Origin of the sequence: Exiguobacterium sibiricum 7-3, from assembly GCF_000620865.1 — a bacterium.
Lineage (GTDB): Bacteria > Bacillota > Bacilli > Exiguobacteriales > Exiguobacteriaceae > Exiguobacterium_A > Exiguobacterium_A sibiricum_A.
Genome location: NZ_KK211190.1, coordinates 1,694,611 through 1,749,924 on the forward strand (window position 1 = coordinate 1,694,611; position 55,314 = coordinate 1,749,924).

The 55,314-nt window shown below is 42.9% G+C and carries 70 protein-coding genes and 2 pseudogenes (2 of these 72 cut by a window edge); 19 read left to right on the forward strand and 53 right to left on the reverse strand.

The window, feature by feature from the left end:
• Positions 1-26: the beginning of a VOC family protein gene (locus P402_RS0109775; RefSeq protein WP_026828514.1), read on the reverse strand. The gene continues 655 nt to the left of window position 1, outside the view; the window shows 26 of its 681 coding nt (coding positions 1-26); its start codon is at positions 24-26; the stop codon falls past the left edge of the window.
• Between the two features lie 105 nt (positions 27-131).
• On the opposite strand from P402_RS0109775, the gene P402_RS16435 reads away from it, so the two are divergent.
• Positions 132-1,001 carry an alpha/beta fold hydrolase gene (locus P402_RS16435; RefSeq protein WP_034769903.1) on the forward strand — a complete coding sequence of 290 codons (870 nt, stop codon included), beginning with the start codon at positions 132-134 and terminating at the stop codon, positions 999-1,001.
• Positions 1,002-1,084: 83 nt separating this feature from the next.
• On the opposite strand, the gene P402_RS0109785 is transcribed toward P402_RS16435, so the two are convergent.
• The 3 genes from P402_RS0109785 to P402_RS0109795 are packed head-to-tail and all read right to left on the reverse strand — an operon-like array spanning position 1,085 to position 2,992.
• On the reverse strand, positions 1,085-1,591 hold the full coding sequence (locus P402_RS0109785; RefSeq protein WP_026828515.1) for a DNA topology modulation protein: 507 nt from the start codon (positions 1,589-1,591) through the stop codon (positions 1,085-1,087).
• A 22-nt stretch (positions 1,592-1,613) separates the two neighbouring features.
• Positions 1,614-1,865 (reverse strand): hypothetical protein, encoded by a 252-nt coding sequence (locus P402_RS0109790; RefSeq protein ID WP_026828516.1) that lies wholly within the window; start codon positions 1,863-1,865, stop codon positions 1,614-1,616.
• Positions 1,866-1,915: 50 nt separating this feature from the next.
• A complete protein-coding gene (locus P402_RS0109795) occupies positions 1,916-2,992 on the reverse strand; it encodes a DUF871 domain-containing protein (RefSeq protein WP_026828517.1) in 1,077 nt (358 codons plus the stop codon).
• Between the two features lie 134 nt (positions 2,993-3,126).
• Between P402_RS0109795 and P402_RS0109800 the strand changes: the two genes are divergently transcribed.
• A complete protein-coding gene (locus P402_RS0109800; RefSeq protein ID WP_026828518.1) occupies positions 3,127-3,615 on the forward strand; it encodes a DUF4825 domain-containing protein in 489 nt (162 codons plus the stop codon).
• 88 nt (positions 3,616-3,703) lie between these two features.
• Here P402_RS0109800 and P402_RS0109805 read toward each other — a convergent pair whose 3' ends face one another.
• From P402_RS0109805 to P402_RS0109815, 3 genes are all read right to left on the reverse strand, one after another.
• Positions 3,704-5,077, reverse strand: coding sequence for a PTS transporter subunit EIIC (locus P402_RS0109805; RefSeq protein ID WP_014970250.1), 1,374 nt, complete (start codon positions 5,075-5,077; stop codon positions 3,704-3,706).
• Between the two features lie 12 nt (positions 5,078-5,089).
• The gene (gene murQ, locus P402_RS0109810; RefSeq protein ID WP_026828519.1) at positions 5,090-5,941 is read right to left on the reverse strand and encodes an N-acetylmuramic acid 6-phosphate etherase; all 852 of its coding nucleotides are present in this window, start codon (positions 5,939-5,941) and stop codon (positions 5,090-5,092) included.
• Between the two features lie 148 nt (positions 5,942-6,089).
• Positions 6,090-8,030: a glycoside hydrolase family 3 protein gene (locus P402_RS0109815; protein ID WP_026828520.1), complete on the reverse strand. Its 1,941-nt coding sequence runs from the start codon at positions 8,028-8,030 to the stop codon at positions 6,090-6,092.
• Positions 8,031-8,344: 314 nt separating this feature from the next.
• Here P402_RS0109815 and P402_RS0109820 point away from each other — a divergent pair, with 314 nt between their 5' ends.
• From P402_RS0109820 to P402_RS0109830, 3 genes are all read left to right on the forward strand, one after another.
• On the forward strand, positions 8,345-9,007 hold the full coding sequence (locus P402_RS0109820; protein WP_026828521.1) for a type 1 glutamine amidotransferase domain-containing protein: 663 nt from the start codon (positions 8,345-8,347) through the stop codon (positions 9,005-9,007).
• Between the two features lie 266 nt (positions 9,008-9,273).
• On the forward strand, positions 9,274-9,489 hold the full coding sequence (locus P402_RS0109825; RefSeq protein ID WP_034769904.1) for a dihydrodipicolinate synthase family protein: 216 nt from the start codon (positions 9,274-9,276) through the stop codon (positions 9,487-9,489).
• Positions 9,490-9,589: 100 nt separating this feature from the next.
• Complete coding sequence (locus P402_RS0109830) at positions 9,590-10,021, forward strand: VOC family protein (RefSeq protein ID WP_235188860.1); 432 nt, start codon at positions 9,590-9,592, stop codon at positions 10,019-10,021.
• A gap of 77 nt (positions 10,022-10,098) precedes the next feature.
• Here P402_RS0109830 and P402_RS16865 read toward each other — a convergent pair.
• Positions 10,099-10,254: pseudogene (locus P402_RS16865) on the reverse strand (IS3 family transposase); the annotation flags it as partial.
• 167 nt (positions 10,255-10,421) lie between these two features.
• On the opposite strand from P402_RS16865, the gene P402_RS0109835 reads away from it, so the two are divergent.
• Complete coding sequence (locus P402_RS0109835) at positions 10,422-11,246, forward strand: dihydrodipicolinate synthase family protein (protein WP_026828524.1); 825 nt, start codon at positions 10,422-10,424, stop codon at positions 11,244-11,246.
• A 165-nt stretch (positions 11,247-11,411) separates the two neighbouring features.
• Here the strand turns inward: P402_RS0109835 and P402_RS0109840 are convergent, their stop codons facing one another.
• The gene (locus P402_RS0109840; protein WP_026828525.1) at positions 11,412-11,822 is read right to left on the reverse strand and encodes an Lrp/AsnC family transcriptional regulator; all 411 of its coding nucleotides are present in this window, start codon (positions 11,820-11,822) and stop codon (positions 11,412-11,414) included.
• 153 nt (positions 11,823-11,975) lie between these two features.
• Here P402_RS0109840 and P402_RS0109845 point away from each other — a divergent pair, with 153 nt between their 5' ends.
• Positions 11,976-12,740 (forward strand): MBL fold metallo-hydrolase, encoded by a 765-nt coding sequence (locus P402_RS0109845; RefSeq protein WP_026828526.1) that lies wholly within the window; start codon positions 11,976-11,978, stop codon positions 12,738-12,740.
• Between the two features lie 132 nt (positions 12,741-12,872).
• Positions 12,873-13,742: a PhzF family phenazine biosynthesis protein gene (locus P402_RS0109850; RefSeq protein ID WP_026828527.1), complete on the forward strand. Its 870-nt coding sequence runs from the start codon at positions 12,873-12,875 to the stop codon at positions 13,740-13,742.
• Between the two features lie 71 nt (positions 13,743-13,813).
• On the opposite strand, the pseudogene P402_RS16440 reads toward P402_RS0109850, so the two are convergent.
• Positions 13,814-14,572, reverse strand: a pseudogene (locus tag P402_RS16440) (RNA-guided endonuclease TnpB family protein); the annotation flags it as partial.
• Between the two features lie 116 nt (positions 14,573-14,688).
• Positions 14,689-15,552: a LysR family transcriptional regulator gene (locus tag P402_RS0109860; protein ID WP_026828528.1), complete on the reverse strand. Its 864-nt coding sequence runs from the start codon at positions 15,550-15,552 to the stop codon at positions 14,689-14,691.
• 116 nt (positions 15,553-15,668) lie between these two features.
• Between P402_RS0109860 and P402_RS0109865 the strand changes: the two genes are divergently transcribed.
• A complete protein-coding gene (locus tag P402_RS0109865; protein WP_026828529.1) occupies positions 15,669-16,175 on the forward strand; it encodes a hypothetical protein in 507 nt (168 codons plus the stop codon).
• Positions 16,176-16,231: 56 nt separating this feature from the next.
• Here P402_RS0109865 and P402_RS0109870 read toward each other — a convergent pair whose 3' ends face one another.
• The gene (locus tag P402_RS0109870) at positions 16,232-16,531 is read right to left on the reverse strand and encodes a hypothetical protein (protein WP_026828530.1); all 300 of its coding nucleotides are present in this window, start codon (positions 16,529-16,531) and stop codon (positions 16,232-16,234) included.
• Between the two features lie 388 nt (positions 16,532-16,919).
• Between P402_RS0109870 and P402_RS0109875 the strand changes: the two genes are divergently transcribed.
• Positions 16,920-17,174, forward strand: a complete 255-nt coding sequence (locus P402_RS0109875) for a hypothetical protein (protein ID WP_081776642.1) — start codon at positions 16,920-16,922, stop codon at positions 17,172-17,174.
• A gap of 15 nt (positions 17,175-17,189) precedes the next feature.
• Entirely contained in the window at positions 17,190-17,474 is a 285-nt protein-coding gene (locus P402_RS0109880; protein WP_026828532.1) for a hypothetical protein, read from the forward strand.
• A 179-nt stretch (positions 17,475-17,653) separates the two neighbouring features.
• Here P402_RS0109880 and P402_RS0109885 read toward each other — a convergent pair whose 3' ends face one another.
• Positions 17,654-17,983: a winged helix-turn-helix transcriptional regulator gene (locus tag P402_RS0109885; protein ID WP_026828533.1), complete on the reverse strand. Its 330-nt coding sequence runs from the start codon at positions 17,981-17,983 to the stop codon at positions 17,654-17,656.
• A gap of 335 nt (positions 17,984-18,318) precedes the next feature.
• On the opposite strand from P402_RS0109885, the gene P402_RS0109890 reads away from it, so the two are divergent.
• The 3 genes from P402_RS0109890 to P402_RS0109900 all read left to right on the forward strand — a co-directional run bounded on the left by P402_RS0109890 (position 18,319) and on the right by P402_RS0109900 (position 20,969).
• A complete protein-coding gene (locus P402_RS0109890; protein WP_026828534.1) occupies positions 18,319-19,521 on the forward strand; it encodes an MFS transporter in 1,203 nt (400 codons plus the stop codon).
• A 2-nt stretch (positions 19,522-19,523) separates the two neighbouring features.
• Complete coding sequence (locus P402_RS0109895) at positions 19,524-19,802, forward strand: winged helix-turn-helix transcriptional regulator (RefSeq protein ID WP_026828535.1); 279 nt, start codon at positions 19,524-19,526, stop codon at positions 19,800-19,802.
• A 261-nt stretch (positions 19,803-20,063) separates the two neighbouring features.
• Entirely contained in the window at positions 20,064-20,969 is a 906-nt protein-coding gene (locus P402_RS0109900) for a TerC family protein (protein WP_026828536.1), read from the forward strand.
• Positions 20,970-21,108: 139 nt separating this feature from the next.
• Here P402_RS0109900 and sstT read toward each other — a convergent pair whose 3' ends face one another.
• The 14 genes from sstT to P402_RS0109975 all read right to left on the reverse strand — a co-directional run bounded on the left by sstT (position 21,109) and on the right by P402_RS0109975 (position 31,231).
• Positions 21,109-22,380 (reverse strand): serine/threonine transporter SstT, encoded by a 1,272-nt coding sequence (sstT, locus tag P402_RS0109905; RefSeq protein WP_026828537.1) that lies wholly within the window; start codon positions 22,378-22,380, stop codon positions 21,109-21,111.
• Positions 22,381-22,771: 391 nt separating this feature from the next.
• Positions 22,772-23,116, reverse strand: coding sequence for a type II toxin-antitoxin system RelE family toxin (locus P402_RS16445; RefSeq protein ID WP_160168615.1), 345 nt, complete (start codon positions 23,114-23,116; stop codon positions 22,772-22,774).
• A 28-nt stretch (positions 23,117-23,144) separates the two neighbouring features.
• Positions 23,145-23,462, reverse strand: coding sequence for a hypothetical protein (locus tag P402_RS0109915; RefSeq protein WP_014970239.1), 318 nt, complete (start codon positions 23,460-23,462; stop codon positions 23,145-23,147).
• Positions 23,463-23,812: 350 nt separating this feature from the next.
• Positions 23,813-24,985 carry an IS200/IS605 family element RNA-guided endonuclease TnpB gene (gene tnpB / locus P402_RS0109920; RefSeq protein WP_026828538.1) on the reverse strand — a complete coding sequence of 391 codons (1,173 nt, stop codon included), beginning with the start codon at positions 24,983-24,985 and terminating at the stop codon, positions 23,813-23,815.
• A 121-nt stretch (positions 24,986-25,106) separates the two neighbouring features.
• The gene (locus P402_RS17010; protein ID WP_160168616.1) at positions 25,107-25,277 is read right to left on the reverse strand and encodes a hypothetical protein; all 171 of its coding nucleotides are present in this window, start codon (positions 25,275-25,277) and stop codon (positions 25,107-25,109) included.
• 100 nt (positions 25,278-25,377) lie between these two features.
• Positions 25,378-26,229 carry a hypothetical protein gene (locus P402_RS0109930; protein ID WP_026828539.1) on the reverse strand — a complete coding sequence of 284 codons (852 nt, stop codon included), beginning with the start codon at positions 26,227-26,229 and terminating at the stop codon, positions 25,378-25,380.
• A gap of 127 nt (positions 26,230-26,356) precedes the next feature.
• Entirely contained in the window at positions 26,357-26,590 is a 234-nt protein-coding gene (locus tag P402_RS0109935) for a hypothetical protein (protein WP_235188861.1), read from the reverse strand.
• The gene (locus P402_RS0109940) at positions 26,587-27,384 is read right to left on the reverse strand and encodes an ankyrin repeat domain-containing protein (RefSeq protein ID WP_026828541.1); all 798 of its coding nucleotides are present in this window, start codon (positions 27,382-27,384) and stop codon (positions 26,587-26,589) included. The genes P402_RS0109935 and P402_RS0109940 overlap by 4 nt, the downstream gene beginning before the upstream one ends.
• 27 nt (positions 27,385-27,411) lie before the next feature.
• Positions 27,412-27,690: a hypothetical protein gene (locus P402_RS0109945; RefSeq protein ID WP_026828542.1), complete on the reverse strand. Its 279-nt coding sequence runs from the start codon at positions 27,688-27,690 to the stop codon at positions 27,412-27,414.
• A gap of 18 nt (positions 27,691-27,708) precedes the next feature.
• Positions 27,709-28,017 carry a hypothetical protein gene (locus P402_RS0109950; RefSeq protein ID WP_026828543.1) on the reverse strand — a complete coding sequence of 103 codons (309 nt, stop codon included), beginning with the start codon at positions 28,015-28,017 and terminating at the stop codon, positions 27,709-27,711.
• Between the two features lie 127 nt (positions 28,018-28,144).
• On the reverse strand, positions 28,145-28,828 hold the full coding sequence (locus P402_RS0109955; RefSeq protein ID WP_026828544.1) for a hypothetical protein: 684 nt from the start codon (positions 28,826-28,828) through the stop codon (positions 28,145-28,147).
• Complete coding sequence (locus P402_RS0109960) at positions 28,818-29,444, reverse strand: hypothetical protein (RefSeq protein ID WP_026828545.1); 627 nt, start codon at positions 29,442-29,444, stop codon at positions 28,818-28,820. The genes P402_RS0109955 and P402_RS0109960 overlap by 11 nt, the downstream gene beginning before the upstream one ends.
• A 109-nt stretch (positions 29,445-29,553) precedes the next feature.
• On the reverse strand, positions 29,554-29,811 hold the full coding sequence (locus P402_RS0109965; RefSeq protein WP_026828546.1) for a hypothetical protein: 258 nt from the start codon (positions 29,809-29,811) through the stop codon (positions 29,554-29,556).
• 679 nt (positions 29,812-30,490) lie between these two features.
• A complete protein-coding gene (locus P402_RS0109975; protein WP_235188862.1) occupies positions 30,491-31,231 on the reverse strand; it encodes a hypothetical protein in 741 nt (246 codons plus the stop codon).
• Positions 31,232-31,335: 104 nt separating this feature from the next.
• On the opposite strand from P402_RS0109975, the gene P402_RS0109980 reads away from it, so the two are divergent.
• Together P402_RS0109980 and P402_RS0109985 are read left to right on the forward strand one after the other, a co-directional pair.
• The gene (locus tag P402_RS0109980) at positions 31,336-31,758 is read left to right on the forward strand and encodes a hypothetical protein (protein WP_026828549.1); all 423 of its coding nucleotides are present in this window, start codon (positions 31,336-31,338) and stop codon (positions 31,756-31,758) included.
• 22 nt (positions 31,759-31,780) lie between these two features.
• Complete coding sequence (locus P402_RS0109985; protein ID WP_026828550.1) at positions 31,781-32,137, forward strand: hypothetical protein; 357 nt, start codon at positions 31,781-31,783, stop codon at positions 32,135-32,137.
• A gap of 44 nt (positions 32,138-32,181) precedes the next feature.
• On the opposite strand, the gene P402_RS16450 is transcribed toward P402_RS0109985, so the two are convergent.
• The 14 genes from P402_RS16450 to P402_RS0110055 all read right to left on the reverse strand — a co-directional run bounded on the left by P402_RS16450 (position 32,182) and on the right by P402_RS0110055 (position 45,734).
• Positions 32,182-32,577, reverse strand: a complete 396-nt coding sequence (locus P402_RS16450) for a hypothetical protein (RefSeq protein ID WP_034769910.1) — start codon at positions 32,575-32,577, stop codon at positions 32,182-32,184.
• A 45-nt stretch (positions 32,578-32,622) separates the two neighbouring features.
• Positions 32,623-33,240 (reverse strand): hypothetical protein, encoded by a 618-nt coding sequence (locus P402_RS0109995; RefSeq protein ID WP_026828551.1) that lies wholly within the window; start codon positions 33,238-33,240, stop codon positions 32,623-32,625.
• 93 nt (positions 33,241-33,333) lie between these two features.
• Positions 33,334-33,921, reverse strand: a complete 588-nt coding sequence (locus P402_RS0110000; RefSeq protein ID WP_026828552.1) for a hypothetical protein — start codon at positions 33,919-33,921, stop codon at positions 33,334-33,336.
• A 62-nt stretch (positions 33,922-33,983) separates the two neighbouring features.
• Entirely contained in the window at positions 33,984-34,601 is a 618-nt protein-coding gene (locus tag P402_RS0110005; protein WP_026828553.1) for a hypothetical protein, read from the reverse strand.
• A gap of 202 nt (positions 34,602-34,803) precedes the next feature.
• Entirely contained in the window at positions 34,804-35,238 is a 435-nt protein-coding gene (locus P402_RS0110010; protein WP_026828554.1) for a hypothetical protein, read from the reverse strand.
• Between the two features lie 23 nt (positions 35,239-35,261).
• Positions 35,262-36,029 carry a hypothetical protein gene (locus tag P402_RS0110015; RefSeq protein WP_026828555.1) on the reverse strand — a complete coding sequence of 256 codons (768 nt, stop codon included), beginning with the start codon at positions 36,027-36,029 and terminating at the stop codon, positions 35,262-35,264.
• A gap of 156 nt (positions 36,030-36,185) precedes the next feature.
• A complete protein-coding gene (locus tag P402_RS0110020) occupies positions 36,186-36,665 on the reverse strand; it encodes a hypothetical protein (RefSeq protein ID WP_026828556.1) in 480 nt (159 codons plus the stop codon).
• A gap of 153 nt (positions 36,666-36,818) precedes the next feature.
• Positions 36,819-37,343, reverse strand: coding sequence for a hypothetical protein (locus P402_RS0110025; RefSeq protein ID WP_026828557.1), 525 nt, complete (start codon positions 37,341-37,343; stop codon positions 36,819-36,821).
• Between the two features lie 72 nt (positions 37,344-37,415).
• Positions 37,416-37,982 carry a hypothetical protein gene (locus P402_RS0110030; RefSeq protein WP_026828558.1) on the reverse strand — a complete coding sequence of 189 codons (567 nt, stop codon included), beginning with the start codon at positions 37,980-37,982 and terminating at the stop codon, positions 37,416-37,418.
• A 29-nt stretch (positions 37,983-38,011) separates the two neighbouring features.
• Positions 38,012-38,404, reverse strand: coding sequence for a DUF5412 family protein (locus P402_RS0110035; protein WP_026828559.1), 393 nt, complete (start codon positions 38,402-38,404; stop codon positions 38,012-38,014).
• A gap of 473 nt (positions 38,405-38,877) precedes the next feature.
• Positions 38,878-43,434 carry a hypothetical protein gene (locus P402_RS0110040; protein WP_026828560.1) on the reverse strand — a complete coding sequence of 1,519 codons (4,557 nt, stop codon included), beginning with the start codon at positions 43,432-43,434 and terminating at the stop codon, positions 38,878-38,880.
• A 213-nt stretch (positions 43,435-43,647) separates the two neighbouring features.
• Positions 43,648-44,370 (reverse strand): DUF2750 domain-containing protein, encoded by a 723-nt coding sequence (locus P402_RS16740; protein WP_051525148.1) that lies wholly within the window; start codon positions 44,368-44,370, stop codon positions 43,648-43,650.
• Positions 44,371-44,523: 153 nt separating this feature from the next.
• The gene (locus tag P402_RS0110050; protein WP_026828561.1) at positions 44,524-45,105 is read right to left on the reverse strand and encodes a hypothetical protein; all 582 of its coding nucleotides are present in this window, start codon (positions 45,103-45,105) and stop codon (positions 44,524-44,526) included.
• A 59-nt stretch (positions 45,106-45,164) separates the two neighbouring features.
• The gene (locus P402_RS0110055; protein ID WP_026828562.1) at positions 45,165-45,734 is read right to left on the reverse strand and encodes a suppressor of fused domain protein; all 570 of its coding nucleotides are present in this window, start codon (positions 45,732-45,734) and stop codon (positions 45,165-45,167) included.
• Positions 45,735-45,937: 203 nt separating this feature from the next.
• Between P402_RS0110055 and P402_RS0110060 the strand changes: the two genes are divergently transcribed.
• The gene (locus tag P402_RS0110060; RefSeq protein ID WP_026828563.1) at positions 45,938-46,465 is read left to right on the forward strand and encodes a hypothetical protein; all 528 of its coding nucleotides are present in this window, start codon (positions 45,938-45,940) and stop codon (positions 46,463-46,465) included.
• A gap of 60 nt (positions 46,466-46,525) precedes the next feature.
• Here the strand turns inward: P402_RS0110060 and P402_RS0110065 are convergent, their stop codons facing one another.
• The 6 genes from P402_RS0110065 to P402_RS16460 all read right to left on the reverse strand — a co-directional run bounded on the left by P402_RS0110065 (position 46,526) and on the right by P402_RS16460 (position 50,059).
• Positions 46,526-47,113 (reverse strand): hypothetical protein, encoded by a 588-nt coding sequence (locus P402_RS0110065; RefSeq protein WP_026828564.1) that lies wholly within the window; start codon positions 47,111-47,113, stop codon positions 46,526-46,528.
• 12 nt (positions 47,114-47,125) lie between these two features.
• A complete protein-coding gene (locus P402_RS0110070) occupies positions 47,126-47,995 on the reverse strand; it encodes an SMI1/KNR4 family protein (protein ID WP_026828565.1) in 870 nt (289 codons plus the stop codon).
• Between the two features lie 26 nt (positions 47,996-48,021).
• Positions 48,022-48,297, reverse strand: a complete 276-nt coding sequence (locus tag P402_RS0110075; RefSeq protein ID WP_026828566.1) for a hypothetical protein — start codon at positions 48,295-48,297, stop codon at positions 48,022-48,024.
• A gap of 46 nt (positions 48,298-48,343) precedes the next feature.
• Entirely contained in the window at positions 48,344-48,664 is a 321-nt protein-coding gene (locus tag P402_RS0110080; protein WP_026828567.1) for a hypothetical protein, read from the reverse strand.
• Positions 48,665-48,712: 48 nt separating this feature from the next.
• On the reverse strand, positions 48,713-49,396 hold the full coding sequence (locus tag P402_RS0110085; RefSeq protein WP_026828568.1) for a hypothetical protein: 684 nt from the start codon (positions 49,394-49,396) through the stop codon (positions 48,713-48,715).
• A gap of 66 nt (positions 49,397-49,462) precedes the next feature.
• Positions 49,463-50,059, reverse strand: a complete 597-nt coding sequence (locus P402_RS16460) for a hypothetical protein (protein WP_026828569.1) — start codon at positions 50,057-50,059, stop codon at positions 49,463-49,465.
• A gap of 231 nt (positions 50,060-50,290) precedes the next feature.
• On the opposite strand from P402_RS16460, the gene P402_RS0110095 reads away from it, so the two are divergent.
• The gene (locus tag P402_RS0110095; protein ID WP_026828570.1) at positions 50,291-50,512 is read left to right on the forward strand and encodes a hypothetical protein; all 222 of its coding nucleotides are present in this window, start codon (positions 50,291-50,293) and stop codon (positions 50,510-50,512) included.
• A 196-nt stretch (positions 50,513-50,708) separates the two neighbouring features.
• On the opposite strand, the gene P402_RS0110100 is transcribed toward P402_RS0110095, so the two are convergent.
• From P402_RS0110100 to P402_RS0110120, 5 genes are all read right to left on the reverse strand, one after another.
• Positions 50,709-51,068, reverse strand: a complete 360-nt coding sequence (locus P402_RS0110100) for a hypothetical protein (protein ID WP_026828571.1) — start codon at positions 51,066-51,068, stop codon at positions 50,709-50,711.
• An 87-nt stretch (positions 51,069-51,155) separates the two neighbouring features.
• Positions 51,156-52,127 (reverse strand): LacI family DNA-binding transcriptional regulator, encoded by a 972-nt coding sequence (locus P402_RS0110105; protein ID WP_026828572.1) that lies wholly within the window; start codon positions 52,125-52,127, stop codon positions 51,156-51,158.
• Positions 52,111-53,004: a Cof-type HAD-IIB family hydrolase gene (locus tag P402_RS16465; protein WP_051525149.1), complete on the reverse strand. Its 894-nt coding sequence runs from the start codon at positions 53,002-53,004 to the stop codon at positions 52,111-52,113. Before P402_RS16465 ends, P402_RS0110105 begins: the two co-directional genes overlap by 17 nt.
• A gap of 92 nt (positions 53,005-53,096) precedes the next feature.
• Complete coding sequence (locus P402_RS0110115) at positions 53,097-53,393, reverse strand: barstar family protein (protein WP_026828573.1); 297 nt, start codon at positions 53,391-53,393, stop codon at positions 53,097-53,099.
• A gap of 28 nt (positions 53,394-53,421) precedes the next feature.
• Positions 53,422-53,898, reverse strand: coding sequence for a hypothetical protein (locus P402_RS0110120; RefSeq protein WP_026828574.1), 477 nt, complete (start codon positions 53,896-53,898; stop codon positions 53,422-53,424).
• 60 nt (positions 53,899-53,958) lie between these two features.
• Between P402_RS0110120 and P402_RS0110125 the strand changes: the two genes are divergently transcribed.
• Positions 53,959-54,537: a histidine phosphatase family protein gene (locus P402_RS0110125; RefSeq protein ID WP_026828575.1), complete on the forward strand. Its 579-nt coding sequence runs from the start codon at positions 53,959-53,961 to the stop codon at positions 54,535-54,537.
• Positions 54,538-54,842: 305 nt separating this feature from the next.
• Here P402_RS0110125 and P402_RS0110130 read toward each other — a convergent pair whose 3' ends face one another.
• Positions 54,843-55,314 carry the 3' portion of a hypothetical protein gene (locus P402_RS0110130; RefSeq protein ID WP_026828576.1) on the reverse strand. Its footprint extends 413 nt past the window's final position, so the window shows 472 of its 885 coding nt (coding positions 414-885); its start codon lies off the right edge, out of view; the stop codon is at positions 54,843-54,845.

A 55,314-nucleotide genomic window follows, 5' to 3' on the forward strand; every position in this document is an offset into this window, starting at 1 on the left:
CAAAGTGTTACTGCTGTAATTTTCATCCTTCTTCTCCTTCGCTATCGATTCAAATTGATTAGCTTTAGTATACAACAAATGATGTATAATACTGGTTAATTAGTAAATACATACCTATAGGAGGCAGACAGATGAAACGCTATACACTGGAATGTAACGGGATTTCAACACAGATTACCGAATGGGGCGAAGCGGACCGCCCGGTCATTTTTTGCCTGCACGGTCTTGGCGGGACGAGCCTCAGCTTCATTGAACTGGCCGATGCCTTACAAGATACGTACCGGATCGTCTCGATTGATGCACCCGGTCACGGAAAGACCGAACCCTTCCCGGACGAACGCGATTATCGGTTTGCCCGCTTTTCCAATTGGCTGAACCGGCTGTTTGAACAGCTCGACATCCAGGATTTTTATTTTCTGTCCCACTCCTGGGGTAGCTTTATCGCACTCTTTTATCAGAAGGAACAGCCGGACCGGGTTCTCGGCTCCATCCTGATCGACGGCGGATATCAGAGCAAACGGTTACGCGGGACACCACTCGAACAGGAATCTGCATTTTACGATACGGATTTCGAAGAGTCCGTCGCGACGTGGGAAGAGTTCCGGGACGTTGCCGTCTACGGACCCAAGATGCGCCGGTCGCCACTGCTTGATCTGGCCGGCAAGGATTTTGTCCGGATGCAGGACGGCCGGTACTACTGGCATGCCCGGGCAAAGACGGCGCGCGCCATCCTGACCGCGATGTATCAGGATGAAATTCTCGACTTCCTCGACACCGTTCCGGGTGACAACCTGGTGTTGCTTCGCGCGACGTTACCCGTTTCCGATGAACCGTTCCGTCAAGAAGCAATCGCTCTGTGGCAGAAGAAAACCGGAGGGACTGTCGTGTCTGCTCCTGCGACTTCCCACATCGTGCATTGGGATGATCCGGAATCGGTGTTGCACGTGATTCAGGAACACTGGACCAAGACTCTTGCTGTCAATGAACAGCAACAGCTCTAAATCAGTAAAGGATTGAATGCTTAAAAAACGACTCCCTGTTGTCCGGGAGTCGTTTGCTTTGTTTTCTCTTTTCCACGTACTGCTTAGCCAACACTTTCGATGAACCGCCGGACTTCTTTCCGTGACTTTAACACGATAATTGTCTTCGTTGCTGCCGCTTGAGCAAGTCTCGCTTGAATATCCGGTCGCTGTTCATCCGGATAACGCCACACCCACTTCAAAAAAGCAAAATCGATTTTTTCCGGACACCCGGCCGCCATATCTGGTCGTGACTTATGCCGGTACCGAATCGACCGTTTGAGAATCCGGTAGACACACGTCGTTCGCGGTAGATCAAGAAAGATGATCGTATCCGCCGCGTTGAGCCGGAGGTCCATCGTTCCACCGTAATTTCCGTCGATGATCCAGTCATCCCGGCTGATCAAGTCCGTTTGTATCCGTTGTTGTTCCTCGCGCGGAACTGCCTGCCAGTCCGCCCGCCACAACAAACTGTCGAGATGGTGGACAGAAATACCGAGCCGTTGACCCAGTTGTCTCGCAAGCGTCGACTTACCTGATCCGCCGGAGCCGATCAACATAATCTTTTTCATTCCGTTTCCATCCTTTCTTTCCTTACACGTCATTTACCGGCTCGTTCTCTTTCACGTATCGCTCCAGATAAACAGAAAGCAATTCGTTTATTTGAAACGCCAGTACATTACCACCGTTAACGGAAAGTCTGAAAAATGGTGTCGTATAATGTCCAGCCGTCTGATGATGTTCTAAAAATCCATCAATTGCTTCCATGAACATATTTAAATCAGCAAAAGCGTCCACCGAATAGAGGTTTCCATTTTTCAATTTTAAAAAGAGCTGCTCCTTCACATCATCCCTCCGTCTCTATGTAAATCAATTTTTCATTATTTATAATTCAATTACAGAGAATTGATAGCGACTTCCGCCTTAACCCAATTAATCCGGAACCGCACACCGGGACCAATCTGTTGCAGCAACGGTCGGTCAACTTCAATTACGCGTCCGATGACATTGACCCGTTCGTCGGCCGCGAGATCCCGTTTGGTGATTTGTAATTCCCCGGCATACCGACCGTAACGCAGATTATCAATCGTAATCGATCCAAGGGGCCGGTCGGATACAGTCGCAGGTTCGAGAAGTTCGTCGCCCGGTCGGCCGTAAGTACGTGACTCGACCGAGCGGATGACATCGCGTGCCGGATCCATCCGATTTGTCTGGACGCTCTTCAACAGGGAATCACCGCCTTGTCCCGTTGCCCGGAGGACAATGATCCCCTCCTGATAGGCAGCAAACTGCCGCATCGTCGTGTCCGACAAGCCGGGGTCCCCGACCAGTATCCGGTCGACGGACGTTTCCAGATCGAGATAACAGGCAAACGGTGATTGTCCGCGGTGGTCTTCGAGCGTCGGTAACGTTTCGTCAAGCGGTCCACGCAGTTGCCCGTCTCCCGGGATGAAGGCTTGGACACCAATCCCCTGTTCACGAAGCCACCGGTTTTTATCATTGAACCAGTCACGATCCAGTCCTGTTTCCGGTCGCGGATAAAAGTTGTGCCACGCCTCGACCTGCTCAAGCACGAGCCCCTCCGCTTTCATCGCATCGAGTTCCACCGCCGTCAGCGTACTGGCGTTTAAGGCGACCATCATCTGTTTTGATAAGTCCGCGACCTGTTTTGGTGTCACGCCGTAGTCGACCCGCAGTCCGGTCACGCCCCATTCGGTTAAGGTATCGGCATTCTCCCACGTCTTGCCGAGTGCGGCAAGGGAAGTCGGGGCGATATCCGCGACGAGTTCCATCTTGAGCTGTTGCGCGAGTTGCCCAAGCGTCCGCAAGCGTTCCGTGTACAACGACGGATCGTCTTCCGGAATATGTAACGAGGTAAAGATTGAGGTAAAACCGATCGTCCGCATCTGTCGGATGCTGTCTTTCGCCTCATCTGTCAGTGGTTCACTCAAATAAACGGCAAGTCCTTTCATCTGTTTCACTCCTTCTTGTCAGCGTAGTGTTCAAAGACCGTCAATTGTTACTAAAGTTCCAATATAAGAATTTTTTAGGAGATACTTCATGAATTATGATACCATTAGTACGAGATCCATAAAGGAGAGATTGCATGAAACGAATTTTGATTCCATTCCTGTCGATTGCCTGTCTGGTATTGATCTGGAACGGCTACAGTCAACATGCCGATTCAAAGACGGACCTGTTCCAACATAAACATTCTTCTGTCGGCGACAACAGCGCCGTCGCGAACATCGTCAAAGAACTGGCACACCATCAAGAGTTGCATCAAATTGCTCTCGAAACGAAACAAACACCGTATGGCATCCATTTGACTTACAAGGACATCGAGACAGAAAACATCGAACAGGAGATCAAAGAAACGGTCCTGTTCAACGCAACCTACCTGTTTGTCCTCGTCGATAACGTGGACCGGATTACCTTTACCTTCCCGGACTACGATTATACAGTGACACGGGACCAACTCGAACACTGGTACGGTCAAAACCTCAGCACGATAAAACAGGAGTCCGATGTAAAAAAGCTGCTCCAACACCATTTGAAGTCGGAAACCAAGATCAACCAGTTTTTTGCTGACTGATCCTGAACATGATTTGAGTCAAAAAAGATGGAACATCACTGCGACGTGATGTTCCATCTTTTTGTTGTGTGCCGCTCTTTTGCTGATGTTAAATCCCGTCCGCCATTTCTTCCTTGAAACCAAACCAGAATGTAAACAGGAAACCGAAGACGTACGAGATGACAAGCCCGCCGATGTACGTCAGGTACATCCCGTTATCGATCAACGGTGTCAACGACAGACCGGATACGCCGACGCCAAGCGCTGCTGTCTTCATCGTCGCCTGGAAGGCTCCGCCGACTGCTGCTCCCATACAAGCTGTCAGGAATGGACGGCCGAGCGGTAAGGTGACCCCGTAAAGTAACGGTTCGCCGATACCGAGGAACCCGACCGGAATTGCCCCCTTGATGATGTTGCGCAACCGTTGATTCCGTGTCTTGACGAAAATCGCCATCGCTGCCCCGACTTGCCCGGCTCCCGCCATCGCAAGAATCGGTAGCAGTGCCGTGTTGCCAATCGTATTTAACAGCTCCAAATGAATCGGTGTCAATCCGTGATGGAGACCGACCATGACGAGCGGCAGGAAGAATCCGGCGAGGACGGCACCGGCAAGCGGACCACCGACTTCAAGAATCACGTTGATTGCCTTCATGATGCCGTCAGACAAGACCCCCGCGACCGGCATGATCGCATAGAGTGCCGTAAAGCCGACAATCAAAACAGTAAAGAGTGGTGTAAAGATGATATCAATCGAGACCGGCATGAACCGGCGAATATGTTTTTCCAGATACGTCATCAACCAGGCGGCAAAGATGACCCCAAACAAACCACCCCGACCGACGACTAGCGGTTCACCGTAAATAATTATATCGACAAGTAACGGATTAAATAGAATTCCGCCGGCAATTGCGCCGAGAACCGGTGTGCCACCAAATTCCTTCGCCGTATTCCAACCGACGAGAATCGCTAAGTAGGCAAAGACGGTACTACCGATCAATAACAGAATCTGCATCCACGTTTCTGTCGCATCAACTCCGGCGTTTTTCGCGAAGTTCGCCGCTCCATTGATGATCCCCGACGCGACGAGTCCCGGAATGAGCGGGATGAAGATATTTCCCAAACGGCGTAAAAAACGTTTGAACGGTGACTTTTGTTTGTCCTTCACTTTTTGCCGTTCGATGGCAGCCCGTTCTTCAAACGTCAGATTCTCATCGACCGACTCTTCACCGATTGCAAGCCCCGTCTCACGACTCAAATGATCGGCCACCCGGTTGACCGTTCCTGGTCCAACAACGATTTGCAGGGTCTCGTCATCGATGACCCCCATGACACCGTCAATTTGTTTGAGGGCCTGGATGTCCGCTTTCGTCGGATCTTTCAGCGACAACCGGACACGTGTCATACAATGGGCCAGTTGCCGGAGATTGTCTTTTCCCCCGACATGTTCAAGGATGGCGGATGCGAGCACTTCTTCCTTCTTCATGTTCGTCCCCCCTTAAAGCGCGTCGCGGACGAATCCGTGCGCATGTTGTAATCGTTCGACTGCCTCAGTATACGAAACGTCCGCTAAAATCATGACGATCGCCGTCTTGACGTGACCATTCGCCGATGTGAAATAACGCGCGGCTGTCTCAAGATCAACCCCTGTCGCTTCCACGATCATTCGTTTGGCCCGAATTTCGAGTTTTTCATTCGTCGATTGGACATCGACCATCAAGTTTTGGTAGACCTTCCCGACACCAATCATCGCTGCCGTCGAAATCATGTTCAACACGAGCTTTTGTGCCGTGCCGGCCTTCAGGCGTGTCGAGCCGGTCAAGACTTCCGGTCCGGTTTCGACTTCAATTCGGAAGTCCGCGTGTTCACTGATCGCCGCCTGCTTGTTGCAGGACAGGGCAGCCGTCGTCGCACCGACTTCACGGGCATAGTCCAGACCACCGATCACGTAAGGAGTCCGGCCGCTTGCCGCGATGCCGATGACGGTATCATTCGCCGTCAGCTGAAGTGCCCGTAAATCTTCGACGGCTTTGATCAGTGCCCGTTCGCCCCCGGCGATCAAGCCGACGACCATATCCGGTGAGACCCCGAACGTCGGCACACATTCGGCCGCATCGAGCACACCGAGTCGGCCGCTCGTTCCGGCTCCGATGTAAATCAATCGTCCGCCCGCTTGAAACGATTGAATGACGCAATCGACGACTTGTTTGATGACCGGTATTTCCTGCTGAATGACAGCAGCGACCGTTTGATCCTCCGCATTCATGACCGTCAACATTTCTTCGACCGACATGTCGTCGAGACGCATCGTCTTTTCATTCCGGCGTTCTGTCGCTAATTTCTCTAACATGACCTTCATCCTCTCTGACAACTCCTTTTACTTTCTATTCGAAAAATATAATAACAATTAAAATTAATAATAAATGAAATTTAATTTCAAAAAGAGTCAATAGGGAAAGCCCAATCGGATTGATTGAGCTTACCTATTCCCTACGTCCTTACCGGTTCCAGTTGCGGAACCCATCCCCAAACTCGAGGTGAAGTTTGTTCCGGAACGTACCGTCTTTGAACTTCGGTACATCAACCGGCAGTTTTCCTTGTGGTTTCACTTCACCAAAGATGGCGCGGATTCCTGCCGGTAAATTCGGTCCGGCTGATTTCGTGTTCCCGGCTTCCGAGTCCGGACCATTGGGATCTCCCTTAAAGCCGTAGACAAGCAGTTGCGCTTTCGCGTCCGGTTGCACGGCGACATCATAAGGGTTTCGGAGACTGAGCAGAACGGACGGTGTTTTTGTGCGTTTCGCCTGACGGAACACTTCCGCCGGAACATAATGGTCCGCCGATGTCGCTTTCAGCTTGTCACTGTTGTTAACGTTTGAGCCGACGATGATGTAGTCCGCAGCTGCGATCTTTTCTTGCAGATTCGGATTTTGCTCCAGATGCGGCGTCGACGCCGTATAATTTTCTGTCAATATGTTCACGTGTTTCAAATTGCCCGCGTTTTTCTCAAGCGACTGGATTGTCTTGACCATACTGTCCGTCTGATCTTTTGCCGGTGACAGGACCAGGATCGTCTCCCCTTTTTTGGGTTTGAACGGTAATGTTTTCTTGTCATTTTTGACGAGCGTGACCGCCGCTTCCGTCATTTTCCGCTCAAGTGCCTTATGTTCCGGACTGCCGACAATTGTTTTCGCTTGTGCCAGTTTTTCATCGAGCGTGACCGGTGTGTCCGTTTCATTCCAAATGCCGCGTGTTGCTTTTAACGTCAAAATCCGCGAGACAGACTGATCGATGTCCGCTTCCGACAGCTCACCGCTTTCGACAGCTTCGATCACATCGTCAAAAATCGTCTCGAGTTTCGTCACGTCTTGTGTCGACCGGAGAATCGTCGGCATCAAGGCGATATCGACGCCGGCTTTAAACGTTTTGATGACGGCTTCCGACTCCGTGAAGTTGTCAGCAATCGCCTGCATGTTCAAGGCATCGGTAATGACAAGTCCCTGATACCCAAGCTCTTCCCGCAAGACGCCGGTGATGACGTCATCTGATAACGTCGCCGGTAACGGGAACGTGCCTTGTGTCGATTCGACGACCTCATCCTCGATCTGCGGCATCCCGATATGTCCCGTCATAACCATATCGATTCCTTCGGCAATCGCCCGTTTAAACGGAATCAGTTCCAGCCGTTTCAGTTCGGCCAGTGATTTATCGACGACCGGCAAGCCGTAATGCGAGTCAACTGCCGTATCCCCGTGTCCCGGGAAGTGTTTTGCCGTCGCAGCGACTCCTTGCTTCTGAATGCCTTGCGTCATGGCCGAGCCCAGTTCCCCAACCAGGTTCGGATCACTTGAAAACGAACGAACACCGATGACGGGATTGCCCGGATTGTTGTTGACGTCCAGGACCGGACCAAAGTTGACATTGATGCCGAGTGCATGCAATTCGGAGCCGATGATTCCTCCTGCCGCCTCAGCGTAGGATGCACTGCGAGTCGCTCCAAGTGCCATATTACCCGGCAAATTCGTTCCCGTTCCGAGTCGTGTCACGATGCCACCTTCTTGGTCAATCGTCACGAACAACGGGATATCGTTGCTTGTATCCTGCTTGACGACCTCCTGCAAGTCATGGACCAGTTTCGTTGTCTGCTCCGTCTCGCTGACATTTTCCGCAAACAGGATGACGCCCCCTAAATCAAACCGGTCGATGACCCGTCCGACTTCCGGTGCCAGCTTCGTATGATTGACCCCGTCCCATAACCGGAAATCCGGCATGATCATTTGTCCGATCTTCTGCTCAAGTGTCATCTGCTCCAGTTGTGCGTCGACCCGTTCCGTGACGGATGGTGTCGTTTCCGCCGCGACCGGTTGCATTGGCAGCGACGCGGCGAGTAGTGCCGTCGTCAATCCGAGTGTTGCTGTCCAGTTGAGTTTCTGTCCCATATGCTCAGCTCCCCTTTTGTTTTGACCCCTGCTTGAATTGCTTTTACATCCACTGTTTGGCGTTTTTCCAATCGCCGTTGGTGCTTTCCCCTGCGTTCACCGTTAGTATAGCAACCACCTTAAAAAGAAACAATGTTTTATTTGAAAGCGTAATCAATATGAAACAAAGTTTCTATTTGCATTATTCAATAGCATGAAGTTTTTTATAAATTTATTTATGGATAGACCTATTTTTATTAATTTGTTTTTACATCAACTACGCGCTATTCTAATCACGTAGCGAATTACTGAACACATCCAAGGAGGAAATAAACATGAGTAAACACGTATTAATGGTCGTAACAAACGCCAGCAAAATGAAAGAAGGACATGCAACAGGCATTTGGTTATCCGAGTTCGGCGAAGCCTATGTTGCGTTCCAAAAAGAAGGCTATACGATTACGGTCGCCAGTCCAAACGGTGGACTTTCGCCAATCGACGCCCGCAGCCTCGAAGACGACGTACCGGCAGACATTCAAGCCACGGCCCCACTGCTCGAAAACACACTCGATCTGAAATCCATCAGCGACTTCAGTCCGTTTGATGCAATCTTCATGCCGGGTGGTCACGGTACGATGTTCGACTTGCCACACAGCGATGCCTTGAACCACGCACTACGGACGTTGTTCGAAGCGGGTAAAACTGTTGCTGCCGTCTGTCATGGACCAGCTGGACTCGTCAGTGCGACACTGACAGACGGAACACCACTCGTCGCCGGTAAAACAATCGCAACATTCACGGATGAAGAAGAACGCGCGACAGGACTCGACATCTACATGCCGTTCCTGCTTGAGACACGTCTCCGCGAACTTGGTGCGAACATCATCGTCGCCGACAACTTCACAGAAAACGTTCAAGTCGACGGAAATCTTGTAACAGGTCAAAATCCACAATCTACGGTTGCGGTTGCAAATGCCGTCATCAAGACACTTAACTAAACAATCAAGGGAGATCCTTTTTTACGAAGGATCTCTCAGACTGAAGACAAAAAACGATTTTTCTCGTAATCGAGAAGAATCGTTTTTTTGCTGGCTTCTAATCGTTTTCACTAAACAAACATTGTTTTTGAACTTTATAATTTCTACGTTTGTTCATCTGGAATGCTAAGTATGAATATGTCATACTACTCTCGAATAACACGGAGTTCATCCAAAAAACTTAGGGCGAAGGAGTAATTATATGTTGAAAGAAGCCTTTCACATTGGTGTCAACTGCATTTTTCCGAGATGAAGCCCTGAATGTAAACGGAACAATTGAACATATTCGATATTTATTCGACCAAGGAGAAAAGTCTATACTTGTGTGCGGATCGACTGGAGAGCAACATAGCCTGGAACTGAAAGAAAAATTATTTTTACTAGAGGCATTAATGATTGCTCACGAGCACATGATCGAACATAACAAAATCGGTAAGAGTTGACCAAATGACCCCAGAATTGAAGGAAAAACGAGACTCTAGGATCAAAACTCCTGAGAAAAATCGCGAAATGAATCTTGAGGGCCAACTATAAGAAAAGGAAGTGTTTCAAACGATACAGTCTGTTGTATATATTGCATTGGTTGTTGATGACTATGATGAAGCCATTAATTTTTATACGAAAAAGTTAGATTTCACATTACTTGAAGATTCCTATCAAGAAGAACAGGATAAACGCTGGGTTGTAGTTGCTCCTCCAGGAACACTTGGAACTGCAATACTACTTGCAAAAGCTTCGAAAACAGAACAGCTTCCGTTCGTAGGTAATCAAACCGGCGGCCGAGTTTTCCTATTCCTTGGAACAGATGATTTTTGGAGAGATTACAACAAAATGATTGAAAAAGGAATTAAATTCGAAAGAGAACCTAAAGAGCAGCCTTACGGAATTGTAGCTGTATTTAAAGACTTGTACGGAAACCTGTGGGACTTGATTCAATTCAAAGCAGACCATCCAATGTTCAAACGAATAAATTGAACTACTTCCCACCTACGCTACGCTTAGAGGTGTAGGATTCTTGAGTTATTCGACCTAACAGCCGAAAAATTATCAGGCTAACCCCGTCGTCCAAGTTGTTTATGGAGGCGCTCTTTGTTATAGAAGTAGGTTGCGATGTAGAATTCCAGCTCTTCATAGGCTTGAAACTCATGCAAATAATACAGCTCTGACTTCAAAGCACCCCAAAAGCCCTCGGTTGGGACATTGTCGAGAAGAATCGTTTTTTTGCTGGTTTCTAGTCGTTTTTACTAAACAAACATTGTTTTTGAACTTTATGATTTCTACGTTTTTTCATCTGGAATGCTAAGCATGAATATGTCATACTACTCTCGAATAATACGGAGTTCATACAAAATACTGAGGACAAAGGAGCAATAATATGTTGAAAGAAGCATTTCACATTGCTGTGCCAACTGCATTTTTTCCAGATGAAACTTTGAATGTCGACGGAACAATTGAACATATTCGATATTTGGTCGACCAAGGAGAAAAGTCGATTCTTGTGTGCGGATCGACTGGAGAGCAACATAGCCTGGAACTGAAAGAAAAATTAGTTTTACTCGAGGCGTTGATGAATGAAGCATATTTACTTAATGACGAGATAGAGGTTTTATTTGGAGTATCCGCGATTAGACAAAAAGAAGCCGTTGACTTAGCTCACGCCATAAAAGAGACTCGAATTGCGGGAATATTGCTAGGATATAGTCCATATCTCCTGCCATCACAAACAGAAGCTCTACGGTACTCTGAAACAATCATTCAAGCTAGTCAAAAAGATACCATTCTCTACAATAACCCCGGTCGGACAGGATTTGATTTATCCATTGAAAGTATCATTCAATTAAGTGCTCAAGACAAAGTCATCGGAATAAAAGAAGCCGGTAATAAGAATAAAGTAGAACGATTACAAGAACACATCAGTGACTTTTATTATTATGCGGGGGGAGAAGTGGATTTGAAAGATAAAATCGCTTTAGGGTTCAATCGATTATCTTCCATATCAGGTAATGTATATCCGAAGGAAATAAGAAAATGGTTTTTTTCTTTGATCGAAGATACGCCACTTGCAGAGAGCGAGCAAAAAGAGGTCACCGCCTTGATCAACACAGTGTTTGCCGGTTCTCCTATCGTTCATCTTAAACGAGAGATCAATGCAAAAGGAATTGCGATGGGAATTTGTCGAAGCCCTTTAGGAAATTGTTAATCGATTTCATTCGCCTTCGCTACTTTTGTCATTCAAACAATGCGGAAACATCATATTCTCCATATGAGCTTCCCAATCAAGAAGAAAGTCGTTGTCCGTCTCTTATTTCTTCTTGATTGAAGTTTATGTTTAGCCGGTCGAATCTGGACAAAACAACATGACAGTTCATGGTTCGATGACGATTGAGAGTTTGTAGTTCACATACTTACTTAACCCTTTCAAAAAGGCGTTCAGTTCACCATTCGATGGAAATCTGCACTCCAATAGGTAACATGATTCACCACTCAGCTTATAATTTCGCCTGACATATTTACGATGTTCTTCTAAGAACAATAAATAGGGATCATGGAACGAGGAAATCATAAAGATGTTCACCATCGCATGAACGGTGTTTCCTATCTTCTCTTCATCCACCGTGATGGAATAGTTCCGGATGACGTCAGATTCCTCAAGTTTCTTCACCCGAGTTGCTACCGCTTGTCCAGTCAAATGTACACGTTCTCCGAGTTCCCGCATCGTCATCCGACTATTTCGGTTTAGTTCTTCCAGAATTCTATAATCTGTTCGATCAAGCATGGCTGCTCCTCCTTTATTCGCAAAAGAACGATCTATCATGACATCACTTTCAAATATCAAGTTTTTTTATCTATTTACTTGATTTCTTCTATGTCTTATTCGCACATTCTTTTTTTATACTATAGTTATCATACGATAAAAGGAGAAATGATGATGAATATTCAACTTATCCGAAATGCGACAATCCGACTGGAGTACGCGGGACTTACTCTCTTAGTTGATCCATTTTTGGCAGATCAAGGTGCGTACCCTGCATTTCCGAACTCAGTCCGACAAGACCAAAAAAATCCTTTGGTAGACTTACCTCTGACGGTAGAAGAAATTATCGATGGCGTGGATGCGGTGATTCTGACCCACCTCCATCTTGATCATTACGATGAAGTCGCCAAACAACATCTGCCGAAGGATGTGAAAGTATTCGTTCAAAATACCGAAGATCAAGCTCTGATCGAAAATGATGGATTCACCAACGTCGAACTATTGACGGATGAATCTACATTTAAAGAAGTAGAACTCATTAAAGTAAAGGGGGAACATGGACGAGGCGAGATTCTGAAACTGACAGGTGAAGTATGCGGAGTCATTCTCAAACATGATACAGAACAAACACTATATATTGCAGGCGATACTGTTTGGTATGAGGAGGTTGCAAAAAATATTAAGTCACACGCCCCTTCCGTCATCGTCGTGAACGCCGGCGACAATCAATTCCATGCAGGCGGCTCTCTTGTGATGGGGAAAGAAGACGTACATGCTGTTCATCAATCAGCACCAGATGCCTCCATCATCGCCGTCCATATGGAAGCCGTCAATCATTGGACTTTATCAAGAGAAGACTTACGCAGATTTGCGGCGTCGAAGCATTTTTCTAGTAAACTCGTCGTTCCTGAAGACGGTCAAATCATTAATACTCTATAAAAATCTGTATCCCGATGTTGATTCCGCTTGAACTTCCTCCCCCGCCTACACTTAGAGGGGGAGGATTCCTAAGTGAAAATGACACGGAGGTGCTTTCCGCTGAATTTCAAACATTTGAAAAGGAGTAGACTCATGAAACAAGAGGTGTTTACAGTCCGATCTTTCGCAAAAGATACTATTGGAGGGAATGAAGCAGGAGTAGTCTTAAATGCAAATCATTTGAACGAAGAACAGATGAAAAAAATTGCACTGCTTTTGGGTTACAGTGAAACAGCTTTTGTGAGCGAATCGGATATTGCAGATTTCAAAGTCCGCTTCTTTACTCCCGAATATGAAGTAGATCTTTGTGGCCATGCGACGCTCGCTGTTTTCCATATTTTATTCAGTGAAAAAATCATAAGTACAGGCACTTTTTCACAAGAAACCCAAGCTGGAGTGTTAGAGGTTGAAGTAAAGCAGGACGGGACCATCATGATGAATCAAAACCGGCCACAATTCTTGGATATATTACAGAAGGACGAAATAGCACGGTCATTAAACATTGATCCCACTGAAATATTAAGTGATTTGCCCATTCAGATCGTTTCTACAGGTCTAAGAGATATCATCATCCCGATTAAAAACCTTAAAACACTTCAGCGAATAAAACCAAACTTTTCCGAGATTACAGCTGTCAGTAAAAAATATGACACTATAGGGTATCATCTATTTTCATTCGATACCTTGGGTAACGCAAATGCACATACAAGAAATTTCGCGCCTTTATACGGTATCCCAGAAGAGTCTGCTACAGGAACATCCAATGGTGCTTTAAGTTGTTACTTATTCAACTATAAAAAACTGGAGAAGAAATCCGTAGAAAACATTGTGATTGAACAAGGTTATACAATGAAGAAACCTTCAGAAATTTTTATTGGATTGCTATGCGATGAAACCGGAATTACACGTGTAACCGTTGGTGGTAGAGCTGTCTTAATCGAAAAAAGAGTTTTGGATGTTTGAACTACCTCCACCTACGCTTTGCTCAGAGGTGGAGGATTCCTGAGTTATCCGACCTACCGGTCGAAAATTTATCAGGCTAACCCCGCCGTCCCGACGGTTGAAGAAGCTAAGATGCGTTCAGCTTCTTGTTTGAGATTCAGTCCTGCATTCACATCCCGGTCGTGATGGATCCCGCAACTCGGGCATGTCCATTCACGCAAGCCAAGATGTTTTACGTCTTTGTGTTGATGTCCGCAACTCGAGCACAATTGGCTCGAAGCAAAGGTCTTGCCAACCTTCACGACGGTCTTCCCGTACCAGTCTGCCTTGTACTCCAGCATGCGGAAGAACTCCGACCAGCTGACGTCCGAGATGGCCTTGCTCAACTTGCGGTTCTTCTGCATGTTCTTCACCTGCAAGGTCTCGATGCCGATGACGTCGTGGCTTTTGACGATCTCGGTCGATACCTTGTGCAGGAAGTCGGTGCGCTTGTTTGCAATCTTCTCGTGGATACGGGCAACCTTCCGCTTCTGCTTCTGATAGTTCCTCGCCTCGGACAGCGTAACTTTCTTGTTCAAAGCGATGCGTTGACGGCGGGAGAGCTTGCGCTGTTCGCGCGCCAGTTTCTTCTCGAGCTTACGGAAGTAACGGTCGTTCTTGTATACCGTGCCGTCCGACAGGATGGCGAAGTTCTTCAGTCCGACGTCGACGCCGACAGATGAACCAGTCTTCGGCAGCTCGTTGATCTCCTGCTCGACGAGCAGGGAGACGAAATATTTGCCTGAAGCGTTACGTCGAATTGTGGCGTTCAAGATACGGCCTGTGACCTGTTTCGAATGGGCGAAGCGAAGCGGCGCAATGCTTGTCTCAGGAAAACGATTCGAGGCGAATAAAAAAACGATCTTTCTTGTTTAAGAGAAAAATCGCATTTTGTCTTCAGTCTGAAAGTAGAATCCGCAATCGGATTCTACTTTTTGTGTTGCAAGGCAGCTAAAATATCGAGCATCAACGGATCATGCCGCGATTCGGTCCGGTACGCCATGTAGATATGGTTCGTCGCAAAACGCTCCGGTGCGATGACTTGAATCGTTTCGTCTTTGAGCGCTTGACGAATCAAATAATCCGGCAACACACTGACACCATGCGAAGAAGCGACGGCTTTTAATATGGCATCGACGTTCGGCAAAACCATCTCCGGTCGAATGTCCGGCCGTTCCCCAAACTGTGTCTGGTAATACCGCCGGATGATCGGCAGTTCGAGTCCGTAACTGATCCACGGCTGACGATCCATCCAGCCCTTCAAATCATCGTCCGGTTGCTCCCAGGCGTAAGGGGCGACAAGGAAAAAGGTTTCGTCGGCAATCGGGACATACTGAATACCCGGTTCCTCGATCCGTTTCGTCGAGATGACAAAATCGAGTTCACCTATGGCGAGCCGCTTCAGCAATTGGTCGGTCAAGCCGAAATCGCCGATGTACTGGGCGAGATCAAGCGGCAGGACCGGAATCACTTCGTGGGTGATGAATTCAGTCGGTCCACCGAACTTCAACAGCGGTCGCACCTGTTCACCTGCGACATATTTCATTTCGAGCGACAGTTCTTCCAAGCGGTCAATCAAACCGACGACTTGCGTATACAGCTCCTTGCCGGCATCCGTCGGAACCATCTGACGTGGAGCCCGGATAAACAGTGAGTTCTGCAGTTCGGCTTCAAGCGCCGCGATATGCTGGCTAACGGCGGGTTGCGTCAAAAACCGGATCCGTGCGGCCGCTGAGACCGAACGTTGTTGGTACACATGGATGAAGCTCCGGTACCATTCAAAATCTATCATTGTCTTCGCTCCTTTTCCTGCGATACTTTAAGTATAAGGAGCCGTCAGGCATTAGACAAATAACATTTCAAGCAGACATCCATAAGAATATTTATAGTCGGAAAGGATAGATCCATATGAAAAAATTCAGAGGCAAACGCCGCTACTTCCGAAATCTTCAAAAAGAACAACAACTCAGCGCCCATCCGCTCGATTTCAGTCCTGACAGCTGGTTCGATTTTTGGCATGTCCATCTCGATTTTGACGGACACGGAAACGGTCACCTTAAAATGCGGAAAGCACATGTCCAGGCATTGTTTCATCTGATGGATGAGTTAAACGCCGCCCTTCAAACGTGGGGTCAGTACCAGCTCTGGATCGAACTGTCCCGGCTGGATGCAGGATTGGACGCCGTTTTTATCCATACAAACAATCCGAACGACGATAATTTTCCGTTTACCTATCCAACTTTAACGGAACCGACCGAAAGATTGCCGGACTATTTGCAAACCGTCGAGGGTTTGGAGCAATATCAAATCCGGTTGTCCGAACGAATCATATATGATGCGTTCGACGACGAACCAGAAGAAATCACGGATCACATTCTCGTCATCGAACGACGAGGGAGTCGTTACCCTCTTTAACCACTTATATACGGACGGTCCTATGAAAGAAACCGTCCGTCGACAGCGACTGACCTTTAAATTCTTTTGAAAATCATTTTGGAGCCGGCAAGGAACACGATCAGAAGTACGCCGCCGAATACGAGATTGATCAGCCAAGGCAACGTTCCCATAAAGACTTCTCTTGCCGCACCGTTGAACCAGTAAGCTAGAGCCGTGAACAAAACCACACTCATCAGCAGGATAAACGAAAAGCCACTGTCCTGCTTCTGTGTTTTCTTGGCAATCCCGTAACCGATGAGAAAAACAACCATTGCCCCAATTGCAAAATAAATGTAAAACCATGCATCGACCGAAAACATTAACGAACTATTCAAATCGACTACCCCCTATTAAGAAATGAATTTCCTTAATAAGGAGTACGCCATCCCCCCCTAATTCCTTTCGACTGATCATACAAACCGATCGCCTGCATCATTCGGTCCTGCATCTCGATGCGATCCAAGACGCCGAGTCCCCCGCTGTTTCGACATGGTTGATCCAGTGCACGACTCCCTTTTTAATATGGTCGGCTTTCGGTTCCCTGTTCAGCCGCTTCTTCACGCGGTATGACCGGATTTTCCGATTCACGATGTCCGCTTTACTGGTTTACTCGGCTGTGACGATCTTTTAATTAAACGGACGGATGCCCATCTGACAGGAGCATTCGTCCGTTTTTTGTTATGATGAATATGGTAATAACAGGATAAAAGGAGTGGTTCGAGCATGCCGATCCGTTGGAAAGAAGAAACCATCGTATTTGAAACCTTTCGTGAGGCAGACGTCTGGGCCGATGCACTCGCAAACGAAATCTACGGTCGCACGATTAACGGTTACTGTACACCAGACTATAAGATTGCCTGTGCCCTGACCTTTTATTTGGCGCTTGTGCCGGAATTCCGGGTTCAAACGGCAGAAATACCATTTGAAGATCTCACCTATTATCAAGTATGGGTAGAGATCGTTGAACTCCATGCGTAAGGAAAGGAGAACATCATGAGCGATCCTGTTGAAACGTTACCGTTTTACTTACGACGCTTTCCGTTTTTTGTGATTTCCTATATTGTTGCTCCTTTAGCCTTCTTATTGCTGTTGATCCACTGGAAATCGCTCCGTCCTCAAACACGGGACGCACGGCTGATTGTCTCCTCCTTGTTCCTGTTGTTGTTCCTCGTCGATTTTTTCCCGAGAGGATGGTACCAAAATGCGATGCTTGCCTTTACGCTCACTGTCGGATTGTTTGTCACCTTCATCGGACTGCACGGAAAGGAGACACACTAGACGGGTAATACATCACGCTTAAGTCGTGGCTTAACCCCGGACCAGCAGTCCGTTTACGATGCCATCAAACACTTTTTTTATCCGGGAATCCGCTTCCTTCTTGAAGTAATGCCTACACAAAAAACGACCGTCTGAAAGATAGACGATCGTTTTTTTGCATATCGTTTGATTTGTTCCGCTTAAGAAGACACGACTTCCTCGCCCGTCAAATCGATGTGTCCTTCGCCCCAGGCGCACATTGCGTCCAAGATCGGGCGCAACGACCAACCGTATTCGGATAAGGAATAGATGACTTTCGGTGGCACCTGTTCGTAGACGGTCCGGATGATGACACCGTCCTGTTCGAGCTCGCGCAGTTGTTGCGTCAACATTTTTTGCGTGATGTTCGGCATCAGCTTCTTCAACTCACTTGTCCGGCGTTCGCCTTTGATGAGATGACACATGATGACGACTTTCCATTTGCCTCCGATGACTTGCAGCGTTGCTTCGACCGGAATATTGTAGGTCATGCTGATTCTTCCTTTCGTTACGAAGTACGGCGGGACAGGTACTTTTTAGTGCCTATCGCACTTGAAAGTGCGTACTTCTCAAGTAGATTTGATGGGTTTATGATAACAACTGTCAACGGAAAGTACAAGTCGCCTTCATCCATTACTTCAATCTGTGAGGGTAGGGTACTTTTTAGTGCCTATCGCACTTAAAAGTACGTACTTCCATAAAAAGCAACGCCGCTCTATGATGGGATCACGCAGAAGTGTTCCTGTTTGAAAAACGATTCGGGCCCGGTCGTTTAGAGCATGGTTGCGCTGTCTCACTTTATCTCATTTATTCAGGAGGAATTATCATGAATCAATTAAACCCGCGTGCTGAACAGGAACAGGTCCCGCAAAACGGTCGCTTCGCCCTGCTCGCACTTGCCATCAGCGCCTTTGGTATCGGAACAACGGAATTTGTCCCGGTCGGCTTACTCGCAGCCATCGCCGGCGACTTAAACATCGGCATCACTCTGGCCGGACTGATCATTTCCGGTTACGCAATCGGCGTCGCCGTCGGTGCACCGATCTTGACTGCCCTAACGAACCGGATGAACCGAAAAACATTACTGATGGCGTTGATGGTCGTCTTTATCGCCGGTAATCTCGTATCGGCCGTCGCGCCCAGTTTCGAACTGTTGATCGTCGCCCGGTTCATCACCGCGTTCTCACACGGTGTCTTCTTCTCAATTGGCGCAACGATTGCCGTTCAGCTCGTACCGGAACATAAAAAAGCCAGTGCCATCGCCTTGATGTTCACCGGACTGACGGTCGCGACCGTAACCGGCGTCCCACTCGGCACATTCATCGGTCAATCATTCGGTTGGCGTGCGACGTTCTTTGCTGTTGCCGCACTCGGCGTCATCGCCATCATCGCGAGCTTTTTCCTGATTCCAAAAGACTTGAAACAATCACCACCGGCGAAGTTTTCCGACATGTTCAAACTGTTGACGAACGGTCGTTTAATGCTCGGTTTCCTGATCACCGCCCTCGGGTATGGTGGAACGTTCGTCGCCTTCACGTATCTGACACCAATCATGCAGGACGTAACCCACATCAGTCCAAGCCTGATCAGTATCATCCTGCTCGTATACGGAATTGCGGTCGCCATCGGCAACACCGTCGGCGGAAAACTTGCCAACGGAAATCCGATCAAAGCGTTGTTCTATATGTTCATCCTGCACGCAATCGTCATGATTGCCCTGTCGTTCATGATTCCGTTTAAAGTCGCCGGCATCATCGGCATCATCCTGATGGGACTGCTTGCTTTCATGAATGTCCCAGGTCTGCAGCTCTACATCGTTCAGCTGGCGGAAAAATACGTCCCGGCAGCGGTTGATGTCGCTTCCGCGTTGAACATCTCCGCCTTCAATATCGGGATTGCGCTTGGGGCAACCATCGGCGGACTCGTTGCTGACACGATCGGACTTGTCCACACACCGTGGGTCGGCGGGATCATGGTCATCCTGGCCGTCATTTTAACTGGTATCTCCCGTCGTCTTGAACGTCTATAATCATGCCGACGGATCTGCGTGCACTCGACTACACTATCCGGATGCTCGGAACGATGCACGAGATGCACATCATCGCTCAATTATTGCAGGCTCCTTGTTCCATCGACCAGTTGTCGTCAACCGGACCCAAGCATTCACGGAGAGAGTTGACCGTGTGTCTGGCTCACCTTACACAACGGGGAGTCATTGAACGACCGGAAGCTGTCTATCAACTGACGCCAACAGGTAAAAGTTTGCAACCGATTTTTCAAGCTATTGCCGAACAAACCCAGCATCCGTGAGGAAGCTGGGTTTTATGTCGTTGTGACGATCGTGAACTCCCACGGGATGTTTTCGCCGTTCCATCCCCGATGTTCGTCCAGTTGCACAATTGTAAAACCTCTATGAAATTCTCTCCTTTTAACGTTCATTTTGATTTTAAGGCAAAAAAGTGTCTGATTGAATTTTTAAAGAGAAACAGCACACTCATCACTTTACTTTAAGTTCTTATGAACCTATAATTAAAATATGAAAAGCACACCACTTAAAAGGAGGAAGCGCTGTTGACACTATTGATTGTATTTTTAGCGATCGTCTTCATCATGCTCGCACTGGACCTTGGCGTATTTCACAGGAAAGCTCATGAGGTCTCGCTCCGCGAAGCCTGGACGTGGACGTTCGTCTGGATCGGACTCGCCGTCGCCTTTGGCGGTTGGTTGTTCTACGCGCAAGGCAGCGACGCTGCCATTGAATACACGAGCGTCTATTTCATCGAGAAAGCACTTGCGATTGATAACGTCTTCGTCTTCTCACTCGTCTTTGCGTACTTCGCGATTCCGTTGAAGTACCAGCACAAAGTCCTGTTCTGGGGAATTCTCGGTGCCATTCTCTTCCGCGTCATCTTCATCGTCGCAGGGGTATCGCTTCTTGAAAACTTCGCATGGGTGTACTACATCTTCGGGGCATTCCTCGTCTACACGGGTTACATGATGTTTAAGAACATCGGTCAGGAAACGTCGCTTGAAGAAAACAAAACGATACGTTGGCTTGAGAAGCGCTTGCCAATCACACAAGACATCTCGTCCGGTAAATTTACGCAACGGATCAACGGTAAATTGTTCTTCACACCATTGTTAATCGCGTTGATCTTCATCGAGATCTCGGATATCGTCTTCGCCGTCGACTCGGTCGCAGCAAGCTTCGCCTACTCGCGTGATCCGTTCATCATCTTCTACGCGAACATCATGGCAATCCTTGGACTCCGCAGTCTCTACTTCGTCCTCGCGAACCTGATTGACCGCTTCTACTACCTGAAACACGGTCTCAGCTTCATGCTTGTCTTTATCGGAGCGAAGATGATTTTCAGCGATGTCTACAAAATGCCGATCTGGATGTCGCTCGGGACAATCGTCCTTGTCATCCTGATCAGTGTCATTTACAGCTTTAAAAAGACAAAAACACAAAAGTAACTTCAGTTAACCGCAGACAAGGAGGGAATCACATGATTCTCTCCTTGTTTTTCGTTCAATCCATGACGGAAAAAAAAGATGAAAGACATCTCTTCTTACGGGATGCCTTTCATCTTTTTCATGATCTCATCAACGCAAATCAGCTGTTGACGACTTGTTCAGTTGGTTCTTCCGCCATGATTGGCCGATTGATTGACAGTTGTTCGCCGTCTTTTAACCGTTTTTTAAATTCAGCTGTCGCTGTAAACAGTACATCCGTTGAAGAGTTGAGTCCTGTTTCAAACGAATCTTGTAAGACACTGATGATAAACCCGACAGCGATGACTTGCATCGCGATCTCATTCGGAATTCCGAACAAACTGCACGCAAGCGGAATCAACAGGAGTGATCCGCCCGCAACACCGGAAGCACCACAGGCACAGACAGCAGCCAGGACACTTAAGATGATGGCAGTCGGAAGATCGACCGGGATGTTAAGCGTATTGACCGCAGCAAGTGTCAGGACGGAAATCGTTACGGCCGCCCCCGCCATGTTGACGGTCGCGCCAAGCGGAATCGAAATCGCATACGTCTCTTTATCGAGACCAAGTTTTTTACACAACTCCATGTTAACCGGAATATTGGCAGCCGAACTCCGTGTGAAGAAGGCTGTAATTCCGCTCTCACGGATACATTTAAAGACGAGCGGATAAGGATTTTGACGAACGTTGATGAAGACGATCAGTGGATTGACGACAAGCGCAACAAACAGCATCGTTCCGATCAACAGGACAAGCAATTGACCATAGTTGAGAAGGGATCCGAGACCGTTTTTTGTAATCGACTCAATGACAATCCCCATGATTCCGAGTGGTGCGAGTTTAATGATCCAACCGACCATCTTCGCGATCGCATCCGAGAAATTAGAAATGAACGTTTTCGTTGAATCGGAAGCATTTTTCAGTGCTAATCCCAACACGATGGCCCACGTTAAGATCCCAATGTAATTGCCTTGGACTAACGCATTGACCGGATTGTCCACCATGTTCAAGACGAGTGTCCGGATGACTTCAATCGCATTACCCGGCGCAGCTAATTTCTCCGTACTCTCCGTCAGCGCGATGTTGACAGGGAACAGGAAACTGAATACGACAGCAACGGCTCCCGCCAAGAACGTCCCGAGGAGATACAAGAAGACAATCGACTTCATGTTCGTCTGTTGTCCTTTTTTATGCTGGACGATTGCTGCCATGACCAGGAAGAATACTAAGACAGGCGCAACGGCCTTCAGCGCGGAAACAAACAGTGTTCCAAAGATAGTTATGGACTGTGCAGCTTCAGGAATCGATACAGCTAAAATAATACCAATAATCAAACCGACTGCAATTTGTTTCACTAAACTGATTTGGTTCCACATCTTCAATAATTTCATACGTTCCCCTCCAGGCTCAAAACGAATAAGTTATTTAGAATTTGAAAAACAACGATTCTCTCTCCTATCCAAAAGACAGATAGTTTACTCGTTTATTTTTCTAAAAATTCTCTCAGTTTGTTGTGTTCTATTTTTACATAAATCCGGTGAAATAAAAACTAGTTTTTTGCAAGAAATCCGATTCGTTTAAGACTAGGTGTTAAAAGAATAGGTATGCAATCGATTGCATTATTAAGATCGAGAAGTACCCTTTAAGGAACTTGCTCTTACGAAATTGAATCAAAAAGAATTATTCGAGGTACGATCAAAACTGATCGATTTTAACGAAATACAAAAAGACGATTCCTCGTCCAATACAGGAATCGTCTTCTTTAATTATGACAAATTGTACTTACTTTTCTTTTCGATTTAACGCATCTCTATAGACGCGTTCCCTCGTACGCTCTCCAATTGCTAAAATACTAACAATCCCTTCAATCTCTTGCTGAATTTCCTGATCATCCGATATTTTTATAATCGTTAATTGCTCGTCACGAATCGTGTAAACGAGCCGAAGATTCAATGATTTGTACTTTAGCTTATAACAACCAGTCAATGGAGCACGTAGCGGTTCACCATGATTTTTTGGATCAACTGCTAATTTTTCCTGTACATCACGCTGAATAATTCGAATGATTTGTCGATCAAGTTTTTTAAGTTCTTTAACAGCTTTAGGGTGAAAATTAACTTTATACACGAGCATTCCACACTTTCAACATTGATTTTTAGTCAATGCTCAGAGAAGCAAATACGTCGTCAGCATCAATGAATGTTTCCGGCGAATTTTCCGCATCTCGTAGACGAGAAAGAAGCTCAAATTCTTCAATTAAAGCTGCTTGTTTGACAATCATCTCGCTCATTTCTTCGAATTGATGAAAACCTACAACGACCGTATCAATTTCTCCTTGCGCATTAGTGACGAAGAGTGGCACCTCTTGTGCTTTTTCTCTTGTTTGTTTGAAAGAACGTGAGACAGCAGTCGTTGAAATAATTTGATCCGCAGTAAGCGTCACAACCGACCGTTCTTTTGATTTCGAAATCATATAAAACTCCTCCTCAATCCCACTTTGCTCTTCACCTCGTTACAGTAATCTCAGTTTTCATAGATAGGCACCAGGCCATTGAAACGTTTAGATGAATGAGTGAAAAGCACGTGGATAGTTTTAAATATGATATAGTGGATAATTTCTTTGCTTTAATAACTACATATATCGTATCACATGTTTTAAAAAACGTATAGATAAACGTTTAAAAAGACGTATCAAAATGTGTATATAGATTTATTTTCTATCAACAACTACATTTCCTTCTTTGTCTATTGAACTACCTCCACCTACGCTTCACTTAGAGGTGGAGGATTCCTGAGTTATCCGACCTAACGGTCGAAACCTGATCAGGCTAACCCCGTCGTCCCGACGGTTGAAGAAGCTAAGATTCGTTCAGCCTCTCGTTTAAGATTCAGTCCTGCGTTCACATCCCGGTCGTGATGGATCCCGCAACTCGGACATGTCCATTCCCGTAAGCTGAGATGTTTCACGTCCTTGTGTTGATGTCCACAACTCGAGCACAGTTGGCTCGATGCGAAGGTCTTGCCGACCTTCACGATGGTTTTCCCGTACCAGTCCGCCTTGTATTCCAGCATGCGGAAGAACTCCGACCAGCTGACGTCCGAGATGGCCTTACTCCACTTGCGGTTCTTCTGCATGTTCTTCACCTGCAAGGTCTCGATGCCGATGACGTCGTGGTTTTGGACGATCTCGGTTGATACCTTGTGCAGGAAGTCGGTGCGCTTGTTCGCGATCTTCTCGTGGATGCGCGCCACCTTCCGCTTCTGCTTCTGATAGTTCCTCGCCTCGGACAGCTTGACTTTCTTGGTCAGGGCGATACGTTGACGGCGGGAGAGCTTGCGCTGTTCACACGCTAGTTTCTTCTCAAGCGAACGGAAGTAACGGTCGTTTTGGTAGATCGTGCCGTCCGACAGGATGGCGAAGTTCTTGAGTCCGACGTCGACACCGACGGATGAACCGGTCTTCGGTAGTTCGTGGATCTCCTGCTCGACGAGCAGGGAGACGAAATATTTGCCTGACGCATTACGTCGGATCGTGGCGTTCAAGATACGACCTGTGATCTGTTTCGAGTAGGCGAAACGAACCCATTTCAGCTTCGGAAGTTTGAGATGGTTGCACACAATCGAGACTTCAGGAAGCTGGTTTTTACCTTGGATGTTGGTCTTGTATGACTGGACGGGATGGCGCTTCGACTTGAATCGAGGGCGTTCGTTCTGCTTCTTGAAGAAGCGGTCAAACGCATCGGCAAGATGTTTGACGCTGGTTTGAACAGATGTGCTATCGACTTCCTTCAACCAGTCGAACTCCTGCTTCAACAAAGGAATTTCTTTGGAACAAGAACCGTAGGACAGTCCTTTCCCAGTGGTCTTGTACATTTCCTCCCACTTCGCGAGGAAGTGGTTGAAGACGAAGCGTGAACACCCGATCGTCTTCGCGATCAGGATTTCCTGCTCTTTTGTCGGGTAGATTCTGAATCTGTAGGCCTTGTGCTTCAACACCATTTTTCACCTCCTTCAAAGAAAATATACCCTGAAAGTGGGAGATGAATCGCCTAATTTTTGATAAAGGCGTCATCCCACTGAGACCAAGACCGCTCGTCATTATATAATTCACACCGGTTTATGTATCGACGATGATTTTAATGATTCCCCCGCTCAGATGTTGTTTGGCTTTCACAGTAAACCGTTTTTTCATTTCGCGCACACTCCTTGCTTCATTTTTAATCAAGACATATATTTTCCCTGGAACTTCGAGCTTATCAATGTTCAAACGCTGTATCTCTAACGTCATCTTTAAATCCTTCTCTTCTCCGCCCCAGCAAAATAGAGCTCAAAGTAAAACAATAAAAGCATCCGAAAAGGATGCTGTGCATTGTAAACCAATTCTGTTGTTACTTTTTCGTCATGTAGACTCCAATGATTTTTGTGTATAACGCATCTAATTTCGCGTTTTCTTCAACCAGGATCGTCTCTTTTGTATTCACAAACAGTTGATTCGCTTCTTCAAATTTACCGGCGTAAACCAGCAGTCTGATTGCACCGCGTTTGTCTCCGACGATTTCCGATGAGTCTTCACGAGCATACAGAAGCCGATCATATACTTGATCCATGATTTCGATTTTCTCGTCTGCACTGAAGTTATTGGCATCCAGGTAGGTTTTCAAACGATTGGCGTAGTCCTTATAGTCGAGAACCGTTAAGGCTTTTGTAATGGATCCGTACTGATCTTCAAATAACTTGATTTGGTTCTTTTCGTAGTCAACGATTACTTTGTACAGAGCCTGTCCTTCTTTGGTCAACACCTTTTCCGCCTTCGTCAAACGAATGGTTTCTTTTTTCAAAGCATCAATCCGCTTGTCCGCAGCCTTTCTTTCCTTCTGCGTGTTCACTTCTTTAATCAGCTTTTTCAGGGCTTCCGCTTCTTTTCGTGCCTTCTTACGGTCCGTCATATACTGTTTTGATTTTTTGTTATTCGCTTCCACTTTGGCGCGGTACACAGAATCCGTGATGTATTCCGGTACTTTGATTCCGCCCAGATTCCCCATATGGAAGAGTGTGCTGCCGTACGATGATACGACTTTCGTTTGTTTGGCGCGATACTTTTTATAGTCGAATTTTTTCTTCGCGACTTGCGTCGTCTTTGTCGCCGCATCTGCTACATTGCTGTTTACTCCGACTCCCGTCAATACAAGAGCCGTTACAAGCGTACTCGCCATTGCTTTACGAACTGTTACCTTTTTCATACGTTCACGTCCTTTTTTTATGTGGATTGTACTTCAGTCATTTTCAATTCCAAGGAAATAAGTAAATATATTCCATGACTTCAGTTTAGCATTTTTGGTGCGCTTTGTTGAACAGAATTCCTACCGGTTACCACTTTATTTTATCTTTTGGAACGACGAGATAAATTCCTAAAATAATCAGAATTCCGAACAGGATATAATCCGTTGTCGGTAAGCCTCCTCCCCAGGCAAGACTGCCTTCTTTCGTGACAATCATGGATCCCACCTCAGCAATGGTATCCGTCATTTTGTCGAGTTGAATGATCAGCATACTAAACAAAACCGTCTGGACGATAATCAAGACCCCAATCCATTTTTTCATGTTAGGCTCCCCCCTATTTCTGTTTGTAAGAGTGTCACGATTTCCGGATAACGATGTTTGACGGCAAAGTCGAGTGCTGTTCTCCCTTCCGTGTCTTGATGCTGTCGATCTGCGCCGTGTTCCAACAATAATTTGGTGATTTCGGTCAAACCGTACTGACTCGCAAGCATCAACGGGGTATTGTTATCATTTAACGGATTTTCGATTTCAATGTCGGCTCCTGCTGCCAATAATGCCTGTACCGCTTTGATGTGCCCTTCCCCGGCCGCCAGATGGAGTGGTGCAAAGCCGTTCATTTCCATCCGATTGACATCGGCTCCCGCTTCCATCAGCATACGAATTTTCTTTGTCTTTCCTTCTTGAGCCGCATAGTGCAGCGGCGTATGCCCTTCTCCACTATCTGTCTGCCAATCCACTCGTGTCCGGTCTTCCAGTAATCGCCGGAGAACCCGTTTGTTCCCGGAACGGGCAGCGATAAAATGCAGTGCCGTAAAGCCGTCTCCGTCAAAATCAAGGGCAGCACCACGGTCAATCAGCTGAATCGCGATTTCACCCTGCTTTTCATACAAGGCGAGATGCAACGGTGTCAGACCATCTTTATCGCGTTGATTGATGTTCGCCCCATGATCAAGCAACAGCGTGACGATTTCGTCATACCCTTCCTCGACTGCCCAGTGCAGTGCGGCAGATCCTTCTTCATCGAGCGCATTCAAATCATCTCCGCGCGCGATACATGTCTTCACCTTTTTGATATTTCCGAAAAAAGCATGATCTTGAATTGATTTTTTAGCCATGTCGTCTCTCCTTTTTTTAACCTATCGTCAAGTCGAATGATGTCGTGACGTATAGAAAAAGAAGAAAACGATTTTACTCGTTTTCTTCTTTTCGATTAGTCGGATCAATAAACGTTTCCATCTGAACTCGAGCCTCTTGACTGTCCCGACAAGATACAACATACCGATATGGAGCAACATACTCGATTTTGCTCTCGGTTCTTCCAGACGCACGATGTGTTTCACTAATAATAAAATCGCCCGTCGTCTCATTTCGAGGATGGACAGTTGTGTAGCACCATGGGTGACCCAGGTGTATCGATTCATGCCTAACTCCTTTACGTGTTAAAAGTTCGTTTGTTTTTTACGTTTAACCAGTAAGAGAACAATCAGGAGAAGAGCCTCAAGAATCAGAAAGATACCAATGAAGAAATAAACGACCAGAACCTGACTGACTCCATCAATCGCCACTTCAAAAAACCACATTAGGGAGATGACGAGTGTATAGATGAAGTTGACAAGTGTTCCTCTGAACAGACTTTCTTTTAAGCTTTTCGTGTTCCGAGCTTGACTAGTGATGACAACGATCGCTCCTATTGCCCAGATGACCAACAAAAGCTCAAAAATAAAATCAGAATTCCGTTGTACGTCCATGACATCGCTCCCTTTTTCAATAGACTGATTCAGTTCATGAATCGTGCCAATTAATGTGCTACCTATATTTTACAGGATTGTTACATCCACCAATCTTCCGAAAGTTGAGTGCATGGGATTTTAAGTTTCACTCATCGAAATCCGGATACTCTGTTATTTTACGTCTACTGACACGTTTATCTTGTCCGATTTGATCTGTTTCTTTCAAATGGTACTGCACGACAAGTAATACCAAAATGACTGCTGATAAAACAGATAAAGTGGCGTAATATGGCTGTACTTCCCGCTCCAGTTCAAAAGCGGACAAGACCTGCAAGATCATCAATGCACCAAACATTCCGTGAAAGTATCGCCGGAAAATTTTGGGCAGACCGGCTTGACGAAAAGTTTCATACCAGACGTACAGTCCTAAACCGAATGCAAAATTATTAAGCCTCTCGTAAGGAAGGACGAACAGGAGTACCCCGAGTCCAAGGAGCAGCCATGCCAAACGAATAGCCGGATCAAAAAAGGCCGGATCAAGCGATGATTCTTCCGATGCTTCGATGACGTGCACTGCCTGTTCTGCCTCTGTCAGCGGTCGAAAGCCGAGTGCTGCTTTTTCTTCGGCCAACTGACGCATCCGCTGTTTCATACCGACATAAAACGGAAATCGTTCTGTCGTGATCTCTCCTTCGTTCGTTTGACCATTCGCCTGCTCTTGGATGGAGACCTGATAAAGCGTCCGCCCCACCCGGTAACAGACCCAGTAATCGACGGTTTGACTAATCTCTCGTTTTAACTGAATCAGTGATTCTTGTTTATCCTTCATGCGGCGTGATCTCCTTCGTCGTCAGTTCCTTCAATTGTTGAGTCGTGTACAGTAAGAGGATGAATCCTGCGATGAGGCAGACGGTTCCGTTGGCAGAAAGATTAAATGGTTTTAAATAATCTTTTGATGAACCGGCCAATATGAAAAAGAATATGCCTCCCGACCAACGATAAAAGCGGGCACGGGCCGTTTTCCCTTCGATGTGAGTCGGATAAAAGATGAGGGTGAAGACAAGTGGAACATATCCCGGGATGGGTAACAGACCGGTCAATGTCGATAATCCGCACAGCATGAGCAATAGAGCACTCAGGAGGCGCAGTTTGATGTTGCGTCGCTCTGCGCGGTAGTCCATCGCCTCAGATTGAGAAAAAGGTGCTTTCAAATACCCATCCTCCATCTTTTGACGCATCCATTCTTTTTTCTGACGATAGGCGGCAAATGTATTTTTAAAAAGCACACGGACAGTCGCCGTCTCTTCGTTAATTTCAATCATATCCTTACTATTCAGTACCGGTTCTTTCCGGGCAACACCTTCCCTGACGAATAACGTGCGTCCTTCTTGGTGATAGACGACATGATAGACTTCATCGTCAATTTGCTTTAATAATTGCACCATGCTGGTAGCTCCCTTTACATTGCTGTATATATAAATTTTTTAAGACTGCATCCTACACCTTCAGTCGTGTGTGATGAATGATGCCCGCCTCCTATTTCTTCTCTTTTCCTTACCAAACTGCGTTGACACCATACAGTAAAAGCAATCCTCCTGCTAAGCATACATAACCGTACTGCCTGACGGATAATGAACTAAAGAGGATGACGCCAATCGATAAGAGGAGACTAAGCACAAATGAATCGACATGATCGACCCCGTCTCCATGTCCGGATAGCGGCGTTTTGTATGCATGCTTACATCGGATGAAGTACGTTCCTAACATCAGCAAAAAGAGTCCGGCAGCAAGACCTATGAATGGTAAGATCACGAACGATCCCTCCAAGATATGTATTCATTTTCATTAGATAGCAAGTTTATTTTGACAAAGATATTATAACTAATAAATACGATATTTTCCTTTATTAAGTTTCATTCATGAAAAAAATCCCAAATTAAATGTTTAGAGATAGTAATCGAGGAACGTGATTTTCCCAGTCGGATATCGACAAGATGTTTAGAAATACCACATACAGAAAAAGCCGACATCGCTGATTGGATGTAGGCTTCGTTTGATTATCGTGAGTTTTAATAGATTGACCGTACTTCTCTTGATCGCAACAATTAATTATGAAGTTTTAAAACCTCTTATACGAAAGGCTTACAATTGAAGTCTACTAATTCATCCATGTCGAATAATAGATTTTCGAATTTAAATATTTTTACGGAAATACGACTATAAGTACAGAAAAGCAAGCAATGGTGATTAAAATCATCCCAAGCGTCATAGTTAGGTTAAACGTCCAATAGGGTATTGATTGATTCTTATAAACATCCAGTCTCTTGATCGGCAAGATAAATATTAACCAAATGGTAACCATAAAAAAAGCAGATAAAATACGTTTATCCGAAACTAACTCATCGATTGAAAATCTTATGACGATCCACAAGCCTATGTTAATCACAAATGCTGCGATGAAAGATCTTATTAATACTGATTTATTCATATGTCACCTCAGTTGTATTGATCGTTGATTCTTATTTGCTCTTCTTTTCTTGTGCTCAAAAATAGCCCACGGAAACCATAGTACGGGTTCTGTCTCCTCACCCAATGCATTACAATAATCTGAATAACGATCAGCTTCTTCTATCGAGTCAATCAACCCATAACGATTTGGTAAAAAATTAAAATGCTGACGCAAATCACGCTCTAATCCATTACACAAATAAGAATGAAACGAGCCAGAGTCAAATCCCAAAACTTCGTACCCTACTTTTTTTGCTCCCTCTATCCCAGGTGGGTGGTGCTGCGACAACATTTTTTCCACTCCATATGGTTCAGGATTTTTACTGCTGAATAACTCTACATCTTTAAGAAAATCTACTATATACTGTTCAGGTAATCCGATACTGATGATGCGTATACCAGGAAGATGAATTAAAAAACGCTTTAAAAAATCTTCCGCAGAATGTAAATCAGAAAATACTTGAGGAAACAAAACATCACCAGTATTCCTATGTTCTTCTATCCATTGTTCGATTAACTGAACGGTAGTGAGTGAAAGACCGAGTTGATCCATATAGCGTTCTTTTTTCACTTCAGAATTTCCCCATAAGATACTGGTATCAGGATATTGATTACAGAGACAATCACTCACTGATAGCACGGTTTCCGGAACAATCTTTTCATCCATATAATCTTTTCGGGGTGTTGGCATAACAAGAAAATATCCTGCTGATATGTAATTCAAATTTTCGTCTCCTTCTCATACGAGATTACTATGATACTCACAAAGTATTTGAACTTTTAATGAATCTTCATGCTGAAGTGTTTGAATAGAAAGGAAATCATCACATGAATAAAGAACAGGAAACGATTATCGTTAAATCATTCTTCGTCAAACGGGTACAAGAGCGTGTACTCCATGAACTGTTTTCGCCTAAAAAACGGGATCAAGCTCTTTATCGGCTGGATCATCTCTATAAAAATATGCTCAAAAATGAGTACTTGATTGAAATATCCCCACCTAATTCGTGGCATGAAGATATTTATGATTTATTAAAACAACATGGCGCACCGGATACCTGTTACTGTTTGTCGGAGAATGAAGTGATCAATGGAAAAGAACTGCCCCTGAAAGAAGCGCTTGAACACGCCGTCGGATTTGGCTTTTCTTCCATCATTTCCTGCATTCCCGGTGAACTCGCTTACTTTGAAGCTGAACAGTCATTCGGAGCCCCACCCCGTTATTTACTGAAGAAACCTACATATAACTAAAAACACGAAGGAGGACTTGCACATGTTTTTAATTAGAAACGATCTAATCGACAATTCAGATCAAAAGGAGACGTTAATCTATCCCGATCACCTACAGAATTTTTTATATCGGGATGCTGAGGTCATTAAGCACCGCTGTGCTTTACTCATCCAACTGGATGAATACGAAGACAAACTATTCAAGCCCACTGAAGTCCTTGAACTTCTTGGTATTTGTGAGGTTCTTTCTCATCGACATTGTTTCCCTCGTGAACCATGGAAGTTGAAGTCAGCAGACCCTCTCATTCAAGATTTACATTATTTTTTGCAAAAATTAAAAAGCATGTGTATACAGGCTGTTTATCAAGATCGACTGATTTTCTTCCAAGGGTTATCCTGATACTGATTTTTAAACGATTAATTTTCGAATTACATTCTAGTTAATCAATCACCCCAAAAACAAATCAACGCGTTCTCGTATACAGACGCGATACACATTCGCTTAAGCAGTTCTAAAAATTGATGTAGTTCCATTACTAACTCATTTGATTGATGGATCATCCAAGGTTCGTTTGGATAATAATGTGCCTGATTCACTAACCACGGTTCCTTCGGTGTACAATACCGTTGAATGAGCAGTTCACAGATTCCAATCAGCTCGTTTACTTCTCTTGCTAAAAACATTCTATCGGCATAGGAATCCAAATGAATCAGCAAATCACAACGATCAGAAACGCTGGAGAAGTCTTGAATCAAAAAAATATGGACACGACTCGGGTAACGGAGAATATCTTTTTCTTCTTCCGGAACTTCTTTTAAGCTTGTACTGATACTAAACATATTTTTGCCTTCCCTTTCTTTAAGATTTGCCGATTTTGATTTCCTTTACTCATAGTAGTCGATGCCGTCACCTTCAGGCAGAAACTCTTTCATCTTGTCCTCAGTATCAAAACAGGCTTCATTCGAAAACAGATAATAGCCCATGAAATCATGCTCAATCGTGATGAATGACATCTCTTCCGTTGTATGAATGACAGGAACGATACGTTCTTTTTTGAAAAACCATCGTCTGACCATTCTCGGCTCAAACGTCAGGAGATCCGTAAAAGATAGGAAGTAAAAATCGTTTTGAGCCGCATACCAATAGGTCTCGTCTAGTAAAATCTCAAGTTCGCTGGCATCGTTCACTTGAACGCTATAATAAGGTCTGCGCTTATCCGGTTGAAACTTCGTGTAAGACAACTTCTCCTGCTGAAAAAACAACTCTACATCCTCATCTGTAAACCCGCCACCAAACGTCAAGAAGACTGGATAACGATTCAAGCGAATCAAAAAGTGCTTCAATACAGCGTTCGAGTCACCTTGATAGTCTCTTTTCTCATCATTCGGGATGCATCCCATCGAATAGATCGACTTGATACGATCTGATTTATCGATGTCTAGATAGCGTTCCTTGATCACTTTTTTATGGTCGATATGTTTTTCGAGATAGATGTATAGCATAAGTCTCCCTCCACCTATTCTACTTATTCCACATTCCCTAAACGAAACTTCCCTATGCATCGTGGTTCAGTTATGAATACAGCTACTACTTTCTCAGTAATAGAATTTAATGATACCATCGTCAGGAAACACTGATTTCACCTTGTCCTCGGTATCAAAACACGCTTCATTCGAAAACAGATAATAGCCCATGAAATCACCTTCGATCGTGATGAAGGACATCTCTTCCGTCGTATGAATGACAGGAACGATACGTTCTTTTTTGAAAAACCATCCTTTGACCATTCTCAGCTCAAACGTCAGGAGATTCGTAAAAGATAGGAAGTAAAAATCGTTTTGAGCCGCATACCAATAGGTCTCATCTAGCAAAAGCTCAAGCTCTCTAGCATGATTCACTTGAACGCTATAATAAGGGCGCTTGTTTGGTCGAAACTTTGTATACGATAAGTTGTTCTCTTGAAAAAACGGTTCGACCTCATCCTCCGTAAAAACTCCACCGAACGTAATAAAGATTGGAAAGCGATTCAGCCGCGTCAAAAATTGCTTCAAGACTCGATTTGAGGCAATTTGATAGCTGCCTTTTTCGTCATCCGGAGTACCGTCCATCGAATAGATGAAGTCGATACGCTCTGGTTGATCGATGTACAAGTATCTGTCTTTGATGACTTTTGCGTGATCCATATGTTTCTCAAAATAGACATTCAGTATGATTTTTCCTCCTCTTTCTCAATCAATCCATCTGCCTACTGTTCGATTTCATCTTCAGGAAAGAATGCTTCTATTTTTTCTAATGCATCGAAACATGCTTCGTTTGAGAAGATCAGGACATTCTCGAAATCAAATCCGATTTTCAAAAACGTCGTCGGTTCCGTCATATCGACCACTGGTACGAGTCTTTCTTTTTTGACGAACCACCGTCTTGTACTCCGCGTTTCAAATTTCAATAGATTCGTCAAAGAAATCAAATAGTAGCCATTGTAACTAGCCAATGAAAGTGACTTCTCTAGCACTTGAAGCAAGTCTTCTGGTTGATTTACTTCAATGATCATATAAGTCTCACGTTTATTAATCGAAGTCTGCATATAAAGTAACTTTCTTTGCTTAACCGTAGATATCACATCTTCTATTTTTGAATCAGTCAGTTCATGCAACCCAAAGGATAGATAGACGGGAAAACGATTCAAACGCGTGAATATTTGCGTTAAAACTTTCTCATCTGAGATGATTTCACCTTCATTCGAGTCTTCGTTATAATACTCGAATGAAAAAATGGTTTTCAATCGGTCCTGTCCTTTCATCACTACATGGTACTCTTTGATCGTTTTCGCGTGATCCGGTTTTTCTTCGATATAGATGTGCATGTTGCTTTTCTCACTTTCGCTGGACTGTCAGGAGTGTTTGCTAAACGGTAATGGATTACACATCTATGAACTTCACTTATGTTCGACAGTGAGACCTATCTATTTCGTTTAAGAGGTAGCTGCGATGAGACAATCTATCCCATTACAGACATCGTCTTTACGGGAAAGCGAGTCACTTGAATCATTATGTTAATCAGCAGTTTTAGTTCCCTCGGGTTTTTGTGATTAAGATATGAGTTCTTTCAGGAATCTCAATATCCTCCAATTGTTCAAGTTCTAAAGAGAGCGTCATACTTTTTTCTTTAGGATAGGACTCTTCTCCAAGCCAACATGTATATAGTTCAAAGGATTCCCCCTCGTCTAAGAACTCGTTCATGAGTGTAAACAAATAATGCAATTTTTCTTTTGACTTCACTGAAACAATGGAATCGAAAGGTTCTACGATTTCGATGCCCCAGTGACTTGAAATCTCATATACATACCATTTATGAAACTGTGAAGTTTTAACATGGTAGAGACAATTTTCATCTGCAAAACACCGCCCTATATAAAATGGAAGTGTTTCATCTTCGTCATCCAAATCTAGATACTTATCAGGTATCTGCCTATCCATACAAATATACGAAGCTAAGCTCATCTCTTTTTCCTCCTTCTTCTTTTTTATCTGTGTTGACCTGGATTTGCCTCTTCATCCTCTATCTTTCCAAAGTGCGCAATCTTTCCATTGGTACAGAAATGATCGAGCATACCAAACCGTCCATTTGCATCGCGTGTCACAATAAAGTTATACGGCATGCACAACATGAACTCTGTCATAAAGTTCTCGAGCGTTCGTCGAGAGGGCTTTGAGTAATTCGTTGGCAGGAATCCAGAAGTGATTTCTTTTCGGTTCAGCAAATGCAACAAACGATCTTCGAAGACGGCTTGCCAATTCGTATCGGTTAATGTCATCGCATGGATCGAGTCCTCATCATTTAAAACACCTCGGCCGCAAAAGACGACCTCAACCGGGAACGTCGCATATGGTAAGACAGCATCAAAAAAGTTTTCGTACTCTGTACCCGACTCGCCTAGTTCCTCATAGACGACACCATACATCGAGACACTATCGTTAGTGACACGAACGATTTCCTGCCCTTGTTTTTGAATGCTGAGAATCGTCTTCGACTCGTCTATCTTCATCTGCTCGATTTCGAGTTGATCTAGAAATGTCTTTAGTTGCGACGTTTCTGTCATAATGACATGTGATAAGACCGTCCAGTCCGATAAATCATAAGTATTGCGGTTCTGTTTCACCGGACGTTCCAACAACTTGACTTCAAAAGGATAGCTATGCTGAGTCACCTGAATTCGGACGAGCTCTTGCCAATCGTCATGCGGTAACAGTTCCCGGTAGACATCAATCCATTCACCACTCTGAAATTTCACTTTTGCCCCTCCTAACCCTTGGCTTACCTCATTCGTAACGATTTTTTCTTAATATGTTGCTATCCAAAAGTCCAATTTACCAATCGCATCGTTCGACTACTCAGGTCATACCGTTAAGTTCTTCCGTTGGATGATCGTTGTGATTTTTCTATCTATTCAATCCCACCTACAGGTCACGCTTTGGTCTACTTCAAGCCTTAGATGAATCAGGGTATTTGCGTTCAGATATGAAAGAGTCAGAGCCCGAGTTTCTCCACCCGTATAGGACAATTCGAAAACGACACCTTTCATCTCTTTTAGTAAAAAGAATGCCCAGTGAAGATTGTATTCACTCTCATACAAAAGATCCCACAATGCTTCATTAAAGGTCGTTTCGTTCACCACATACAACTTCATGAACTCATTTTCATCCAATAATGATAACGTTGAGAACACTTTTTCGTTTGGAATCCGCGGTTTTTGAATGATTAAGGAGTAATCTTCTGAGAGTTTCTCAAGCAGTTTCGTTTTACTGTCCGAAATATCCTCTTCCATCACGGATGAGGGCAGGTCATTGATCTTCAATGGGAGACCAAATTCATATTCAAACGGGTCGTCAAATTTCAAAAGTTCTTCATAGGAATACGTTGTTTTCATCGACATAGTCCTCTCTGCATTAGCTTGTCTTTTAAATCCTCTTTAACATCTTGTGATCAAGTTTTCGGATATAGATACTAAAACATCTCACCCTCCACTTGAATGGTTACTTCAACAAGTTTAGGTGAGACGCTTTCAATCGCTGGTATTGAATTATTCGAAGTCCTCTTCAAAATCTTCATGTTCCCCGATGACCAGCAAAATACCGGTGACCTGATCCACATCGCGTCGTACGCGAACCCTGTAGTGCCCGTCCCCCATCAACTGGACGGCAACACCAAACGGAAATAGAAAGATTTCCTCTTCCATCATCTCATCTGAGATGGCGATATAAAATGGATCAATCTCATCGTCGAACTCAAGCGTATTCCGAATTTCCCAATCAATGGCCTCGCGTTTGCCGTAATCCGCTGTATTCATGACGACGAGCTGTGAGGAATCCACCACTGCATAACCTTCAAGAATGTCAAAGTCATCCGCTGCAATATCTGCGTGATCATCAATCGTCAAGTACACTAAATTAATTTCCGGCTGATCATCTTCGTTATACCAGACCGTCCATGTCGAATCGGGAACAACCGGAATCGTGATATTAAATTCCGAATCCGGCGCGAGAAAAGCTGGATCTGAGACGATCATATTGCCTTTCTGATTATGAAAAGTACCTAGTTTTTTCATTTTCACATCTCTCCTTTTCTTCTAAGAAAAAATAATTTTTCTATTAATTATTTTTCGTTTGAATGATTACTTTTACGATTCAACCCTTTTCCTTTTGACAGTCATGTAGCTCCACAGGAACACGCCCGTTACGAGTAACAGACCGGCGTCTAGATATTTTATGTCTGGTGCCTGTCTGTGGCTAATATTAATCAGGAAATAACTGATAAAGCACATCGCTTTGACCCAAAGCGGCAGCATTTTTCCGCTCGTCGACATGATGAGGAAGGGAACTGCAAGGATGACCATCACGTACGGAGATAAAGTCCAGGGTGTTACGAGCGGAATCAATCCCACTCCGAAAAGTACATACGCAAACCATGTCGCCCTCTTGTGAAACGTCAACTGTTCTTCTTGACTTGGCACCGGCTCCGGTGTGATTTCCTGTTGATACCCGTCTGCCTGCTTCTCGGCAATCAGTTCCTTCACTCGACGTCGGGCTTGAAAACGAAACGTAAACCGTTCTTCCGTTTTTTCATCGATATCTTCATCGAGCATCCATGGTTCATTGACTCCAAAAAATACCTGAACCGTCCGGCCGTCGCGATAAATGGTCCAGAAATATATCAAGCTGCCGATTTGCTTTCTAAGTATGATCATCAGGATATTTCATCTTCCCTTCACGAACTCTATTTTGCTGGATAAATCGGTTGATCCAATCTGAAATCATACACCTCGGTCCAGATGTTTAAGCGGGTGTCATTAATAATGACAACGTCCCGTCGCCATTTCACACTTACCTCTCTACACGGATATTCCCAGTAGACACGCCGCTGTTCTTTTGTTTTTTGATCTTCCATGATGCCGAGCATCGCAAATCCCGTCGTCGCCCCGCCGCTCGAAAGGTAAAACCGTAACGTATACCGCTCGTCCGGAGAAGTGACCGTCTTGTATAGATCGCCTCGCGGTACGTATTTGATATCTACGGCGAAGAACGAGATGTAGATTTGCCAGGCCAAATATCCCGCCAGCAGTATGCCAAGTAGACTGGCGATGATTCTAAATTTTTTCCACACGTTCATTTCCTCTTTTCTTGCTTTTTACCATGACGCACCGATCCAGTACAGTAGAAGAAAGCCGCCGGCAAAGCACAGATAACCGTACTGTTTGACGGATAAGGAACAAAGGAGAAACATCACGACCAATCCAATGATTGAATCGGTTCCGTTACGCTCTCATTTCAACTACGTCTCGTTTGAACAGTCTACTTCATAAAAAAACCACTTTTCCGCCCGTCCGGCCGAAAAAGTGGTTAGACTATTACAACAGAATCAAAAGTTACTATAATATTTATATATTTAATATTAATTGAGTAGTATTGTATTTAAAAAAATCTTTCTTATCAAACCAATTGTAAAAAAACATTTATTACTTTTTACAAGCAACTTTTCAAAGGTAAAATAAAACATTTTGTTTTTTGAAATTTAAAATGATTTATCATTCATCTACTTTTTAATAGTAATCTTTCTTAGTTAATTAGTTTATTAAAACTTTCTTACCTGTTCATTATTTTCCCACTTAATTCCCTTATTGATCCAATTCTAAATTCAAACATTTTATCCCATAATTCTAAACTTTTAGAAGCAGTATTACTTAATTTTGAATTTTGATTACTCTCGTCAAATAAACCAATAATCAGTTTAGAAAGTTCTTCTTCAACCCCCCACTTATTTTTACTATTGTGTTTGAAATCCTCGATTACTCTATTACATAAATTCAAGATTACTTCACTATATGCAGTTAAAGACTTATTTTCTTCTTCTAAATATTTAACAAATGAATACATAATTTGTTGACTTAAATTTGATTTCATAATTAAATTTAAGAAATCAAAATCACGACTTAACTTTAAAGATTTTTTATAAAACAATTTAGAAAAGACGTTTTCTAACTCATAATCAACATCCAACGAAACTGACAAAATTTCTTTACACTTTTGATTATATTCATCATATTCAAAATAAATTATGATCATTTCTAAAAATGACTGAATCTGCTTTTCAGTAAAATTTTGTAAGTTTTTCACTTCATGATTGAACTCGTTATTATTTAAATACATTTCTGCGACTGAATATGAACCAATCTTTATTAAATCATTATCCGAAGAATGAAAACATTTTAATATTGTCTCTAACACTAATTTTGGATTCGAAGTATATGCGTGGAATAATACATCACGAGTATTAATATTTCCAGCTACTCTGAAGTCATCTTCGTATAATTTTATAATTTTTTCTGTCGCAAACTCGTTATCAATATTTATTACTGATCTTAAAGTAGATACACTGGCTAACTTAACTGCAGTACTAGGATGATTTACAAGGCTATTAATCGAGGATTTAAATAATGGATAATAATCAGGCTTATACCATATTAAACTTTCAATAGCTCTAGCAGCACAACATTCAGCACAATTCAAAGAATTTGTATACAATGTATCAAAACTCAGTAGATTTTCATCTTCTTTATTACTGGTCATATGGTCATCTATTAAAAAAACATTGGAACTAGTAGCTATACTTATCAACGTATTCAGAATGCTATCAGACCACTTTATATCTTTATTGTTTTGAATAATACGGCAAATGTTTTGTGCCCTAAATGAATTTATATTATCCGAGAATCTTTCTATCAATTTTATTAATAACTCATTAGGTAAATCTGTAAGATCGATGAATGCTAAACTGCTATACATAGCATCAATAAACTCTTTTTCGATTTTATTCTTATTGTTGAGTACAATTTTTATCATTTCTAGAGGATTTTTGCTTACTTCTTGAGAAAAACTACTTGCAAACTGCTGAATTGACCCTTCAATAATACCTCCACTAACAGATATCCACTTATTTTTTGTATCAAAATCTTCTTTTTTCTTGCTTATAATATTACTCCAACTAATAAGTGACAATTCTTTTCCATCTATTGGTGACTTAACAAAACCACTAGTACTCAATGCATAATTGTAGCGATTGCTTTTACCTTTAAATTTCCTTTGTAAAACATTCAATAATTCAATAGATTCATTTGTTAGTCTTTCAATCGGTAAAATAGAAAGGAGTTCTATTTGTAAGTCACCCCAAAAACTCCAGTAAACTTTTTCATCGGTATTTTTATTTTTATTTTTATTAAATTTGTATCTGTATTTGATGTATTCTTTAGCTCCATTAGGCATATATTTCAAAATTTTATTTTCTAACTTAGTGAATATTTGATTACTGCAAGTATGTGAATGATTTATCAAACATTTTTTTACTAAAGATAATACATTTTTACTGCCATCAGATTTAATAAATATTCTGTTCTCAAAATTTTCACATATAAACTCTATAACATAATCACTGTATTCATTATTTAAACTATCTAATCCTTCTATAATTAATTCATTGATTACATCATTCGAATTTTTAGATAAATCTAATAATATATTTTTAAAACTCTCTGGATCTTTAAAAATTATCGAGTTAATTGATTTTTTTAAAATTATAACAATCGTTCTTTCCAAGCTGTTTTTATAGTGTACTGCTGACCATTCACTAAAATCGTTTACCTCATTAGTATCGGATGGTATAAATTTGGATAATGATTTATATACATACTCACCATCATTAATAATAAAATTTTTATCTTCCAAAAAGATTTTTTTTTCTAAAAATTCATTTTGATCATCTTTGTCATTTAACTTTTTTTCTATCAAAAATTCAATATACTTAATTGTTCTGTATTCATTATTCTTTAAGCTTTCGTTAACATCTAAATAATGATGACTTAAGTGTGGATTTTCTTTATAAAATAATATTCTTAGATCAAACAGTTCATTTGAATCTTGATGAAAATCACGAGAAAAGATTTTTTTGAAATCATTAGAATGTTTTTTGTCTTCTAAAAAATATTGTTTGATTAAATTAATATCTTCTAAGTCATATTTTGGTTTTATACTGCTTATTAAATTTATAGCATTCTTTTCCTCTTTTTCAGAACCTAACCATTTTTCAATAATTCCATTATTTAAAAGTAGTTTATAATACACTTGCTTTGAATAAATAACATTTTGTAAAAGATGATCTTTCCATTTAACGTCTTCGCAATACGACAAAATAAATTTATTTATATTGGGATCTAAAACATCAATATCTCTTAAAATTTCTAAAAATACATATTTATTAAAATATCTAATATCCGAGCCATTAAGAAGTTGTATACCTGCTTTAATGAAATCTTTGCTTTCCAACTCTAAAAGATACTGCATCGCCATTTGAAGTTGATATCGTTTTCCCGGAGTTTGCATTTCTTTACTGCCTAAGATTTCGTTTATTGGTATGCCATCAAAATATTTATCTAGCATTTTCTCAGATAATAAATAATCTAATATAGATTGATGAGAAAATGATATTTTTTCTTCAGAAATATTAATAAAACCATTCGAATGTAGAAAATCAATCTCTTCTTTATTGCCTCTAAAAGATCTTTTGGGAACGTATATTCTTTCTAAATCTATAAACTTATTTATTAGCTCCACTTTAAAATTATCAAGTTCTTTTTGAGCATGTCCTTGTATAGAATAATTAGCCAAAAGTTGATCCCACCATTTTTCTATCAAATGGTTTGTGGAAAGACATTCATTATGAGTTTTACTTATATCTAATTGACACCAAATAAGCAAATTACTCGAAATTTTCAACATTTTTTTTAATTTTGGAGTCAGAATTTTGTATCTATCACCAATGATTCTTTCTACTTCACTATCTTCTAATTCATTAATTTTAATTTTTTTCCATTTAGTAAAACTTTGTGAATCGGTCTCTTCTTTAAATAAATTACGAATATTATTGTCGCTTTCTAAATCTATTGTTCTACAAACCATCACTATAGATATTTTGTTCTCTCTTTCACTGTTCAAATAATTGATTTGTTGAATTATTTCTGAACAAACTAACAGTGCATTCCTCGAATGTGCCAATGTCCACCTTAATGCATCTAATTGATCTAATATTAGTACTGCTTTCTCATTTTTAGATATACTGTGTAAACAATTAACTATAGAGTCAGGCAGACCGAGTTCTTCTCCCCATTTTTTTGCATTGTAGTTTGGTATACGTTTATCTAGTTTTATAGCTAAATAAGGAATTGCTTTTAAATCGCAATATTTTATTATAGCTTCAGTAGTGCCACTTTTCCCGATGCCAGCTTTTCCGTGTATAATAAACGATTCATTTTTTTCAATGAAGTTATAAGCTTCTTCGTATTGTTTCCGCTCTAAAAATACTTTGTTAAGTAATTGGAAATCATTTTTAAATTCCCAGTTGAGACGCTCAATTTTGGGTAAAATTCTTGTATCAAAAGATAGATTTTTTAACCGTAAGTTATTTTTTTTTATGTGATTACGAATTAATCCTAAATTTATTTGTTTACCTAAAATATCTCCATCAACAACTAAAGAAATTAAATTATCATATATTTCTTTTTCATTTCCATAAAATAAATATGAAATTTTTTGAAAAATCATCTCTTTTAAATATGAATCTGGGACCTGGTGAAATGATACTCTTTTCAAATAATAAATTGATTTTTGAATATCTTTGTCTTCTTTAATATTTAGTCCCATTTTCGCGCAAAAATTACTGTAAAAATTCTGAAATTTTTTGTTTGACTTCTTTACTTGATACTCATAAAAATCTCTTGGATTTTCATTAGAATTTTTTACTCTTTTAATAATGTCTTCTAAATCCTGAAATGCCAATGGAGTTACTAATGATACATGGTTTTTTGAATCTCTATCTAAATGTTTTTTCCAGTTTTCAAAGATACTTTTAGCATTTGCTGTTCCAAAGTTCCAACTATCTTCGCCACCGTTTCTACCTTTGCACTGTTGTCCTTCTTTGCTGCCATCTTTATTTCCAATCCAAACATCTATTCCTTGTTCATCTTCTCCTATTGCTTCTATTACTAAATAGTCTATTTTTTCTTCTATTACTTCTATTATTTTATAAATAGAGTATTTTATTTCATAACGATTACCCTCTTTATCTGATCTTCCTCCTATTTCATAAGGCATTTTCTTCTCACTCCTTAATGACAATGCAATGTATACTAATTTTCATTCTATATAAATCTAGAAGATGGTGATTTCAGTCAGTTTTCAATATTAATATTTAATCAACCTTCACTTGTTAATTGAAACAGGAAAATAGTTTTTTACTAAGTGATACCACATAAATTTTCAATTTCTCGTATAATACCTAATAACTTTTAAAAAATCTACTTCGGATTATAATTCAAGTTCAGCGAGCACATTTTCCGAATCTAGCTCGAGCCCCTGTAAACTGGCATCCCAGTTTAGTCCGCAGTACAAACCGTCTTGAATCATGTTCGGCAACCAGCCGTCTGTAAAGACATCAAGATCGAGACGAATCAAATGATAATTCTCCCATCCGTCTGTCTGACAGGCACGTGCGCCTTCTTCCGTCGAGAAAAACAGCAACACATCCGTTTCCTCTTGATTTGACGGACAATAAGCCCAGCCCGACTGCTTCAATTTCGATAACCCGTAGACAGCTTCTGTCTCGAGCACGGTTTCAAAGAATTCATCTGCTTGCATGGCACTGTTTAATAGTTGTTGCTCTTGTTCCATAAAGGCTGCAAGCGTCGGGGCAACCGGGAACAACTCCTGTTCCTCGTGATCCCACTGGACGATGGTTTCTGCGTCCGGCAAGAGATAACCGAGCTCGTCCCCGGAACCGTCGGCAGCAATCCGGAAAAAGCCGTCCGGATAGTCTTCTGTATCCGTTGAGTTCACACGGACGATGTCTTCCCATGTCCGCTTGATGTACTGTTCGTCCTTGATCGGATGTAATTGCCACTCACCGGCTTCGAACTTGTTTTCCTTTTTAAAGTACGCCCGCAACTCAGCCGGCAACGAAAATCCGAGTTCTGCCTCGACTTCCTGCAACCGTTCTTCTGTAATGCCTGGTAACCCAATCTGATGTTCCATTTCCACTACTCCTTTATGTATAATTTCGTTTCTTCCATTTTCATATATTCAAGCGGACTTTCAAATTTTTATCTGTATCCGATTAATCAGCTAACAATTCACTTCAGTTCTATTCTCTCCAAAGCTTTTGTGAATCATTTCGCTTTTTTGCATCTATCTCTTTCGTACTTGCCGATACAGCGGAATGATCCGTTCCCTTGTTCCGATGACATCCACACCTTCTCCATCCGGTCCGACCGCAACGAGGGCGTATGAGACATCGATTCCCGGAAAGTCTTCTGTGGCTGATAACACATCTGTTCCGTCCGTCATCACGGAATAGAGATAATTTTTCTGACCGTGACATCCACACGCGTATAGAAATGGAATCATTTCCCGCAACGTTTTTTCCTGATCAACGATAAGCCGTATGTTAGTCTCACGCGAAGCTTCTTCTCCATCAATGAGCTTTGTTACGTCATTGCTTGACGTCTGATACGGTATGTTGAAGGATTCGAGAACCTCAATCGTTTCCTCCATCGAAAAATCAAATACATCAAAGACCATGCAAATCGGGAACGCATTCGTTTGTCTAAGTAACCACACTGCATCCTCACTGGCGACTGTTCCGATTGATTGGTTGATTGCAAATCCCCACTCAAAATAAATATTGAGATGTTCATACTGCTGAAAACGTTCATCTTTCGGTAAATCAATTGATTGATAATCAATCTGTTTGTAATGATCGACTAGCATGTTGCTTTCTCCCTCTCTTCAGCAACGTATGATTGCTTTCCGTTCTATGGATATGACCCTCAAATCAATGGCTGACGTGTTAAGTCAAGCAGTTCCCCCTCTGTTGCATCAATAATTTCGTCGAAAGCGTCCACACCGTGTTGCTCAAGATAATCCGCTTCTGATTCGAAAATTGGAACAAACCAGACCGGCAAAACGTGTTCCGGCTCATCAAACTCGGTGTCCCCACGATGGATGAAAAAGCTCTCGTCAAAATAAAACGGTGCCGTTACATAGACTCCTGCAAATCCGTATTGTCCGAACACTGTCTTAGGCATACTGTAAAATTCGCCCAATTCAAATGTCTGTCCAGTTTCCAGAGCATGGGTCGTCAGACGCCATAGCAATTCGATGACATCTTCCTCCGCTTCCGGCTGCTTGACCGACATCATCAGTTCCTGATGATAAAATCGCTCCTCTTCAAATTGAAGCGGTCGCCACAGTAATCCGAGTGTTGTCGCCGTATAGGTATTATCGATAGGTGCGTTCTCAAACTTCAGGAATTGAATGTTTTCTTCCATCATATCTTCTAGTTCTAAACTTCCTTTAATCTCACCACAGTGTTTTTCCAAATGCTCAATATAATTCATATGTCCTCCCGTTTTCTTTCTTCACAGCCCAAACAAGGCCCAAAAGAAATTCCATTTATACTTCGTATTATATAATCAGATAACATTATTGGGAATTTTTATTTTAATTGTTAACTCTCGTTTTTTCATTTCGATTTATGTGCATATTCCAAATAATTGGTATAATCACTGTGATATTAAACGAACGTGAAAGGAACGTGTCCATGAAAAAATTATTAATGGGTTCACTGATTGCCGCGACCGCATTAGCAGGTTGTGGTGTAGACGCATCAACACAAGTTAAAGATACTTCCTATGATGGAACATACTTAAAAATCGGTGTGATTGGAGAACAGCCTGATCTGCAAGAGAAAAATGTAAAGTTTTCAACACTCTCATTTGAAGAACTAGAGGACACGAACCAGATTTCCTCAAAGTTTGATGCGGTGTTCATCACAAAAGATAAACTAAAACAAGCAGATGAAGAAAAGTACGTGAAGGTGTACCGGAAACTTGATGTTCCGACCTTCTTCTTAGGGACAACAAAGGGGTTTCTCCCCTTCGTGTTTGAAGATTTAACGTATGCCAATGCGAGCGAACTGGAGCATTCCTATGCATCCGGTTATCTGCAAGGGAAAAAAGATCGCTATCGCTACTGGGAATATGAATTAAACAACGATCAAAAGAACGATCAAATTATCAAAGATGTTTATTCACAGATTTTCAAGACGGTTGCAGAAGTGAAAGAATAACAAAAGGAGTGTAACCGGGTCTGTTCCATCGCCCGTTTGCACTCCTTTTACCATATCCGCTCATTCAACATCCTCGATTTCAATCGTCTCGTGTTGATAAGGATGATCTGAAAAATTCGCAACAAAGTCAAATCCATTGCCATCATGATTCACCCATAGGAAGAAACAATTCCGCTCGTCATCCGAAAAGTTCAACCTGAACTTTTTAAAATAAAAGTCATTTTTTGTCTCATCGATTTCAATCGTCTTCTCGCTTGAAAACAATACACTCTCGTTATTGTATGCATCTTGATAAGCTTTAGGGAAGTAATGAAGAAATGCTTTTTCTGAAGTGATGGTCAATCGATGATAAATATTCCCCCGGTCAAATCTTGTGCTGCTGTCAGTGTAGTGTGAAATGCTGATCTTGCCCGAACCACTCATACTGTGAACGTACAGTGGATAATGATTCAACTCCAGTAAAAATTCTCGAATGTTCTTGCTGTAAAGAGCCATGCCATCCTGCCACGACTCTTCCAACAGCTGATCCATGTCGACATCTGCGTATTCTTCACCATCCTCATGACAGTGAAAACGAATTTCCCCTTTGTTCTCGGACGTAAAGATAAAAGCAGTTCCTTCACCGACCAACATACTATCCAATTCCATTATCCAACTCCTTCATTCGTCATCTGCGAAGTCAATTCTTACGCCGACGATTTGCCTCGAGACATCATACTGTATGTCAACATCATACAGTCCATCTCCAAAACCTGACGTCGAGACAGCTCCAAACGAGACGATGCCGGCCTGGTCGTCGGACGAAACAATTGTTTCAAATTCCATTGCTTGATTCTGACGATAAGCTGTTCGATCGAAGATACCGACCAGTGCCGAGTCCACGACGACCAGTTTTTCCTGCCGGCGCCATTTGCCGCTCCGCTTTTTATCCCCTTCAAAAACAAGCAGCTGCTTAACCCACTCGTCTTCCGTGTAAATGATAGCTGCGGTCCAACTTCCTGATTTCACATTCGACAAAATCAGCTGTAAATCGGTGTCTTCTTCTAGTCCGTAATAAGGATCCGTCACAATTAGCTCGTTGCCTTCTACCATGAAACGACCAATTCGGTAGGTCTGATTCGTTTTTCGTTTCGGGACATGCCAGTCGACGAACTGTTCCAAAGAAGACGACGGATATTTTGCAATTCCCGTTTTTTCGTTCCATCTAAAGACGAGTTCCTGCAGGAAACGTTTTCGAATCCGGTAACACAGCTTGTCCCCGGTCAGATTTTCACCGATACAGATCAAGTCATCGGCTAAACCAGCCGGACGCTTCTCATTGTGACGAACGAGATCGATCGAAACTGTTCGTTTGGTTGGTATAGGACACAGGGTCCATTCGCCAAACTGTGCACCGTTCGTCTGTAAAAAAAGGTCTTTGTACTCATCTGGAAACAAAACACCTAAGGCATGTTCCGCTTTTTTCAGGTCAACGGCTGATACCCCGGGCATTTTTGAATCGGGATGGAGGCGTTTAATGAGTTTGCTCACGATATCATCGCTCTTGTCCATGTTGTTTAGACGACTTCAGGCAACCAAATAATTAATACAAGTGCCAGCACCGTTTTCGAAAATTGTTTTTTCTCCAGAAACCATGGCAGTAACACCAGCCCGATTAGCGTCATGGTAAGCAACACCAGTCCTAGATTAAAGTAATGCGTTCCCGCTGCTAACGGAATACTCATAATCCGAAAATCTGCATTCGGAAAATAACCGAGTCGGGTAAAAAGTATGTTTCCAAATACGCCGCCTACCATCAACAGAATGGAGATGATCAACATTTTTTTCTTCAATATGAACAGCTCCTATTTAATGTCTATGTATGACTTCTATCATATGTCATCCTAAAATCATTCCGAACACCAAAACGACTAAGGCCATCGTCAGCGACCAGACGATTGTTTTCCTATCGCTCCCTTCAATTCGTACATACCAGAGCGGAAAGATATTCATGACTAACAAGCCAAAGGACCGGTACAGCTTTTCCTCTGCAGCATCCCACCCAAGCAACGCAGTCACACTCACCAGGACCAACAACAAAACGGTCACGCTGATACTGATTGTCCGGACACGACTGCCCGGTTGCAACCGATTAAACAGAAAAGCCACGACCGTTCCGATACAGGTAGCTATACACAGATAATACAAAACGTGCTCCACTCTCATTCCTCCATGTTCAGTTTCAACCTTCTTTTACGTGTACCAGGATTAATCGGTTTCGTCATCTAGTAACCAGTCGTCATTGATTTGCGAAATGACGGTCCCTTTCGGAAATCGGGTCACCAGGTGTTCGATTGGTATATAGCTTTCATCGTTTGATAGCAGGTAAAAACCGTTGCCATCGTGGGCAATCTTAAAACAGGTCATGTTTGGATGCATGGTCAGCACACCAATCGGGCGAATCAGTTTCAATCGCCACCATTTTGTCTCCCCCAACTTAAATGACAGGTTATCTGAGTACGAGACGGTATATAACAGATTTTCCGATGCCAGCCAGTAGGTTTTGTTCAGGACAAGACGCAGTTCTTCCGCATTTTGAACGGTAATCGTATAACACGGATGGTATTCCTTATAACGGACTTTCACCTCTCCACTTCGAAACTGTGTATCTAAATCCAATACCACATATGAAAGCTTATTTTGCTTGAAAAACGCGTCATGTTCTTCATGTAATCCATACTCATCCACGAAACTGATATAGAGTGGAAACACCTGTTGATGGATTAAGAATTCGATTAAAAACTCTTTGTTTTCATCTGCTCCGTCTTTTTCAATTCGGCTTACATCAATGAAATAAGCTGTCTTCAACTCTCCACCCATTTCAAACGGGTATCCTAAGTTCATCGCATCCTTTTCGATAATCTTTTCTTCCATAATCATGATTTCTGCCATTTTGTTCTCCTTACTGAGACACAGCTTTTTTATTCTCTAAAGTGCAAATGATGCAGAAGACGAAATTTAAATGTCTTTTTCTTGATCCTCTGTATGTAATATCTCATCTTCTATTATTTCATCGTTGATTTGCGTAACGACCATCTGGTCCGGCAAACTGGCGATCATGCCAGCAAGAGAAGCATACTGCGTATCCCGACTGAGGATACAAAATCCTAACCCGTCATAATCAGTGGTGATGTAGGTCTTTGAAGCATTAAAATCAAATACAGCGATGGATCGTCTTCTTTTGACTCCCCATTCTAAGAAATCTCCCCATTCAAACGTTAAAGAATCTGAATGACTGATGCAGTAGAATACATTTTCAGATGCGAGCCAGTACGTTTTGTTTAATACAAGCCGCAAGTCAGCAATATTTTGGATTTTTGCCGTAATACAAGAATAATAGTTGTACCGTTTATACCCGTAAGATTTCAAGTTGCCGCCACAGTCGTCAACCGTATAGTCAATCTGATGTTGTTGAAAAAAGGTCGTAAAGTCTTCAGACAGTTCATACTCGTCGACAAAATGCACATACAACGGGAAGACCGCTTGATGTGTTAAGAATGCCATTAAAAATTCTCGACCTTCTTCGACGTGTCCTTCTCCGCTTAAACGATGCACAACAGGTAAACCTCCATCAAACCGATGGGGATGCACTAAATCTTCTATGAAATTTGTGGTAACAGGTTCTTCTATAATCAGGACTTTTGTCATTTTATGCTCCTTACCGGAAAATAATGTTGTGCTACCTATAAAGAATAACGGAACATGTCTAAGGTTTCCATTTTTTCTAATATAAAGTCTATTCTTTGATATACTACATGATAGATTCACCTTGAAAGGATGAGCTTGATGTGGAAAGCACTATTATTCTTTTCTGTATGGATCGGCATTACCATTCCGATTCTTCTGTCTATCGTGTTCACGATCTTTAAACCGCTTGTTTTAGCAGATGATACCGGTATCAGTATGATTGTCATCGCAGCTATCGTTTCAGTATGTAATATTTATATCGCAACACGTATTTGGAATCGAATCGAAGAGAAAATGTACAAACGAAAGACTTTCATGTGAAAAACGCAGATCCTCCTGTTCACGGAAGAACAGAGCATCTGCGTTTTTTCATTCACACCTGGAAGCGGGCTATAGACATCATCTATATCAAATCTGGCAAGACAAAGAAATCCTTTTCACAATTATTGCACCGAATGAATACGCTGTAACGGCAGCTTAGTTAGGGTATTTTTTAGTTTCTCATATGTATTAACACTTAAACTTTCTCCAAAGGTATTAATAATGAAGTGGTCAGCTCTTCGCTTTCTATAACGATTGCAGTCAACCCCGTATCTGTTTTGGTTTCGTGCCATTCATCTTTATCCCAGAACACTGCTTCGCCACTGTGAACTTTGATGTATTCATCGGTTTCACCTCTAACCCAACCTTCTCCGTGAACAACTAAAAGAAGTTGAGGAACAACAGCTGGATGATAACCAATTAACCCACCCTCATCTAAATGCACACATCCTATATGTGCTACTTTGTCTGTCTGTGTAATACGTGACATCACAAAATCTGAGTCGAACTTTGTGATTTTCTTACCCACTTCTTTTTTAAATTGATAGATTTCCATATAATCCTCCCCTGACCAACCGTTTTTGAATACGACCGCTTTGCGAAGATAAACCGCTACGTTTACAAGCTTTACAACCTTCAAGTGTCATGTCGTTTCACGCACGATCAGTTCGAGTGGCATCGGCTGACTGACGGGCATTTCTTTTCCCTGGGCCAACTGATCAAGCACTTGGACCGCTTCTTTTCCGAGTCGTTCAATCGGTTGGGCAACGGTTGTCATCCTCATTGCCTCCGCAATCGCCTGATTGTCAAAACCGGTCACAGCAAGCATCTCCGGAATGTTAATCCCTCCTTGTTTCGCCTGATGAATGATGCCGGCAGCAACGTAATCATTCCCGACGATGATGGCAGTTGGTCTGTCCGTCAGTTTCAGCAAGCGTTTCATCACGTCCTGTCCATCCGCAAAGGAATAGTTCTCCTCAAAATACCAGTCCGGCGACACACGTATCCCGTTTTCATGAACGAATGCTTCAAAAGTATGACGACGAATCATTCCGACGCCACTCGCCGGATTTCCGAGACACAGTCCAAGAGAAGTATGTCCCCGTTTCACTAAATGAGACAACACTGCCAAAATCCCGCTTTGATGATCAACAGAGACTTGCGCGATGTTACCATCCCGCTGTTCACAGACAACGACCGGACCATCGCGTTGGACACGCTCGAGTACTTCCGACGGACTGACCGATGAGCCGATGATCAGCCCGTCGATTTGCTTATGCCGCAGTTGTGTAAATGACTGCTGTTCCTGTTCCCTGTCATTAAACGTTTGATGAATGAGCATCGAGATATTCCGCTCGGCACAGGCGATACCGATTCCTTCAATCAATTGACTGAAAAACGGATGGTTGATTTGCGGGACCATCACTCCGATGACATTTGTTTTGCCGCGGGATAAATGAACCGCGTTTTGATTCGGTCGGTAATCCAGTTGCTTCATTGCCTGTAAGACGGCCTCCCGTTTCTCAGCAATGACATACGGCTGATTGTTCAACACACGGGAGACCGTCGAGCGGGAAACACCGGCTGCCTTTGCGATTTCAGTAATATTTGCCATCCTGTACTCCTTTATGTCTGACTTGAATCGAACAGAACGTTTCTAAAGCCATGGCAACTCCATCGTCATCATGATGTCCTGTCTCGTCCGTCGCCTGTCGTTTAACGGCGTCTTCCGCATTCCCCATCGCAATACTTGTTGTGGCGACCCGAAACATCGGCAGGTCATTGTGGTGATCGCCAATCGCTACGGTTGCTGTCAGTGAAATCCCCAACCGTTCAGCAAATTGTTGCAACGCCATTCCCTTATCGCTTCCGCTCGCCGTCACCTCAAGGTTAAATGGGCCGGAGCTTGTAACGGTGCAGTTTCGTGACGATAAGTCGTTTTCGATCCGTTTCAGTACGACAGCTTTTGGACTTACAATCATGAACTTCATGACTTTCGCTAAATCGACGTCTGAGAAATCCGTTACTTCCCGGACGCCGTATTGCGTCAATTGCGGCTGTACGGATTTAAGGAATTCGTCAGCTTGAAACAACGGATTGGTTCTCTGTTCCTTTTTGATTTGTTTCATCAGTCGATCCGTCGCATCAAACGTCAACAGAATTTCGTCTTCCAAGTAAATTTGAAGATATACGTCCTGCTTCAGCAAACAGTTCAAGATCGCTTCGCTCTCGTCAGAGGGGACATAAGTATTTTTCCGTATCGTTATCCCTTCGCATTCTGCCCGGATTTCTGCTCCGTTTGAACCGATAATTGGACAATCCAACCGGTGGAGCCGTAACAAATACGCTGCATCAAACGCCGCTCGCCCTGTCGCGATCACGACGATATCTCCGTTCTCCTGACATCGCTTGACGGCTGTGACATTTCGTTCTGAAATCATATGAGTTGAGTGTAACAAGGTGCCGTCTAAATCAATGGCAAATAAGCGCATGGTGTTCCTCCTCACGGGATGATGTACTGTTCGTCTTCAGTATAGATTCTGAAACGCATCCCAGAGCAACCTCCTATTACGGGCAATCGACCTCAATCCGTATTTTCCAAGAAAGTCGACATACATGGCTGAAGTTCCATTTCCTGATGGTAGTCATCCAGACACACTAATAAATGTTCCGCTTCTTTCGGCTGCTTTCGTTGGAGCGCTGAAAAGCCAATCCAAATGATTTCGTCCGGTAAACCGGCGTCTTCCGGGTCGGTGATGAGATCCCAAAATGCATCCCAGTTTTCCCCATAATGTGAAGGGAAGTTTAGTTTCTGTTTTAACAGCCGGTGCAGCTCGCTTGCTGACCGGATTGCGGTGACGTCTATTTCAACGGTTTTCATGAGTTCTCTCCTTTCGGCAACTTTCGCTTTACTTTGTATAGGTCAAAAATAAGGTCTCTTTTTTGTGACCACCCCACATGACGCTGATACGAAATATATCAGTAGTCGTGGCGACACGATAACTTTCTGTCGTCTCGATTGTCGAACCGCCCGGGAAGGTGCCGACCATGTCACTGAAATGGCTTGATCGCCTCGGCGAGCCGTCTATCTTTGAAAGAAGACTGTCCACTTCCCAAAGAATAGGTTGTTCCTTCTTATATGACTGTTTCACGTCTTTACCGATGTACTGAAGGGCGTAGCGTTCACTTGTATAATAGGAAAACAGACCATTCTTTGCCTGTCTTACTTCGATCACACCTTCCCATGAGGCACTTTTCGCTTGATAGACAAAACGGGTTGGTTTCTCCATCGTCCATCGTTCATAATAATCAACAAGGTATGCACTACTTATCAAAACAACAAAGCCAAGACCTATGAATTTTGTCCGTTGTGTCAGCTGTTTCATTTACGTTTCACCTCCAAGACCTGATCTTACTTATTCAAAGAAAAGAGGCATCTTCTACTCATGACTACCATTTATCTCGCACGCCACGCCGAGTCTCCGAAAACCGATTTGAATGAATGGAAACGCGGCTTGACTGATGCCGGACTGATTGCCGCGCAATCTGTCACAACCTACTTAAAAGATGAAAAGATCGACCTGTTTTTCTCCAGTCCGTATCAACGTTCGTTGTTGACGATTGAAGGAGCAGCACGCTGTTTCGGGAAAGAGATCTTGATTGAAGAAGACTTGCGGGAATGTGCGTTTTCCGGGCAACATCAAACGATACCGCAAGCTGATATATATCCACTCGTCCGACAGATGTTTGCCAATCATGCTTTTTCACGCGACGGCTCGGAAACGTTTCAATCCTGTCAGCACCGCGGTGTTCAAGCGTTGACCTCCATCCTGCAAAATCATCCCGGAAAACGAATCGTCATCGGCACGCACGGATTGATCATGACGGCAATTCTTAACTACTTTGATCCAAAATACGATTTTGATTTCCTGCTGCAGACGACCAAACCCGATATGTATCAACTTACCTTTACAGGGACAGAACTCGTGAACCTGTCACGCATCAAGTTACCGACTTACGATTGATGAGACGCGATGAACTCGAGCAACACCTGGCGGTTTGATTCCGGGGGTTTTCAACTTAGCTCTATGTAATTAGTTTATTTTACAGATGTTTAATTCATTGAGATGACTTTTTCATAAATTGAGTTTTTTATGCACCCTATAGATTATTATTCGTTTGATAAATTAAATGTTCTACTGCAAATTTTTTGGAACAAGTTCGATCCAAGTGATCAATCATGACACCTCGATTAAGAACATCGGGCTTAGCATCGTCTCTCGAAAATATCTTACGTTATCAGTTTTAAGTAAGTCACAAAAAATATTTATTATACTTCTTTTTTGAATTTCATATAATCATCATGGATTAGCTTGAAAATCCGGTCAGTTGATAGGAAGAAAAGTAGAATAGTCGTAATTAAAACTAAATCTCCTCTGAAATCTTTTATAACAAAGTTTTTTTCAAGTTGTATTAAGTCTTGATACCAAGAATATGATGAAAGCATAAATACGCCTATGTAAATGACAACTTTTTTTTGGGTCATATATACCTCATACTCATTATTTGTTTTAATTAATTTTTCTTTTTCATTAGAAAAATAATAATTCTCCATTATGAAAGTATTAGAATATAAGCTCAATAAAATAAAAAAACCAATAACTAATCCTAAGATTAAGTCTGGATATACAAAATTTAATATATCGATGTATAAGACTACATTTACAAGGAGAATGCAAATAATCATGTAAAATGAAGGCATTGTATTTTTGATAAAAAAATAGATTCTATCACTAATGTAA

Bases quoted from the DNA above. Each gene is read 5' to 3' on its own strand.
- P402_RS16435 (WP_034769903.1), top strand. From the start codon at position 132: ATGAAACGCTATACACTGGAATGTAACGGGATTTCAACACAGATTACC.
- P402_RS0109785 (WP_026828515.1), bottom strand. From the start codon at position 1,591: ATGAAAAAGATTATGTTGATCGGCTCCGGCGGATCAGGTAAGTCGACG.
- P402_RS0109795 (WP_026828517.1), bottom strand. From the start codon at position 2,992: ATGAAAGGACTTGCCGTTTATTTGAGTGAACCACTGACAGATGAGGCG.
- P402_RS0109800 (WP_026828518.1), top strand. From the start codon at position 3,127: ATGAAACGAATTTTGATTCCATTCCTGTCGATTGCCTGTCTGGTATTG.
- P402_RS0109805 (WP_014970250.1), bottom strand. From the start codon at position 5,077: ATGAAGAAGGAAGAAGTGCTCGCATCCGCCATCCTTGAACATGTCGGG.
- murQ (WP_026828519.1), bottom strand. From the start codon at position 5,941: ATGTTAGAGAAATTAGCGACAGAACGCCGGAATGAAAAGACGATGCGT.
- P402_RS0109815 (WP_026828520.1), bottom strand. From the start codon at position 8,030: ATGGGACAGAAACTCAACTGGACAGCAACACTCGGATTGACGACGGCA.
- P402_RS0109820 (WP_026828521.1), top strand. From the start codon at position 8,345: ATGAGTAAACACGTATTAATGGTCGTAACAAACGCCAGCAAAATGAAA.
- P402_RS0109835 (WP_026828524.1), top strand. From the start codon at position 10,422: ATGTTGAAAGAAGCATTTCACATTGCTGTGCCAACTGCATTTTTTCCA.
- P402_RS0109840 (WP_026828525.1), bottom strand. From the start codon at position 11,822: ATGCTTGATCGAACAGATTATAGAATTCTGGAAGAACTAAACCGAAAT.
- P402_RS0109845 (WP_026828526.1), top strand. From the start codon at position 11,976: ATGAATATTCAACTTATCCGAAATGCGACAATCCGACTGGAGTACGCG.
- P402_RS0109850 (WP_026828527.1), top strand. From the start codon at position 12,873: ATGAAACAAGAGGTGTTTACAGTCCGATCTTTCGCAAAAGATACTATT.
- P402_RS0109860 (WP_026828528.1), bottom strand. From the start codon at position 15,552: ATGATAGATTTTGAATGGTACCGGAGCTTCATCCATGTGTACCAACAA.
- P402_RS0109865 (WP_026828529.1), top strand. From the start codon at position 15,669: ATGAAAAAATTCAGAGGCAAACGCCGCTACTTCCGAAATCTTCAAAAA.
- P402_RS0109875 (WP_081776642.1), top strand. From the start codon at position 16,920: ATGCCGATCCGTTGGAAAGAAGAAACCATCGTATTTGAAACCTTTCGT.
- P402_RS0109880 (WP_026828532.1), top strand. From the start codon at position 17,190: ATGAGCGATCCTGTTGAAACGTTACCGTTTTACTTACGACGCTTTCCG.
- P402_RS0109885 (WP_026828533.1), bottom strand. From the start codon at position 17,983: ATGACCTACAATATTCCGGTCGAAGCAACGCTGCAAGTCATCGGAGGC.
- P402_RS0109890 (WP_026828534.1), top strand. From the start codon at position 18,319: ATGAATCAATTAAACCCGCGTGCTGAACAGGAACAGGTCCCGCAAAAC.
- P402_RS0109895 (WP_026828535.1), top strand. From the start codon at position 19,524: ATGCCGACGGATCTGCGTGCACTCGACTACACTATCCGGATGCTCGGA.
- sstT (WP_026828537.1), bottom strand. From the start codon at position 22,380: ATGAAATTATTGAAGATGTGGAACCAAATCAGTTTAGTGAAACAAATT.
- P402_RS0109915 (WP_014970239.1), bottom strand. From the start codon at position 23,462: ATGATTTCGAAATCAAAAGAACGGTCGGTTGTGACGCTTACTGCGGAT.
- P402_RS17010 (WP_160168616.1), bottom strand. From the start codon at position 25,277: ATGACGTTAGAGATACAGCGTTTGAACATTGATAAGCTCGAAGTTCCA.
- P402_RS0109930 (WP_026828539.1), bottom strand. From the start codon at position 26,229: ATGAAAAAGGTAACAGTTCGTAAAGCAATGGCGAGTACGCTTGTAACG.
- P402_RS0109935 (WP_235188861.1), bottom strand. From the start codon at position 26,590: ATGAAAAAATGGATTGGGGTCTTGATTATCGTCCAGACGGTTTTGTTT.
- P402_RS0109940 (WP_026828541.1), bottom strand. From the start codon at position 27,384: ATGGCTAAAAAATCAATTCAAGATCATGCTTTTTTCGGAAATATCAAA.
- P402_RS0109945 (WP_026828542.1), bottom strand. From the start codon at position 27,690: ATGAATCGATACACCTGGGTCACCCATGGTGCTACACAACTGTCCATC.
- P402_RS0109950 (WP_026828543.1), bottom strand. From the start codon at position 28,017: ATGGACGTACAACGGAATTCTGATTTTATTTTTGAGCTTTTGTTGGTC.
- P402_RS0109955 (WP_026828544.1), bottom strand. From the start codon at position 28,828: ATGAAGGATAAACAAGAATCACTGATTCAGTTAAAACGAGAGATTAGT.
- P402_RS0109960 (WP_026828545.1), bottom strand. From the start codon at position 29,444: ATGGTGCAATTATTAAAGCAAATTGACGATGAAGTCTATCATGTCGTC.
- P402_RS0109980 (WP_026828549.1), top strand. From the start codon at position 31,336: ATGAATAAAGAACAGGAAACGATTATCGTTAAATCATTCTTCGTCAAA.
- P402_RS0109985 (WP_026828550.1), top strand. From the start codon at position 31,781: ATGTTTTTAATTAGAAACGATCTAATCGACAATTCAGATCAAAAGGAG.
- P402_RS16450 (WP_034769910.1), bottom strand. From the start codon at position 32,577: ATGTTTAGTATCAGTACAAGCTTAAAAGAAGTTCCGGAAGAAGAAAAA.
- P402_RS0109995 (WP_026828551.1), bottom strand. From the start codon at position 33,240: ATGCTATACATCTATCTCGAAAAACATATCGACCATAAAAAAGTGATC.
- P402_RS0110000 (WP_026828552.1), bottom strand. From the start codon at position 33,921: ATGGATCACGCAAAAGTCATCAAAGACAGATACTTGTACATCGATCAA.
- P402_RS0110005 (WP_026828553.1), bottom strand. From the start codon at position 34,601: ATGCACATCTATATCGAAGAAAAACCGGATCACGCGAAAACGATCAAA.
- P402_RS0110010 (WP_026828554.1), bottom strand. From the start codon at position 35,238: ATGAGCTTAGCTTCGTATATTTGTATGGATAGGCAGATACCTGATAAG.
- P402_RS0110020 (WP_026828556.1), bottom strand. From the start codon at position 36,665: ATGAAAACAACGTATTCCTATGAAGAACTTTTGAAATTTGACGACCCG.
- P402_RS0110025 (WP_026828557.1), bottom strand. From the start codon at position 37,343: ATGAAAAAACTAGGTACTTTTCATAATCAGAAAGGCAATATGATCGTC.
- P402_RS0110030 (WP_026828558.1), bottom strand. From the start codon at position 37,982: ATGATCATACTTAGAAAGCAAATCGGCAGCTTGATATATTTCTGGACC.
- P402_RS0110035 (WP_026828559.1), bottom strand. From the start codon at position 38,404: ATGAACGTGTGGAAAAAATTTAGAATCATCGCCAGTCTACTTGGCATA.
- P402_RS0110040 (WP_026828560.1), bottom strand. From the start codon at position 43,434: ATGCCTTATGAAATAGGAGGAAGATCAGATAAAGAGGGTAATCGTTAT.
- P402_RS16740 (WP_051525148.1), bottom strand. From the start codon at position 44,370: ATGGAACATCAGATTGGGTTACCAGGCATTACAGAAGAACGGTTGCAG.
- P402_RS0110050 (WP_026828561.1), bottom strand. From the start codon at position 45,105: ATGCTAGTCGATCATTACAAACAGATTGATTATCAATCAATTGATTTA.
- P402_RS0110055 (WP_026828562.1), bottom strand. From the start codon at position 45,734: ATGAATTATATTGAGCATTTGGAAAAACACTGTGGTGAGATTAAAGGA.
- P402_RS0110060 (WP_026828563.1), top strand. From the start codon at position 45,938: ATGAAAAAATTATTAATGGGTTCACTGATTGCCGCGACCGCATTAGCA.
- P402_RS0110065 (WP_026828564.1), bottom strand. From the start codon at position 47,113: ATGGAATTGGATAGTATGTTGGTCGGTGAAGGAACTGCTTTTATCTTT.
- P402_RS0110085 (WP_026828568.1), bottom strand. From the start codon at position 49,396: ATGGCAGAAATCATGATTATGGAAGAAAAGATTATCGAAAAGGATGCG.
- P402_RS0110095 (WP_026828570.1), top strand. From the start codon at position 50,291: ATGTGGAAAGCACTATTATTCTTTTCTGTATGGATCGGCATTACCATT.
- P402_RS0110100 (WP_026828571.1), bottom strand. From the start codon at position 51,068: ATGGAAATCTATCAATTTAAAAAAGAAGTGGGTAAGAAAATCACAAAG.
- P402_RS0110105 (WP_026828572.1), bottom strand. From the start codon at position 52,127: ATGGCAAATATTACTGAAATCGCAAAGGCAGCCGGTGTTTCCCGCTCG.
- P402_RS16465 (WP_051525149.1), bottom strand. From the start codon at position 53,004: ATGCGCTTATTTGCCATTGATTTAGACGGCACCTTGTTACACTCAACT.
- P402_RS0110115 (WP_026828573.1), bottom strand. From the start codon at position 53,393: ATGAAAACCGTTGAAATAGACGTCACCGCAATCCGGTCAGCAAGCGAG.
- P402_RS0110120 (WP_026828574.1), bottom strand. From the start codon at position 53,898: ATGAAACAGCTGACACAACGGACAAAATTCATAGGTCTTGGCTTTGTT.
- P402_RS0110125 (WP_026828575.1), top strand. From the start codon at position 53,959: ATGACTACCATTTATCTCGCACGCCACGCCGAGTCTCCGAAAACCGAT.